Raw genomic sequence first — 57,671 nt, 5'->3', positions numbered from 1 at the left:
TGCCCCTTATAAAGTTCAACAAACTCTTTCATTAATATGCTCATAGATACTCCATCTGCTACTATGTGATGAAGATCCAATATAAATATGTATTTTTTATCTTTGCATTTTATTAATTTACTTCGCACTAATGGAGCTTTTGTTAAATCAAATGGCTTAATAAAATCATCTATTTTTTCTTTAACTAAGTTTTCTTCTACTTCTTCATATCCATAATCTAACTTCCATCTTTTATGGATTGTCTGCAGTATTTCCCCATCTATCACATGGAAACTTGTTCTTAGAGCTTCATGTCTCTTTATTAATTCATTCAATACTATTTCTACTTTTTCTTCATCTAATTCTTCTTCTATTTCTAATATCATAGGAACATTATAAACAGTATTAGCCTTATCCATTTCCCATAATGTGAACATTCTCTTTTCAGCTGAAGATGCTCTATAAAAATTTTTTTCTTCTGCTTTACTTATTACTATGTATTCTTTTTTCTCAGCTCTTTCTACTACTCTGCCTAAACCTTTTATGGTTGGATTCTCAAATAATTCTTTTACCTTTATTCCTACTTCTAATTCCTTATTTATTTTAGCTATGATTACTGCTGCCTTTAATGAATGTCCTCCTAAATCAAAATAGTTATGATTTATTCCTATTCCTTCTATTCCTAATATCTCTTCCCATATTTCTACCAGCTTTTCTTCTATTTTATTTCTTGGAGCCTCGTACTCATCCTCCATAATTTGTGTTATATCAATCTCTGGTAAAGCTCTTTTATCCACTTTTCCATTTGTGGTTAATGGTAACTTATCCATCTTCACTATATAGCTAGGTATCATATATGATGGCAATTTTTCCGAAAGTTCATCTTTTATTTCAGTAACAGATATTTCTCCTTCTGAGGTAACATATCCACAAAGATACTTATCTCCTTTATCATCACTTTTTGCTAATACTACGGCTTCTTTTATCTCTTTTAGCTTTGAAAGTTGATTTTCTATTTCTCCAATTTCTATTCTAAAGCCTCTTATTTTTACCTGATTATCTATTCTTCCTAGATATTCTATATTTCCATCTGGAAGCCATCTTGTTAAATCCCCTGTTCTATACATTTTAGTTCCTGGATCAAATGGATTATCAATAAACTTTTCTCTTGTAAGTTCTTCCCTGTTTAAATATCCTCTTGCAAGCCCATCTCCAGCAACGCACAACTCTCCTGCTACCCCTATTGGAACTAGACAGTCATTTTCTCCTAATATATATGCTTTAGAATTACTAATAGGTTTTCCTATTGGTATATTATTTTCATAATTCTTATTAATTAAAAATGTAGTTGAAAATGTAGTATTTTCAGTAGGTCCATAACCATTTATCACCGTTATATTTTTGTTCATATTTCTTACCAAATTTATATGCTTAGGTGATAATACATCTCCTCCTGCCAATAGATATTTAAGTCCATTAAATATTCTTGGATTATACTGAGATAATTGAGTAAACAATGCTGAGGTAAGCCATATTACTGTTATTTTATATCTATGTAATGCCTCTTCTAACATTTCAGAACTTAATATTACATCCTTGTTAACAAGATATAATTGAGCGCCATTTAGTATGGCTCCCCATATTTCAAATGTTGAAGCATCAAATACTATAGATCCAGTTTGTAATATACGATCTTCCTCGCATAAATTTATATAATTAGTATTTTTAACAAGCCTAACCACACTTCTGTGTTCAATTAAAACTCCCTTAGGTTTACCTGTAGTTCCAGAAGTGTATATAACATATGCTAAATTATCAGCTTTATTTACATTGTTTAAATTACTACTTTCTTTTTCATATAACCTATCATTTTCTAGATTTATAACCTGAACATCATAATTTATATTTTTTAATAATTTATTTTGTGTTAAAAGTATTTTAGTTTTACTGTCCTCTAACATATATTTTATTCTATCTTCAGGATATTCAGAGTCTATTGGTAAGTATGCTCCACCAGCTTTTAATATTCCTAACACTCCTATTATCATCTCTAGAGATCTATCTACCATGATCCCTACTATCGTTTCTTTCCCCACTCCCTTTTCTCTTAAAACTCTTGCTAAGGAATTTGACCTTTCGTTAAGCTCCCTATATGTTAATTTCTTATCCTCATATACCACTGCTATACTATTGGGTGTTTTTTCTGTCTGCTCTTCAAATAATTGTTGTATTGTCTTATCTCTTGGATATTCTGTATCCGTTTTATTAAACTCATTTAATAACTTGATTTTTTCTTTATCACTTACGCACTCTAATCCATCAAGATTAGTATCAATGTTTTCTAAAACCTTATCTATAATGATATTGAATCTATCATAAATCCCTTGAATATCCTCCTCACTAAATAGACTTGTTCTATAGTCAAAGGACAGGTTAATGCGGCCATTTTCCTCTAAATCTCTTGCGATAATCTTCAATGGTTCATATTGATATCCACAATATTTATCAGTTAATTGAACCAATGTATCGCCAATAACCTTATCCTCACTTTGGAAGCTGTAATTTAAATATGTAAATACAATTTCATATAAACTCTCATAACCTTTTTGATTTAATTTCAAATCTCCTACTAGAATGTCATATGGATATTTTTGATGCTTAAATGCTACTCTCATTTCATTATCAATATCAGCAATTAATTCCTTAAAGGATTGCTTTTCAGGGAATATATATTTAAATGGCATTGTACTCACAAACATACCTACACCATTTCTTTCTCTTTTACCAGACCTGTTTAATATTCCTGTTCCTATAGTAATGTTTTTTCTTGAATAGGTTTTTCTTAAATACAAATTTAAAACTGCTATAAAGAAAGTATTTAAAGATGAATTGAACTGATTGCAAAATTCTCTTATTTTCATAGATTTCTCTATATTTATATCAAAGCCTATTCTCTTTCCTTCAATGTTATCATCTTTTGCATCATCAATTAACATATCAGGCAATTCAGTAAACTTTTCATTCCAATACTCTTTGTCCTTTTTAAATCTTTCTGATGCTATGTATTTTTGTTCCGATGCTATAAACTCAGTATATGAATATTCAATATTCTTATCTATAGCTTCATTATTAATCATCTTATTATAGATATCGCAGAATTGACTTGAAACAACGTTAAGAGACCAGCCATCTGCTATTATATGATGAGCTTTTAAATAAACGTAACTTTGCTCGTCTCCCAAATTAAATAAAGCCATATAGTACAACTTATTACTATATAGTGGAATCTGTTTTTTAAAATCTTCATCAGTCCATTTCTTTAACTCCGTAAAATTCTTAAAATAAAAGCGATCAATTTTTTCTTCCTTATGTTCGTCTATATACTGTTTAACATCATTATTTTCAAGTGCAAATCTAAATCTAAAACCTTCATTTTTCTCCATTATAATATTCATTACTTTGTTTAAAATATCAAAGTCAACGGTTTTACTAATTTTCAGTAATCCACCAATATTACATAAAGAAACGTCCGATATTAAGTTTTGTACATACCATATTCTCTTTTGTGGATGTGTTAAATCATAAAAAGTTTTATTATTCATTTTTCTCATACTCCTATCTTTTTTAACCATTAAAATTAGCACTTTGTTTTTCTTGTTATATTTCAATAATTCTTTAACGTACTACTATAAATATATAGTCACATAATGAAAAAATTTAGTAAATATATATATCCTTAAACACAAAAAATTACATATTAAAAGTATATATGGCATGTTTTTCATCTTAGTTCTTAAAAACTTACTTTTTATGCTTAAATTTGTCGTTTGAATTCTGTTGTTTAATATTTTTGTAAATGCAATTCATAATATATAAAATAGTCTCTATTTCATAAAAATCTGAAAAGGCTTATTGGGGTAGCAAATGATATTCTAAATGAAAAAGATCGCAAATTTATTTCTAAATTGCGATCTCATCTTATAATCCATATTATATTGTTTATTTACGCCTCTTCATTAATTAAATTCTGATCTTGAATTAAATTCGTTAGACTGTTTTTTTCATAGTCATAGCTTATAAACCTTTTGAAGGATTTTATAAAAATAAATGGAACAACTATGGCAATTATTACAACAAAAGAAGCAGACATGATAATCCTTATTGAAATAAAATCAGCCAGAACACCACCAAGAGCCATAGCTATAGGAGTAAGTCCCTCACTAGTCATGCTCATAAATGCCATTACCTTTCCTCTCATTTCCTGAGGCGTTGCAGCTTGTGCTGTAGATATTAAAATAACATTTACAATTGAATTAAAAAATCCACCCAAGACTAAAAATATCATCATAATTGAAAAAAAAGACTGATTTACTGCAATAATAAGACTTGAATTATACACCACAATTGAAATTATAAACATTTTTAGCCTTCTAGCAGGGGGAATAGAAATAGCAGACAAGAATAAGAATCCAATCATTGCTCCTCCCATAACACACGCCATTGCAATTCCATATTTCCCAGCTCCAAGATATGGAGTTTCCTGAAATAACGGTAAGAAAAGAACCATTGAAATATATGAAAAAAAGTTTAGGGCCGCAGCCATAAATAATATGTATCTTAATCCTTTAAGTTTCCACATGAAGGAAAAACCATCTCTCATATCCTTTAAAAAATTCTGCTCACTCTTTCTTTCTACCCTTGGAATACTTATGAAAAATATTGAAATTCCAGAAAAGAAATATGATAGTCCATTAAACAAGAATAGAAATGGAGCACCAACTATCTGAAAAAGAAATCCTCCAGCTACATTTCCTACCATATTTGCCCCAGTATTCACAATTGCCAGCATGGAATTTGCATTTTCCAATCTTGAATTAGGCACAACATCAGGAACGGAAGAATTAACACATGGCCTAAATACCGCTCCACAAATACTTAATATAATTCCTGCCAAAAAAACCTCCCAAACTGATATCTTGTTATTAAAAGCAGCTATTGAGATAATCAGTACACTTGATCCTCTAATCATGTCCATCAATATTAGTAATTTTTTTCTTTTATAACGATCGACCAATACCCCAGCAAATGGCGATACCAAAACTCCAGGTAATGTCGATACAGCCATAAGTGCGCCCATTAATCCAGTAGAACCTGTAACTTCAAGTACCCAGAATCCTAACGCTATACTATATGCTGCATCCCCCAATATAGAAACAAGTTGACTTTGCCATAAAATAAAAAAAACCGGTGTCCAAAGTTTATCTTTACTCTTCTTTAGAAACATGAACTTACTTCTCCTTACTATGTATTTTTACAATGTTAATATCTAAATATCGCATTTAAATATGCTATGTATTTAGTTTTATATTATTAAAGCATATATTTACATAATAAAAAAAAGGAGTAAATATATATTACTCCAAACACAATAAAACTCATATTAAAAGAAAAATATCTTCTGTCTCTCATTTATTACCTATTAAGTATTCTTTTCATTCCCTAAAATGTACTTTTAGTTCCATGAATATTGAATTTTATGCCAATGTATTCTATAAGTGTATTATGTAACTAAAATTAAATAAAGGGGTTATTTAATGATAAAATCGTTATCTATTAAGATATCACAGCACTTAGGTGAAAGAAATTCTTCGTTAACCAAAAAGGATATATTAAAAATTCAATATGTTTTAGAAGTGATTTTTGGAGATTTATCTAAATTACTGATTATATTTTTAATATTCCTTAAATTTCATGAATTAAAGTTATTTTTTCTAATATATATTATTTTACTTACAACACGCTCCTTTCTAGGAGGACTACATTGTAAAACTTTTAATTCATGTTTAATATGGAGTACATTATACTTCGTTACTGTATTATTATTTAGTAACTTAGTTCCATATTTAAAAAATAGCTTTTACATATCTTCATTTGTATTGTTTTTTATTATTGCTTTAGTTTATGCTCCTTGTCCTAATGAAAAACGACCAATGCAAAATGATAAGATATTAAAAACATTATCTTTAATATCTATTAGTTTTTGGGGAATATTATTTTTCAAATCTAATAATATTCAAATATGTAATTGTATATTTATAAGTTTATTTGTACAAATTTCTCAGGTGATTTTTATTAATTTAAAAGGAGTTGTTTTTAATGGAAAGATCTATAAACATTTTTTCAGCCATATTACTTAAATTATTTAGTTTAGTATCAAAATCAAGATGCGGAACTATCTGGGGTGAACCGGATTATCCAGAAGATTTATTAAAGTAGATATCAAAAATTAATTCTTCATTTTCTACATTTAATTTTATGTATCCTTTGTTAGCGTTAACTATTTGCTGTACATTGTACAAACCATAACCTCTTGTACCTTTATCTTTAGTTGAATATCCCCTTGTAAATATCTCATTTAAATTAAGATTATTGCTATTAGCAACTTTATTTTTAATAATTAAATGAGATATATTTTTTTCTTTAAATATTTTCACTTCAATATCCTTATCAACACACTCATCTTTTGTAACTTCATCAAAAGCATTATTTAATAAATTGCTTAACAGATTTGATATATCGTGATACCTTAATGTATCATCTAAAACATCGTTCTCAATTATATATTTAAGATTAACATTAAATTTCTTTGCCTTAACCAGATTATTATATACTATAGATCTTATAATAACATTATCAATATACACTAAATCATTTATATGATTATCATTCATATCTTCATCTTTTATGTAATCAGTAATTGTTTGTTTTATTTTTTCTTCATCTACGACCTCTATTATTCCTTTTATTGTATTTTTGTAATTATTAAAATCATGTTGTCTTTGTTTTATTTCTTGAACTATTTCATTAATAACAGCATTATATTCATTTGAAAGCCTTAGTTCTTCTCTTTCCTTTATTCCTTTAACAATATTAAAGTATATTACTGTTTGAGATATCCCTAATATACTTAATATTAATACTATAAAAAGTAAATTATTAACAACTATACTATCATCATAATTCCACATAGTTTTAATAACACTAGCATATATACTAAAAGTCGAAATAAAATAAATTAATATATTACTATTTATCTTTTTATACGAAATTTTTTTACTTATATTCATTCTTGAATATACTAATATACTTGTTAACATTATCAGTTCTGTAATTATACCTTTAATATTATCATCACTAATAAATTCATTCATAATTGTTAATAGCATTAATTGAAATATCATCATAATAAATGCTGTAAAGAAAAAACCTAATATAGCATCTTTTAAGTCTCTTTCAAAAAAAATCTTTAATGCTAAAATAATTATTATATAAGTAACAATAAAATGAATTCCTAATCTTTCTGTAATAGTCATAAGCACAGATGCAGTCAATGTACTTCCTATAAGTTTTAAAATAATATTATTCTTTTTGGCAAAGATCGCCCATAAATAAATTATGTTAAATGTATCTAAGAAATTTATGACAAAATGTATTAACATATCATTTTCTTTCCTTCTTTAAATTTAGATATTACATCATTTTTAAATTTATAGCCTAGAAGTGCAGTTTTATCATATTTATTAAAATATACCTCACTGAGCTTTACATCTAACTTTTCAATTTTAAATACGCAATTTATATTTATGGCAAAAGCTCTATGACTTTGAATTATATAATCAGAATCAATTAATTTTATTATTTTCTTCAAACTCGTATTATTAGAAACATAAACTCCATTAACGGTATTTATCTCGCAATTTTTTCCAATGACTTCTACAAAAAGAATATCTTTTACTTTTATTCCTACAAATATTCCATTTTTCAATGTTACAATTATTTCTTTTTCTTCTATTTCATCAGAAATATCCTTTTTATTATTTAAATTATCGGTTTCATTAACAATAATCTTTTTTAGCATAGCTTGTACACTATTTTTGTCATATGGCTTCAATATGTAATCATAACAATGTGTTTGTTTAAATGCTTGTGTTATATATTCCATATGAGTTGTTAAAAAAATAATTTGCCTGAACTCGTATTTAAGGATATTTCTAATCTTCATTGCAAGATCTAATCCTGAAGAATCCTTTAATTGAATATCAATCAAAAACATATTAATATCATTTTTTTCAATTATATCTAATGCTGTAATTTCACTGTCAGCTTCATAAATTTTCAAAAACTCATATGTAGATGCAACCATCTTTTTTAGAATATCCCTTTGAATAGGGTCGTCTTCAACTAAAATAATATTATACAAGAAATATCACTCTCCAATTTAATAAGATGACGAACATATATCATTTCAATATTGACATATATTTAAATTATCAATTATAGCTCTGCTTTAGCTTTGTTATCTTTTGAGAATTATTATATTTTCTAACTATATAATACAATATTATCGTGTATTATACAAATTCCTTATATATTCTATTTTTTACATTATTAACTTTTATCAGTTACTTTCATTTAAATTTAACGAATTTAATATCTATTTTGAATATTCTTAAAATAAACATAATGTGCCTTATAAAAAATTACACTTAAGCTTATTTTACTATAAATATATTTTTATAATCAGGTAAACCTCCCCCGGCATTTCCAAATATCATGTGGCAAGTATACTAAAACAAAAATATTTAAATAAAAACCATCCGTTAATGAATTTATATTAATACAAATCCATTAACGGATGGTAATAAATGTTTATTAGAACCCAAGTATAACTTTAGCTGAATTTTATAAATTAATCTGCCTTTATATTTATTGTCAAGTTGGTTTTAATAGCTGGCTGTTCACCTATCTCCAACATATATATTGCACTTATACTTCCACCATTCTCATTAACATTTATATCAAGCTTTTTAGTATGTATATTGACATCAAGTATTCCATAAGGTGTTTTATACATGGATACAGTTGTCACATTACTTTGAAACTCCATCTTAGTTTCTGTAGTTCCTTCTCTAATTAAATCAAAAGACTTTTCTCTAATTATTATGGTAGTTTTCGTTCCTTCCATACCTGAGAGCTGTGTTTCCTCATATTCAACTTTAAAACCATCATCTATCTTATAAAACTCTCCTGGTGTTACGACTCCTATTAAATCCTCTTCATCATTTAAAACAGAACTATCAACCGTAATAATTGCTTTTTTCTTCATGATTCTCCTCCATTTTTTAATTCATTTTATAAATATTTAATATATGTTGTTTTAATTAATATTATATTTTTCAAGTTCTTCTTGAGTTATAGAATTAACCTTCTTTGCTTCATTAAATTTTGTTGCAAACTTACCATACTTAACTTCAACTATTTCCTCATCTTTTCCTTTGCTATATCTAACAGCTAGCCTGCATGCTAAATTTATATCCTCTTCCATAGGGGCGTTTCCATCTGGTATTATTACCATTGCTCCTTTAAATCTAGACGGTAAAAAAACTATATCTTTATTATTTAATAATTGTTTTATTTTTTCACCTTCTTCTGCTGTTCTTGAAACTATTATTTTCACATTATTATTGCTGACAAAATGTCTTCCGTATTTTAATAAATGTATATCTTTTTCAGTAACCTCTTCTTTCTTCTCTAAAATTTCTTTTAATCTAATAGCATAATTAGGTTCAGTTAATTTACATCCTCCTGCTGGTGATGGATAATCTTTTATCCCCCACTTTTCAGCTAAGTACATCTGCATTTTTCTATTTCTTCCTGAAATATCTAATAATTTTTCTCTATCTACTAATCCATCAAGCTCCATCTGTGTTTCCTTTAAATTTTTCGCACATAGAGGTCTTAAAATTTTATCACTAAATCCAGATTGCTTTTTTACTATATCTAATGCTGATCTGTTTTGCGACATTGGTCTCTGATTTAAAACTTCACCTGTAATGATGAAATCAGCATTAAATTTTTCAAGTAATTCTCCACAATATCTCATCATCATAGAATGACAATCTATGCAAGGATTCATGTTTTTACCCCAGCCATGCTTCGGATCTTTAACCATTTCAAAATGTTCTTTAGAAAAATCTATGACCTCTAATTTTATTCCTATTTGCTTTGTCATCTTTATCGCATTTTCTTCATTAAAGAAGTATGATCTAAAGCAAATTCCTATTACTTCTATCCCTTGATCTTTAATTAGTTTTGCAGCTAATATACTATCTAACCCTCCTGAAATCATTGCTAATGCTCTTACCGTATCACTCATCTAATCAAATATCTCCTTAAGTATTTCTAATATTTTAAATTTTATTTGTACGTTATTTTGTTTGTCGTCCTTATTGCTAACTTTACTTTCATCGGTTTCTTGCTCTCCTTGAGCCTCCTCTTCATGCTGACTTGCTTTTATTCTATTCTCTGTTTTGTCATACTCAACCTCAGCCTTTGATTCATCAACAAAACATAATGGAGGAAACATTACACACCACCAATTCTTACCTTGTCCACTTCCTATTATTATTCTAAAAGCTTCATAATTACCTTGTGGCAAAACTATATTTCCATAAGACTTGTCCGGAAAATTTTCTCTAGATAGCTGAACTTGCACTCCATAATTATATTTATTATCTTTAATTACCTCTTCTGCAATTTTTTTAACTTCTCCCATTCTATCTTTTATAATTTGCCTAGACTCATCTAGTGACTTTGAAGAATTCAGATATGGGTATAAATAATCTATAACCTTATCTTTCACTTTTAACTTTAAATTTTGATCTTCATCGCTGTCACTATTCGCTATGACATGAAATCTAATCAATGAATCCTTAACTTCATTATAATCAAGTACTCTTACTTCCTCAGGCTTATTTTCTCCTTGATTTTGATTCAAGTTGTCCTTTAAACTTGTACACCCAGCAAATACTCCCATGCTTGTACATATCAAACCTATAGAAATTATCTTTTTTAACTTAGAATTTTTTTTCATACAACAAACCCCCTTGTAGTTGAAAGTATTACCACTTGGAGGTTTTTTATACATTAGTTAATATTAAATTGTTCTTGTTATAAATACATCCTTATACTTATTCTTCATATTATCATAGCACATTTGTGCCTTTAACATATCATCAAAAAATGCAAAAACCGTAGGTCCGCTGCCACTCATTAAAGTTCCTATAGCACCATTTAATTTAACTTCGTCCTTAATATTCATAATAACCTTATGCTTTCTCAAAGTAACATTTTCTAATAAATTTTTCATGTTCTCTGCCACAAAGTAAATATCATCACTTTTCATTTTTTCTATTAGATTATCTATTTTAGGATGAAATATAACCTTTGACATATCAAAAGCTTTGTAAACTTCCTTAGTTGATACTCCAAAAGGCGGTTTTATTAGAACTAATATCTTATCTTTGAATTTCTTTAATGTAGTGATTTTTTCTCCAATTCCTTCACATAATGCTGTTCCACCTTCTATACAGTATGGAACATCAGCTCCAAGCTTTAATCCTAACATCCTTAATTCATCAGCACTTGCATTTATGTTGAATATTTTATTCATCAGCTTTAGAACACCTGCTGCATCAGTACTTCCTCCCGCTAGCCCAGCTGAAACTGGTATATTTTTAGTTAAATTTATATCAACCCCATCATTAATGGAATAGGTTTCTTTAAACAGTTTTGCTGCTCTATATGCTAAATTCCTTTCATCTGTTGGGACATAATGCTTATTGCATTTTATGTTTATTCCTGAAGAATTTTTCTCAATTTCAATTATATCGTACAAATCTATTGTCTGCATTATCATCCTTAGAAGATGATATCCATCATCTCTTTTCCCTACAATATCTAAGGCAATATTGATTTTCGCATAAGCCTTAATCTCCATTTTCATATATCCTTTCTACTTATTTTAACAATATTCTATCATAGGTAAAAATTCTTGTCTAATTAAGTTGTTTAAAAAGGTTTCTATAAAAATCGTTTAAAGTTCATGCGTGAGTACTTATAACAAATAAAGTATTTATATATTTTTACAATCATACTCCTTTATATTGCTTATAACTTTTATCTTCAAATTCTATATCCTTTATATTTTCTTCTCTTATAAACTCTAAAAGTGGATTTAATTTTTCATAAAACACTACAATTATATCACCTTTTTCACTTACTTCTATAGCATGTTTTAATGCCTCAACTTCATCCAACCGTATTTTTATCTTAGCATCTTTATTATTATTTAATATAGCTGTTTTTAGTAACTCTGCAATTTCTCCACTTCGTCTGCCTCTTTTATCTTTATCTTCTTTTATCACTATTTTGTCGAAATTATTTGCACATATTTCTCCAATTGCATATCCTATATCATTCTTTCTGTCTCCAGGTATTCCAATGACTCCAATTAAGTTATTTTTCCCCTTAATCTTTTTTAATGAAGAGATTACTGCTTTATATCCTTCAATATTGTGAGCATAATCTAAAATAACTGTTCTATCATAACAGTCATACACATTAAATCTTCCTCTATTAAATTTATCATCTAAATTAAAGTCCATAAAACCTTTTGAAATCATACAATAATCAACTTTTAGACCTACTAAACCTGCACAAGCTGCCATTGCATTTTCAATGTTATACTCCAATTTCCCACCATAAGATATTGGTAATTCTTCAACTGAAATTATTTCATACTTTCTATTATTATTGATTACACATATCTTATTATCTTCAACAAATACAGCTATTTTTCCATTTGAAATATTCTCTTTTATTAGTGGGTTTTCTTTAGATTTAGAAAAATAAATCTTCTCAGCTGCAAATCTATTTATTATAGTTTTACTATACTTATCATCAGCATTTACTACCACAAACCCATCACTTTTTACTGCTTCCCCGACTAATGCCTTTACCATACTTAATTCTTCAATAGAATTAATTTCATCTAACCCCAGGTGATCATTAGTTATATTTGTTATTATAGCTACATCTGCTAAGTCATATGCTAATCCTTTCTTTACCAAACCACCTCTAGCAGTTTCTAAAACTGCTATCTCTACATCTCTGTTAGTCAATATTGTCCTTGCACTCTTAAATCCAGAATCATCACCCTTATGAATACATTTATCATTCAAGTATATACCGTCTGTTGATGTCATACCAACATTATTTCCCATTTTTCTTAATACATGGCTTATTAATCTTGTGGTCGTTGTTTTTCCATTAGTTCCCGTTATAGATATTACAGGTATATTCTTAGGCTTTTCATCATATAACATCTTTAGTATTGCCTTACCAACGTTACGAGGCTTACCTTTTGAAGGAAAGTGATGCATTCTTATTCCTGGTGCAGCGTTTATTTCTAATACAACACCATTATTTCTTTCAAGAGGAATACCTATATCTCGTGCACAAATATCCACTCCACATATATCTAACCCTAAAGCTTTAGCTGCATTTATACAGAATTCTATATTTTCTTCACAAATTTCTTCTGTACAATCTATTGCCATACCACCAGTTGAAAGATTTGCATTTTCTCTTAATAATACCTTTTCTCCCTTTTCAGGTATATACTCCAGCTTAAATCCCCTTTTTAATAGGTTACCAATTAACTCTGAATCTATCTTTATTTTTGTTAATGCTTTCTCATGATCTTCTCCTCTTAACGGATTTTCATTAACAATATCAATTAATCTTTTTATGCTATCTTTACCGTTACCTATTACAAGAGGTGCTATTCTTAAAGCTGCTGCTTCCACTTTATAGTTTACTACGCAAACTCTATAATCATTACCCTCAAAGTACTTTTCGATAATAATCTCCTTTTGTTTTTTCTTTAAATCGATATATGAACTTACTAATTGTCTTTGATTTTTTATATTGAGCTTTACTCCCTGACCTTTATTTCCACACTGTGGTTTTAGCACTACTGGATATCCTATTTTTTCTGCTTTCTGCAATAAATCAATTAAATTTAGTACTTTTCCCCCTTCTGCGACAGGAATATTTTGATCCTGAAGTAGTTGTTTGGTTAAAAGCTTATCACAAGAAATATCTACTCCTACACATGCAGTTTTATTTCCTATAGAAGCTTCAATAATCCTGCCTTTTTTACCATATCCTATTTGATATATATTGCTATCTCCAAGCTGCATAACTGGAAGGTTATACTCTTTGGCAGCATCACAAATAGCTTTTGTTGTTGAACCTATTTGCTCATTCTTTAATATATCTTTTATAATATTCATTCTTCCTTTAAAATTTATAGGGTTTTGATTTATTAAAGAATTGATTATATCAACTGCCAAACTAGCTATTTCTATTACTGTGTTTTTATACTCATATTGCACAATAACATAATATATTTCACCTTTAATCTCTCTTGCTTTTCCATAAGCAGCATCTATACCTAAATTGTTTTGTATTGCTATTATAATGTGTTCACAAATATGTGCTAAATAAGTTCCTTCTTTTAATCTTTTAACAAAGCCTCCTTCTTCATCAATTCCACATCTATGAGTTTTTAATTCAGGTATTAAATTAACAAGATTGAAATTAAAATTATTTATCTCATTGCTTGGTATTTCCGAATATCCTTCTAAATCAACATCCAGTCTTATACACTTTTTATGGGAATAAATGTTTTGTCCTTCATATATTCTCTTTTGTATTATCTTCATGATTGTTTTTTTCCTCCTCAAAAGGTGACTTTTTTCTAAGATCGAATTTACTTTTATTCGTCAATATATGCAATTTTACATTGTGCATACTTAAAATATCATCAGAATATAGTTCTGAAACATTAGTATATGTAATTGTGCTGCCATCAATAAAATAAACCGCACCTTCCCCTATAACTTCTATTAAACCTGACTGATTCACTATTATTCCTGTATTTTCATCTATTCCTATTCCTAATACTTCAGGATTTTGCGCGATTCCAGTTAACAATCTCCCTATTCTTCCTCTTTGGGCGAAATGTTGATCAATTATAACATCCTTAATTAAACCTAATCCAGGAGACATTTTTAATGTACATTTTCTTGGTGAATCTTCATCTTTCCCTTGAACTATCATCGTATCGCTCATGACGGATGCTCCAGCAGAAGTTCCTACAATAAATGTTCCTTTATGGCACGCCTCTCTTAACGCATCATAAATTGGAGTTCCACCTATTAAGCTTGTTATTCTTAACTGATCTCCGCCAGTGAAAAATATTAATGATGATTCCTTTATAAGTTCCACATTCATTTCATCATATGCCTCAGTTCGTTCATTAATATCAAGTATCTTAATATTTCTTACTTTTAATTCTCCAAAGACTTCTTTATACTTATTAGCAGCTTCTTTAGGATATTCAGTTGCTATTGTTGCAACAAGGAGCATATCTTTGTCTTTATCTATAGAATCACATACTCTTCTTAAAATTTCTTTTTTCCCTTCTTTATCTTCAGCACCTCCAATGATTATTAAATTTCCACTTAATATAGTTTTCAAATATTATCACCTCATATCATGCATTAAATATTCTTTCCACCAATTTTTATATTTATTCAAAAAATAACCACAGATGTTACTAGTTACAAGTGGGAAATTGTAAGCACCAAATTAAAGCAGAAAATCATCTGATTTTTCTTAAATAAAAAGAGATACCTAAAAAACTAAAAAATGTTTTCTAAGTATCTCTCTAAATATGAATCTTCTATGCTTTTTTAAAAAATTGCTTTTCCTGGAATTATTAATTTCTGTCCTACTTCAATATGTTCTGGATCCTCAATTTTATTTATTTTAATCAACTTATCAATTGTTGTATTATATTTTTTAGCTAAGTTCCAATAATTATCTCCTTCTCCTACAACATAAATTGTTATACTTGCCTTTTTTTCTGGAATCTCTCCCTCTTCTTCAATTATATCAGTAACAAATTCCTTATTCATCTCATACAAAATTTTACCTGATAATACTATAGTAGCTTTTATTGCTATACTATTCCCTTCCAGTGCTGCATCTATGTTTTCTAAATTTCCTTTTGTTATACATTTCATATTTTCATCAGCACCAAAAATATCAATTGCTGATGAGAATGGTATTTCAGCTTTGATACTTGCTAAATATCTTTCATCATCGTTCGTCTTATATAATACATCTGCTTTAATAATTCCTTCTACAACAATTCTATCCTTCACAACCTGTTTATCTGTTAATATTATTGTTCCGCTTGCAAATATAATATGTTCTGGCCTTAAATTATTTTCCTTTAGTTGAATATTGTGTTTAATTGTTGATTCTGAATTATTTACTCCATGAAGGATTCCAACTTCATGCTCATCTTTTTGAAGTCCAAGAGAGCACTTTGTAGAATATGCATCTTTAATTGTATCTATGTTTTCCTTAGAGAATATCTTAATGCCTGCCTTAACTACAAATTCATTATTTATAATTCTGACTTCTCCTAAATCATCTTCCTCTAACATTAAATCATTATTTGATATTTCATAAGATACTGTTGGAATCATATCAGGTGTAATTCCTTCAATTTCTTCTTCCTTTGATAAATAAATATCATCTTCTAAAGGAATTATATCTTTAGAATCATCACCTTTATATAAAATATTCAATTTGCAGTAGCATCCAAGATAAACCTTATCTTCCGCAATTTTTATTTCTCTTTTATGCAATAATAATGAACATCTTAATATCTTGCTTATTTGTGGTTTATCCATTCCAACTCTAATCATGGATTTGCCAACTAGCTCCATATCTTCAGCTGCACTAATTTTATTTATTGTTTCTGTATTCTTTAAAATTTCTACATCATCACTACCTTCAATATCCTTTACAAATTCAAATTCATTACTCTTATAAAGTTCCCATCCAATAGCAATTACCCCTTGAATAGATATTTTTCTTTCATTCATTATAGCCGCTTCAATATGTTCAACATTGCAATCAGCTTCACAAAAAACTTTGTTTTCTCCTTGATTTAAATCAATATTGTTTGTGAAATTTTGATTATAATTAACTGAATTTACAGCAAGTCCATCTTCCTTAGCTAAATATATTACTGTATACTCTACCTTTCCTTCAATTACCATTTTATCTCCAATAAGTTCTTTATTAACAATCATTGGTCTTGCTTCAATAGTTAGTATTTCTTGTACATCCGGATGTGTATCTGGAATCAGATATTCATCTTTTAAAACTGTATTCGTATTATTTTCCCTAAGCAATTGTTCGAATTGCACATTTTCCTTTACAATATCCATGTCTGCCATATTTCCATACCTCCATAAAATTCCTATTATTTATTTATATACGTATTACCATAAGTTTATGATAGATATATTCTTACATTTAATATGGAAATTAGACAAAAGCATTGTAAAATCCATGTAAAAACTTTTTTAAATTTTTTTTATTTTTTTATTGACATATATATTTTTTTGTCGTATTATAGTAATTGGTTATTGACCATATAACCTCTCATAAATTCTCAATACCCTTTTATACCATAGTTGAAAGATGGAAACCCACCATCTTTCTTTTTTATTTTATATAATTTCATAAAATAATAAGAATTTTCGTCTTATTATAGAATTTTATGTTATTCATCATGAATTATTTACAGTCTTTTCTATTAACTTCTACAAAAATACCTAATATAAAAAATTATTGTAGTATATTCTAATTTTCGGTCACTTTTTCATGTTTATATTTTTAAATTGTTCTTATATAAAAAAAACTCCGATTTAATCGAAGTTTATATTCTAGATGGAAATACCAATTGTACAGTCTTTGTTAATACATCTGAATAGCTATAAGTCACGGTCCTTTGGGTGTCATTTTTTAATCTAATAACAAAAATACTTGGGTATACACTTTCAATTATGCCATCATTAACTAAAATCTTTTTTCTTCCACCATTAGCTTTTAGAGTAACTTTCTGCCCTATATGTCTCTCTATATCATTTTTAATGGAAGCGATAGTTTTGACTTTTTCCATAATAAACACCCTCTTTCATATTACATTATATATTAAAAAGCTTTAATTGTCAAGTAAAACAACTATTTTATCATTTATAGTACCACATTGTCAATGTAAACATTTTTCCAATTATATATGTTTTTAAGCTATTTTATTTTATTATCTGTATTTATTTAATTATTATTCCCTTTATCTCTAATTTAATATAAAAATAATATTTCACACTAATTTTGGTCTTATTTCTTCAGATATTTAATCTAAGACTCCTCTCAAGTAAAGCAAATAGATTGATTCAAATACATAATTAATCCTTCTATAGGGAAAATTAGTATTTGATGTTTGTAATTGATAAATGTTTCAAATCATTAAATCTATTTTTATATTGAAGGAGCGGAAATTTTATGAGTGAAAAGACACTAGAAAAATTTGAAGGAAGAGCAAGTTATCATGATTCTGTTGAAGAAATGCTAAAACGAATTAGAGAAGATAAAATGTCTAATGTATTCGACCGATACGCACTACAAGAAAAAATTAGATGCAAATTTTGTCTTGAGGGTTTAAGCTGTCAATTGTGTTCAAATGGTCCATGTAGAATAAGCGAAAAGACTGGGCAGGATAAAGGTGTATGTGGAATAGAAGCAAATGGTATGGCAATGAGAAACTTTCTTTTAAAAAACATAATGGGGGCTGGTACTTACAGTCATCATGCTTATGAGGCCTTTAGAACATTAAAGGCCACTGGTGAGGGAAAAACTCCATTTAAAATTACTGATGTGGATAAACTTAAGTGGATGTGTGAGAAAGTAGGGATAGATACAAGCAAGCAGATTAACGATATGGCAATTGAATTAGCTGTGTTACTTGAGGATCAACAAAGGGTTGATTCAGAAGATAGAAATATAATGGTAGAAGCTTTTGCACCTAAAAAAAGAAAAGAATTATGGAAAAAGCTCGCTATTTATCCAGCAGGAACAGTTCATGAGGAACAAAATTGTGTAGCCAGCTGCCTTACAAATGTAGATGGTAGTCATGTTTCTTTAGCAATGAAAGCTCTTAGACTTGGAATCGCCACAATTTATAATACTCAAATAGGACTTGAAATGGTTCAAGACATACTATTTGGAACTCCTAAACCACATGAAGTTAATATGGACCTTGGAATAATGGACCCTAATTACGTTAACATAGTATTTAACGGTCATCAGCCATGGCCTGGAGTTGCAACTCTATTAAAAGCAAGGACCTCTGAAATTCAAGAAAAAGCAAAAGCTGCTGGGGCAAAAGGACTTAGAATAGTAGGCTCTATTGAAACTGGTCAAGAGCTATTGCAAAGATTTGAGGTTGATGATGTATTTATAGGTCACATGGGTAACTGGCTCACCATTGAACCATTACTCGCTACTGGTACCGTTGATGTTTTTGCAATGGAGGAAAACTGTTCTCCCCCTGCTATAGATATGTATGCTGAAAAATATCAAATAACTTTAGTATCTGTAAGTACCATAATAGATTTGCCAGGTGTTAAGTACAAAATCCCTTATGAGCCTTTTGAAGTTGATAAGATGGCTGACAAATTAATTGAACTTGGAATAGAAAACTTTAAGAAGAGAAAAGAAAGAAACATAGTTCCAATGGTTCCTAAGAAAATACAAAAAGCAATTGCTGGTTTTTCAACTGAAGCTGTACTCGGAACTATTGGAAATAAACTTGATCCATTAGTAGATGTAATAGCCGCTGGCAAAATAAAAGGAGTTGTTGCTCTTGCAAACTGTTCAACCTTAAGAAATGGTCCGCAGGATTGGATGACAATAAATCTTACAAAAGAGCTTATAAAAAGAGATATATTAGTGGTATGCGGCGGCTGTGGAAATCATGCCCTTGAAGTTGCTGGCCTTTGTACGCTTGACGCTGCTAATGAAATAGCTGGTGAGGGATTAAAAGAAGTCTGTAGCCTATTAAAAATTCCTCCAGTACTAAGTTTCGGAACCTGCACTGACACTGGAAGAATATCTATGCTGGTTACCGCCCTCGCAGATCACTTAGATGTCGATGTATCTGATCTTCCAATAGCTGTTACAGCTCCTGAATGGATGGAACAAAAAGCAACTATAGATGGAATTTTTGCATTAGCTTATGGTGCATATACTCACTTATCTCCTACACCTTTTATGACAGGAGCTCCACAGTTAGTAGAACTCTTAACTCAAAAAGCAGAAGATGTAACTGGCGGTAAAATAGCACTAGGCGATGATCCTGTTGAAGTTGCAAAAAATATTGAAGCTCATATAATTGCAAAAAGAAAAAGAATGAATTTAAAATAATTCTCTAAATATAAAGTATAGACTAGATAAATAAGAATGTTCTTTCTTAACCATCTAGTCTTAATTTTTTTATTATACACATTGTAATTAGATTAAAACTTTTAATTTTCTAATTGCTCTATTATACACTTCAAAAAATACAGCGTCCTTAGTTACTAATAATATTATTAGATATAATATTCCACAGATAATTACATCTAGTGTACACGAAACAATCATACTGGATATAGAATGGTTTATCAAAAAAGTTATAGGAATAAATAACAAGGAATAATAAAAATACTTGATATTTTCAAAGGAAAATAAATGTATATCTAATTTTATCTGCTTTTTAACAATTCTATATTCTAATATTATTACTATTATATTTGAAATCATAGTTGCTATAAGAGAATTTTTTCCTGAAAAAGTATTAGTGAGCAGCAATATTCCATTCATTACTAAATTAAATATACCACCTATAAAAAATATCTTTACATCTTCTTTTTCTTTTTTATTTAAGTATATTATTTGATTTGAAACTACTCCTTGAACCCCTACTGTCAGCATATATAATGAAAATACCGACATCAATGAAGCCCATGGAACAAATTCAGGTTTATATATCCACATAACTTGTTTTGATACACAAAATAAGCCAATAGATGCTGGAAATAAAAATAAAAAATAAATCTTAATAATTCTATTAAGCAGCCTACTATAATTATCTTTACTGCCATTTCCTAAATTATTTGAAAGTCGTGGCGTTGTAACTTGGATTATCGTAAGCATTAATGCATTAATTATGATCATTGCTTTTTGTGCTATTCCATAACATGAAAGATCTCCATCTGAACCAAACTTAATAATAAGTGCTCTATCACTATAAGTGTATAGTAGTCCTGTATTAGAGAGCATTGTTACAATCAGCATTGGTCTTAAATATGTTTTTATTTTAAAATTAGAAAAATCAAATTTTATCTTCTTTTTAACATAAAAATAACTCAGCAAGTTATTTACTATATTTATTGCTGCTCCTAAGTATATATAAAATAGTAAATTATCATTATTCCTCATAACCAATATAACTATTACTGAATATATTATCTTAACTATCATTGTCTTAACAGTTATAAATTCATAGTCTTCTAAAGCTTCATTAACCCATTCTACATAAAACAGATTAAAAACTATATTAAGTCCTAAAATTACGCAGGTATAATATGCCGCATTATTTCTATACAATCCAAATAAAAGAACCATATATACCAAAAATACTACTGTAGTTGAAACAGCGGTTATTACGAACAATCCAGTAAAAGTTTGACTAAGCTTCTTTTTATCATCCCTTATCTTACTTATTTCTCTTAATCCATATTGATAGACCCCCAAACTTGCAAAAGCTAGCAATATAGTATTAAAGGTTTCTCCTTGAATAATATATGAGTTTTCTTCAATACTTAATGCTCCAGTTACAATGGGTGTTACTATTATCGGTAGAATTAAATTACACATATTTAATATTGCATTAAATAGAGCATTCTTTGAAATTGACTTAGACATAATTTTCCTCCATTATCCTATTATGGATTATTTTTAATGGTATAATTATATCTTTATTGCCCATTATGGTCAAATTCCCAAATATAACATGGAAAACCAATCTGATTATGAATTCTAAATAAAATTTTCCTATTTATTTTCTACTATTCTCACATCTAACAATCCTGATGCGAAAAAATTATTAACTAAATAAGAAAAATCTAATACAGCTGTAAGTGCAATAAATTCTACAGAAAATGTGGTAATTGAACAAGACTTAGCTGTAAATGAAACTCAAGGAATCTTTACCGATATACTAAAGACAATTGGAACAATGATTAATAAAGTTGAAGAAATTAAATTATCTATTATTGATATAAATAAAAAGAAACAAAGTATCATATTAGAAATTAAAAATATTTCATCGCTTATCCTCTAATTAGGCTTGGGATTTAAGTGAAATATCTCCCAATCCTAATTCAATAAAAAATGTCCGTGATAAGCTCAATGCTGATTTGAAACACTTTGGTGATTACTTACTGGGTATTTAATAATTCAATATTAATAAAATCTCCACTCTTCTAATTCTTTAAACTTTATATTAGGATTTACCTTATATCTTCTTCCTGTATTCGCCTTAGTTTAAGTTCTTGCATATTTTTGTTCAGTATTTTATTATCCTTACTACCTTTGTAAATAACATTTCCAATATTAATTTTCTGCTATTCTATAAACTACAAAAAAGCCATACTTTAATTAAGTACAGCTTTTTAAAACAACACGTAACTTTTCTTAAACTTACTTAATATCTCTTATACTTTGTGCAAATTTTCTTTGTAAAATTATTTTTTTATTATATTTATTTCTCGCACCTTCTTTTAATAATATTTACAACTGCTATAAACAAATATGTTATTCCAGCTAATAATAGATAAACTATTATAGCTGGAATTATGCTGCCCATTTTATACCATTCGTTAATAGGTAATATAATAGATAGTGATAATAACAAAAATCCAAGCGACATATTTTTTATTGATTTAAATGAAATAATAGTTTGAACAATAAACATAATAGGAAATAAAATATAAATACCAATTAAAATCCACTTACTATATGGGAAATTAGAATCTATAAATATAAATAAATATGTCAATACACTTGGCAATACTATCGAAAGTATTTTTTTCATAAATTATGCCACCTTTAATTATTATTTTAATATTAAAATATCTCGGGGAGTTGTATTTCTTATTGGATCAACTGAAAAATTATATATATTGTCAAGATTATTACAATCAAAGACATCAACTAAACCTATTTGATTATTTTTATTGATATCTACACTAAGAGTATATAGTTTGCTTTTATATAAACAAGCACTTAAAACTACTTTATTATTTAGTTTAATGTTTTTTATAATATTCAAATTTTTTCTATCTAATTGCAGTACATTTCCATCTAATGACAAATAGAAAATATATTTCTCATTATGAAGAATCTTTTTAGTATCCATCGTACCATCTTTAATATATTTTTTATATTCGACTTTATTTAAACTACCTTTCTTTATATCATAATATAATAAGAAGTCTACTTTGCTATCTACACCAATAAATAAATTATTATCAACTAATGAAACATCATATATCCTCATGTTTTTCATTAATTTAATCTGCTCTTTAATTTTTGATTCATTTTTATCTATAATAAATAGAAATGTATCTCCTTCTTTATTTTGATCAAATTTATAACCTAATATATAAATATTTTGTTCATCAAAATCACCAGATAGAAGAAGTGAATCTTTTATATCTAGAAATTTCTCTTCAGAATTGGAGTTCATAAATTTAATTCTATTATATTCCAAAGAGACATTATATAAAGTTAATAGTTCATTTCCTTTACATTTTATATAACTTCCACCTAAATCAGTTTCAGACGATTTAACAGTTCCATTTTTATCAGCTTCAAATAATTTATTATCTGACGCTGTTGGTAATAGTACAGTGCCTTTTTTATTACAACTTGTTATTATGTCCCTTGCAGGTATTTGTATATTATTTTTTATATTAAAATTCTCATCTATATATACTATTTCACTATCGTTTTCAATAGAATCTGAATTTATAATACATATATTAGGGGATTCTTTACTACTTAATATTATGAAACTTGTACATAGTATTACAATTATAAATAAGAGGCAATACATTCGTTTATTTTTTAGCATTTTTATCTCCTTGTGTTGATCTTAAATTAAAATAAACTACATTACAGTTTAAAATAAAATTACATCAATAGTTATATTGATATTTTATTATTTAAACTATTATGTAGCTTGGTTCTGAAAAGTTATATATGGGATTGCAAATATTCAAAGTCTACTATTTTTTCAAACAAAAATGCCAAAGCAATTAGTAATTAGTTCTCCAATTAATATCAATTTTATCACTAACTAAATCGGTTGGTAGAACAGCATTTCCACCATCTTTATCTAAATCAATGCCTTGTTCTATATATGCTCTCCAGACTAATTGTGAACAATAAAATTTATCTGTTTTCCATTTATTTAAAAAATTATAATTGTAGCTACTTCCTATTTTACTAGTTGCATAATCTACAGCTTGTCCAGGATCGGCATTCTTTACTGTAGCACATAAAGCTTTAGTATATCTAGTCTTCCAATCATTTGTATATCTACGAACGCCTCCTGACGTCATACTTTCAATTGTAAGATCTGAATTTAAATCAACCATTCCAGCATGTCCAGTAATAGGGCCAGTGCCAAAAACAGTGGCTGGAGTTACAAGTATATCACCAGCGCTTCCAACACTGTTTGGTGCAGCTTCTGAGTCAACACTATTAATGCTATTTATTCCTCTTGATGTTTTAGGAGCTGCTGTAACCTTAAGTTTGTCCCAATTTTTAATTAATTCATCAGAATCATGTTTACTTTTGTCTATAATCTGTTGCATTTCCTTATTAGTCTTATCTGTAACAGTATTTTCTTTTGCAAATACTGTTGTTGACATGCTTACTACGGCTAAAAGTGTGAAAACAGTGTATTTAATAATAAAATTTTTTTTCATTCATTTCCCCCCAATTTGTTTTGTTTTTTATATGCACTTGATTTAGCATTATATTTTCTAGAACACCAATATATTTTACTAAATCAAAGTTTTGTCTTATAATAGCTTACAGACTTTTTATAACTTATGCATAATTGTCATGATATACAATTAATAGTTCACTATACGAAAGTGAATATATTGGTCAAAAGAGATAGCTACTATTTTAATAATCCCACTCTGTTAAATGGAAAAATAATAAATTGCGCTTTTCCCTTTATGTCCTTAGCAGATATGTAACCATATCTCCAGTATCTTCCATCGTACGAATTTTCTCTATTATCTCCCATAAAGAAGTATTCACCTTCTGGAACTTTAAAAATTCCCGATTTTCCTCCTGGGTATTTTACATAAGGCTCTTGAAGTTCATTATCGTTTATTAAAACTTTACCATCATCTTTTATCTTTACAGTTTCCTCAGGCAGACCTATTACTCTTTTTATCAAACGCTCGTTCAATTCATTAGAATTAAATACAAGTATGTCTCCTCTTTTTATATTGTTAAGGTTATATATTCTGGTTACTAAAATATTGTCTCCAACCTTAATTGTTGGATCCATAGACATAGTAGGAACCTTAGTTTTAAAAAATAAAAATTGAATAGTACCAAATGCAATAATTATTGCAATCAAAACTGGATATGCTAAATTTTTAAAAGCTTTCTTTAACAATGCCATTTCTAATTCTCCCTTATAAGTAAGCGTCTCTAGAGATTAAATTTTTATTTAATCAATATTTTTATTTTGTATTATTAAACATAATTTCTCATTTTGATCATTTAATTAGTTCGTTGAGCTAATTCATTTTGTGTACTATAATCTTTAGTGATCTTTCCATCTTTGATTTCAATTACTCTATTGCAAGCACTTGAAATTGATTTATCATGAGTTACTATAATAATAGTGATCCCTTGACCATTAAGTTCTTTCATAATATTCATTATTTCTTGACTTGTTTTACTATCCAATGCCCCAGTAGGTTCATCTGCTAATATAATTTTAGGATCATTCACCAGAGCCCTTGCAATTGCTACTCTTTGGTTCTGCCCACCTGATAATTCTTTTGGTGTTTTATATAACTTATCATATATACCTAGTTTTCTAGTAATGGAATCTATTAATTCTTTACGTTTTTTTCTTCCTACTTTTGCATATATTAAAGGTATTTCTATATTTTCATATACCGTATAGTCATTTATCAGCGCAAACTGCTGTACAACAAACCCAAAATAATTACATCTAATTTTCGAAAAATTCTTCGTACCCATATTTTTCAAATTATTATTATCTAATAAATATTCACCTTCTGTTTGAGTATCTAAAGTCCCTATTATATTAAGAAGAGTTGACTTCCCTGAACCTGAGCGTCCAACAATTGCAATCAATTCCCCTTCTTTAACATTTAAGTTAATATCACTTAAAGCTTCAACTTTATTTTCACCATTGCCATATACTTTTTTCAAATTCTGTATTTCAATCAAATTCATTATTCCTCTCCTTTTACCAGTGTAGCAGTGTTAAACCTCATTATTTTAATTATTGGTACTATTGTTAGCACTACAGATATAAGCAATGCTATTATAATTATATAAAAGACAATTAAGTAATCTACATGTCCATACCTATATGCAGATATTATATAAAATATATAAAGAGCTATGATTATGCTCACAAAAGTTTCCAGGTAAATCATAGATGCTATATCTTTCAAAGTGCCACCACTTAATATGTGTACCCCAAACTCTTTTTTCCTTTTATCTATAAAACTTAGTTTAGTTATAATAGAGGTGATTGATAAGAATATTATCAATATTATCGATGCTGCATTTAACACCTTTAATTGATCTTCCGATGCATTTAACTCTTGATTTATAATTTTTTCTTGTGGCTCTATTATAACGTTTATTCCAACTTTATCTTTGAATAATTTTTTTATGTTATTATTAGACTCAGCTATCTCAGAATCTGACTTGTTGTTATCATAAAGTATAAAATTAGGTTGTATGAGTCCATTATACATCGTACTGTAATCATCATAACAATATGTATTGGTTAATATATAATCATCCAAGTTAGCATATCGATCAATTTCCATCATGTCACAAGGCATATATTGATTTTTTTCTAATATTCCTATTACTTCAAGAGACTTTCCATCTGGAAAAGATTTTATAATATCTCCCACTTTATAAAACTCAGAATAATCATATCCTAATATTACTGGAATTATCTTTTGATCATATTTTAAACTATACTCTTCATCATTAAAATCTCTTCCAGATGCTATTTTTATATTAAATTGTTTTAAATTATTCTTATTTATTACTAGATGATTAGCTGCATAATAAGTACTTTCATCACTTTCAGAAAGCTCGGACCATCTAGCAAATTTGTTCCACTCACTTATAACTGGCATCATTATGATATAACTAGCTTGGCTAGTATATATGAAATCTTTCGAATCTATTAAGTTTTCTGCAATACTTTCTAATTCATTTTCACTCGCTTTAGTTTTTGAAACCATCCTATCTTCTGAGCTCACTCTTCTAATTGTAAACACCTGTTTGTCTTTAAAATAATTATTTACTTTTTGAGCTTCAGCTTTAGTAACACTTTGTACCTGAAATAGACTATATAGAATGGAGAACATGACAGTCAGCTGAATTACTAATATTAATGTAAATATGATATTCTTTTTTAATTCTTTTATTATATATTTAAATTTCATACTATCTCCCTCTCACTAATCTGCCTATTTCAACTTTTGAAATTTTGTGTAAAGAAATTATTATAGTAAAAAAACCTATAAATATCATTGTACCTACGCTAAATAATAAATTTAAGTAGTTAATTTTATAATCAAATAATCCACCAAAGTTTATAATATGCAGTAAATAATATAGCAATAATGATGTTATGAATGATATACATGAATAAATCAAATACCTTCTTAATATAATAATCATAATGTTATCTTTTGTAGCTCCATTACATTGACGAATGCCTATTTCCAATTTAATAAGGTCAAGCCAATTGTGCAATGATATAAATAATGTAAAGATTGCACAAAAGATTATCCCGATCCCTCCTATTATTAGTTCTTTAGAATTAGTAATTGCATCCCGCAATGGATTAGGTCTTTTTCCTATTATTGTTCCTTTAATATTAATATTTTCATCAACTTTTTTAACTATGTCTGTTAGCTGCTGTTTTGATAAATTTTCACTATCTACTGACCAAAGATCTTTGGTCACAAAATGTTTATTATTAAAAATATAGCTTAAATTAAATATGATTTTATCATCATACATTGTTGATATCCCCTCTTTTCCCACAACACCTATTACTTCAAATTCAGTATCTCCATTTAATAAATAACGTTTCTCACCTTCAGTCTTAGTGTACTTTAGCATGTCCTTTCCGATTACAACCAAATTATTATTTTTCTTAAAATCATCTTTATTAAAAAATCTTCCTGAAATTAAATTGTATGCGCTATTAAAGTCTTTACCAAAATATATTCCTTCACAATTACAATCTCCAATATAGTTGGAATCATAATCAAACACTTTAGAAGTAAATCTTACTATTACATCTTTATTTTGTTGTATAGCTGAAATTCTATTTAATATATCTTGATTGTTTAATTCATTATTAAAAGATATTCCAATAGCATTGTTTGTAAACTGATTCTCAAACTCTAATATGCTGTCATAAGCTTTGTTTATGTTACCAGTTATTATAATTACAAATAGAAGTATACTACTAATACTTAATACAACGAATTTAGATTTTCTAGTTTCCTTATGTAATGCTCTAATGAAACTCATTTTATGTATCTCCTTTATAAAAATTTGCACATTTAAATAGTGTTTTAGTTCTTAAGAACTTCTCCTGCTTTATGCACTCATAAACATTTTATTTCCTATATTTAATTTTATAATTATATAAGTAAAATTATGAAGAACTGAATAATTCATAATTTTACTTATGTATTCATAAGGTTTTCATTAATTAAGAATACATAGATTTTATTATATTTTTGTTATATACTTAATGTTAAGGTCCACCAACATTTCTAATAAAATCCATACTGATCCATACAATAAAAAACTACTTTATGATATGGTAAAAAACAATTTTTTTAATTTTATTTTGGTAATTATTTAAAGATCTCGTTTAAGTATTTACTGGAAGTATATTAAGAAGTAAATTACCTAGTTTCTGAGATTTATAATTAATAAAGATAGTTTTTCAACCATGAGTTTATTATTTTGTTGGCGAACCCTTATATTACTTAAGATAAACAGTCTTAAAATGAATTTAATATTATTTATATTTTAATAGCTATCTCCACTTAAATTATAGTTATATTATCTTTGCCCAATACCATGATCTTCTGATACAATTTGATCACCAGGTTGAGATCTCTGTGATGCTTGAGCGTAACCATATCCATATTTCTCTGGATATGATGTATCTCCTATTGTTACCGCACTCCATTCTGATATAGAGTTATTATCAGTGTCTATCCATGAAAATCCATAAGTATCATCATCAAAAGTTTTCTTTAAACCATATTCACCTGAATATTTACCACTAAGTGAATATGTGTGTTTCCCTTGATCCCCTTCGCCTATACTCTTTGCCATACTTGGAATTGCAGTTCCTGCTACAAGTAATGCAGCAAGTGCTAGTGTTAACATTTTATTCTTCATTTTATTTTCTCCCCTTTTAATTCTTTATTTGTATTTTACCATTGGAATATAAAGATCTTTAAATAATTTAATAATGTAACCATTAAGTTACTTACAAAACACATATTATCATAATACTTAAATAAAGTAATCCTAATTTCAACTAAAATACCAAAATAAAGTATTAAATGTAAATTTTATTCTTATTTTAGCACTATTTTCAATAGTATTCTTTTAACGTGTAAAAATATATGTTTTAAGCTAATAGTATTGACTTTTCGCCAAATATAGTATCCAATTAATTCAAAAGAATATCACTAAATTCAAATCAGCTTTGTATCACTTTATAAAAAATAGTGGCTTATCTGTTTTCAATAGGATAAGTCACTATTTTTATATGTCAATAAAATTTATATTAATTAGTAGAACAGATATATTTAAATATAAGGCGATTTAGGATATCCTTCCCTATACTTTCCTCTTGTCTGTAATCCCCCAACACCCTTTATTCCTGTTATTGTATTTTCAATCACATCTGTTATTGAAACTATTTTATCTATTCTCGTATAAGCAATCTTTTCACACACAAATACAGGATCCAGACAATGAATTAAAACTCTATTAGGACTTGAAGCGAAGTTAGCACCTACATCTAATATTCTTTCATAACAGCTCTGGCACGCTCCTGCAAATATTACTAATTCATCATAACTTGAATTATAATTTCTTAAGTTTTTAACTGATTCTAGGTAGTACCGGGAGTTTCTGTAATTATCTAAACTCAAATAATCTTTCGGTTCTTTTAATACACTATCGTGGCCTGTTAGCACCACTATATCTGGTTTTATTTCTTTTACTAGATCTACTATTACTTCAGGTTGCTCCCTCTCGGGTATTGCCCTGCCAACTGCATCTAAAGATAATTGCTTATATACCTTTAGACAAGTTTCCATATACTCGCTGTCGCCATCCACATGAAGTATTTTTCCCGGCCTCCCAAACATCAATTCATTTTTTGCTTTTATTTTAGTAGACTTCTCAGCTTTATCTCTAAAATCACCTCGAAGTACCATAGCTTTCTTTATTGCTTCATTTACTCTTGTATTTAAAATTCTATCTTGGGAACCGCTGTCTTCATCAGCTAATTCAAGGTCATCTAAGCTCGCATCTGCTATTATTCTTATATTAATGCCTTTAAGAATAATATTTTCACTTCCATTCTTCTCTTTAATGTCAATTATTTTAAAAGTAACATCTTTATTATAAGATTTTCTTACAACTATATCTCCAATGTCCATTACTTTCTCCCATTAATTATTTCATAATTTATAATATGGCAGAGATTATTAAAGGTTTCTTAGGCACATTAAAATAAATAACAGGTCCAAGGTTTCCTTGAATATTTTTCATCAACTCATCTTTTATGTTTAATCATATATTCCTATTTAATTCTAAGCACAGCAGAAAACTGCCTTTTAAATAATTTTTTTAATTATTTATAAGGCAGCTTTTCCACTTGAATTTATGCTTATTATATTTTATATTCATTCTTAAACTTTTCCAAGAAATCTAAATATTTTTCCTTCTCATTTATTATAGATTCCAATTTACTAGCAAATGTACTTTGTCCCCAATTCACTTCATTATAGTAATATCTATTTGCAAGCCTCCAATATCTTTGTGGGAACTCAAGATATGCATATAATACTTTATATTCTGTGTCCCTCAATTTAGATACCGAATTATATGAATCTATAATAGCCATGGCAAATTCGATATTCCATTCAACTCTCTTTAGAACCTTTATCATAAAATTACTTATATCAAAAGTCCTAACTTCTCTCTTACAATAATCAAAATCTATAACATGTACATCCATATTATTGCTTAGAATTATATTATGATAAGTAAAATCATGGTGACAAAAGCTCTTTTCATTTTCTGCAATCATGCATAATTCATAATAATCCGATTCATTTAAAACTTGCAATGATTTCTTTCCAATTTCCTTATAAAACTCCATAGACTTCAAATATAGCATATCAAAATCGCTTTTTATGCTCTTTTTTCTTACCATCTCCCTCATCTTGTCCAAAGATTTAATCCTCTTCTCTATTAAATGAGGCCATCTACCAAGATCACTTTTTAACTTTGAATTTTCTGGTGGATCATATCCCTTGGATGCTTCATGAAGATTAGCTAAAGTCTTAGCAGCAATCCTTACTTCATCTATGTTATGAAAGTCACATTCCCTTCCTTCTAACCATTCAGATAAAGTATACAAGTCTTCATTAACTAATGCATAAGGCTCTCCATTTATGTTTAAATAATATTTATCTAAATTATTAAAACCATTTTTCCTTAAATGCTCTTTAGCACCATATACAAATAATAATTTTTGAGGTCCATAATTTATCTTCTTTAAACATCTTTCGCCTTTATCTGTTTTAAGATAGTACACTCCCTTATTAGCTTTCATTTTTTCTATCTTAATGTTAAATTGTCTTTCTATTTCAAATTCCCTCATCATACTTCTCACCTCCTGTATATTTATATGAGGATATTACTTCTTTTATTAACATTTTTTATATTCTTTTAATATAATAGATTAAGACAAATGCTTTGAAAGGGTTTATTAATGAAAATAGGAATAGATGGCAGGGCTGCAAAGTGGTACCAGGGCACTGGAATAGGCACATATACTAGACAATTAATACTAAATCTTAGCAATGTTGATTCTCAGAATAATTATTTAATTTTCATGCCACAATGCGACTCTTTAAATGATTTAAAAAATAATTTCACAACAAAACTTGTTGAATCAACACCTACTAATAGTTTTTGGGACGATATAAATGTTCCTAATATCTTAAATAACGCTGATATAGAGCTTTATCATGTTCCACAAAATGGAGTTGGGCTTTCAGAAAACATCAAATGTAAAAAGGTTATAACCTTACACGATATAATTCCACTAAGAATGCCTGAAACTGTTAGCGATAGATATTTAAAAATATTTAATGATGAATTACCTAAAATTTTGGATAATTGCGATGGCATAATTACGGTTTCTGATTTTTCTAAAAATGACATTGCTAAAGAATTTAATTTTCCTTCTGAGAATATCTATGTAACTCCACTTGCTGCTCAAGATATTTACAAACCTATGAGTAAACGTGAATCAAAAGCTTTAATCACAAAAAAATATGGAATAGAGGAAGACTTTATACTTTATGTTGGTGGCTTCAGTCCACGAAAAAATATCATAGGTTTAATTGAGGCATATTCAAATCTCTCAAATAAACTAAAAAACACCTTCAAACTTGTAATTACAGGTAAAAAAGGTCCTTCTTATAGTAAATATAAGAGTAGAGCAGAAGAATTAAATGTATCTAATAACGTGATTTTTACTGATTTTATTCCCATTGAAGATATGCCATTATTTTACAATGCTACTGAAGTATTAGTTTATCCTTCTTTTTATGAAGGTTTTGGACTTCCACCTATAGAAGCTATGGCTTGCGGAACCCCCGTAATAGTTTCTAATGTTACGTCGTTACCTGAAGTCTGTTATGAGTCAGCACTTTTTATAGATCCTAATGATATTGACTCATTAACTTACGATATAGATAGAGTGCTAAATAATAGCTTGCTAAGACTAACAATGGTCAAAAAAAGTTTAACTAGAAGCAAAACTTTTTCATGGAATAAAACAGCCATTAATACAATATCTGCTTATGAATCAATATTAAATTCTTAATTCTTGAATCCTTATTATTAACTCTATGAAATTTTTTACTAATTATTCTTAAAAAATAGGAAGTTCATACGAACTTCCTATTTTTTGCATACTTACTTTAATTAATAAATATTTATTTCAAATTGTACATAAAATACCGTTTTATTTAAGTGCTTTTAGCAAAATTTTCGTAACATCATATATTAAATACTCATATAATCTCTATTAATTCATATTATATTCAAATTTAATATATCCAATATATCTCATGAAAGAAACTTATTTTCATAAGCTTTTATAAACTCATATCGAAATTCCTCATTATTTAATTTGGTCTCAAATCTATTTAAATAAACTTCATAATCCCATTTTTTTCTCTTATAATAATAATCTCTTGAGATCACATAAAAATCTCTTGGAAACTTAATAAGAATGTATAATAATTCTTTTTCTTCTTGCTTCAATATTGAAATTTTTTCATAGCCATCAATACACGTTAACATTTTATTTATATCAAAACCCGCATTCTTTATACATTTTATTATAAACCCCCATATGTCAATTATTCTTAAATCTAAAGTCATATAATCAAAATCTATTATATTTACTTCATTATTCTTAGTTAAAAAATTATGATACGCTAAGTCATTGTGACATAGGCAAACGGTCTCACCTGATTTTCTTAAATCGTCATATTTACTTTTTTCAATAGCTTCTTGCACCTGCTTAACTTCTATCAAATACTTATCTACATTATTAATAAATAACATATCAAATTCATTTTTATATTTATAACTATTTACTAAATCCTTCATCCAAAGTAATTCATCGTATGCTTGTTTTAGCTTGTCTTTTAATGATATATCTAAAAAGTCTTTATTATATTTGACCTCCAAGTATTTTCTTAAACCTTTAGAAGCTTTATGCATTAAAGCTATATTTTCTGCACAAAGATTAATTTCCACTGGATTAGTGAAGGATGCCTCTCTTCCATCTAAAATGTCCATGACAATATATATATTGTCTCCCCACTTTTTATAGCTTAAATTATCCTTAAACTTCTTATAAGTTATTACATTATTATAACTTTTTTTTACATAATCCAAAGAATCACTTATTAGTTTTATTCTATCTTCTCCATAATTTACTTTCTTTAAGATTTTATTGCCTTCATCTGTATATATCATAAACACTTTTCTAAGTGGAACAACATCATTTACTTTTATTCCCATCTCATTAAAAAAACTCAAACTCAAATCATAATCGCATAAATATTTTTTTTCTGAATACTTAGTTTTATTCATATTTTTCCTCCTAACAGCTAAGCTTTAGATATCACGATAATTCTTTATGAATTGATACCTATACGATAAAACTTTTACTTTCATACTTTAAACTTCTCTGTAGCTCTAATAATACTTCTGCATCATTTTTTACCTTCTCATTCTCTGTACATTTCATACCGTTTATATTTAATGTATGGTATATGCTAGAAATATGTTCTTTTCGACTATTTCTATACCTTTCCCACATTTTCAGGAAATCTTTTGGGTAACTAAGTAATCCCTTTAAATAATCAATGCTGTTATATGATAAGTGTGATTGATATACAAATACTTTTAATAGCTCTTCTTCATCTATATCAAGCTGTTTTCTTTGTAATCTTTTTATATAATTATACAAATCTTCCTCTACTAAATTGTATGTCATTGCCTTAACTGTTCCAATCTCAATCTTATCCCTATTTTTTCTCAAATTATTCTTATCAACTTTGCCAAGGCAGATTTCATTTCTATTCATGCTCCGTCTAATAACTCCAAAATAATCATGTTCATCGATATATTTTAATACATTTATAGCTTGGGTAAGCATTATCTTTCCATTTGATAAAATAAAATTTTCTACTTCATTTTCACAAGTCTTATTAAATATATAGTCATAATGCTTTTGTAATCTTCTTATTTGAACTTTATAAGATTCAATTTCCCTGCCTATTATACTTTTTATTCTGCTAATCTCATTAAAATTACAGCCTAATAACGTTTTATGAAGTTCTACAATCAAATTAATTTGAGAAATAATATCACTTTTACTTATATTCCTATCATAACTAAAGTGATGTCCAATAATAGTTATTCCCTTAATACCTAACCATTCCTCAAATGATAATTCATCCATATTAACTTCCTCCATTAAAATAACTATTAATAAACTTTTCTCTAATCTCACAATCATCTAAATACTTTTCCAGCTTATTTAGAAAAAACTCTTCTCCCCAAGGTTGCTGCTCCCAATATACTTGCAATCCTATCTGCCAAAAGGCCTGAGGAAATCTCATAAATTCCCTTATCAAAGGTAATTCATCCTCTCTTACTTCCATATTCTTTTTATATGCATTTAATATCAAATCCGACCTCTCATCATCCCACTTTCCATCTTTCATAGCTCTTATTAATAGAGAACATAAATCATGAAGATGTGAATCTAATATGCAATAATCAAAATCTATAACATTAATATTTTCATTACTGTCTATCAAAACATTATGATGGGCATAATCGTGATGACAAAATCTTCTCGTAAAAACCTCTTCCTCCATAATTTTTACATAATTATTTTTTTGAAGACCTAGTATGCTTTTTTCTGCCCTCCGAACTTCTGCATTAATACTCTCTAAATATAATAAGTCAAAATTTGATTTATATGCTTTCTGATTTATTCTATTTTTAAAATCTAGTATTTCATTTTTTCGTGTCTTAAACACATGTGGCCAGGAGAACCATCCAATTCTAGGATTCATCTCCTTTTCCAATGTAAAACCCTCACTGTATTTGTGAATCTTTGAAAGTTCACTTGCTACTATAGCTAATTCTAAAGGGTTATCATAATTACTCTCTCTTGAAGGAATCCATTTAGTTAAATATACATATTTTCCTCCAAAACTTCCATATTCCTTACCATCTTTATTCATAATAAACTCTGGAATGTCCTTAAATCCTCTTTTATGCAGATGTTTCATAGCAGAAAAGATAAAATAAAAATGAGAGAATTGATACTTAATTATTTTTAAACAATATCTCTCATCTTTTGTAATTATTTTATAACTGTTCTTTACTTTCTCTATATAATCTACATTCAAGCTATAATTTTCTTCAATATAGCCCTTAATTTTAAGTATCTCTTTATTATTCTCCATAAAACTTTCCTACCAGCCATTATTTATTTTATTATATGTTTATAAATAATTTATTGTGATTTAGATTCACAAAAATTAAAATATATTAATACCTTGTAATATATATGTATTTATTGAGGTGTTCATATGAGAATTGCCATTGATGCTCGCAGTGCCACTTTACATCAAGGAACTGGTATTGGTACTTATACAAATAACCTTATATCAGAAATTCTTTCGTGTAATTCAAATGATGACTTCACTTTATTTTGCTTAGGAAAATTTAATGAGAACTTTAACAAAAAAAATGCTAATATAGTATATTCCTCTGGTAGGCATGGCGGTTTCTATGAGAAATATTATATTCCAAGTATATTGAATAAACTTCATGTTGATTTATATCATATTCCTCAGAATGGAATAGGATTTGATTTTGATACTCAAATTCCAACTATAGTTACAATACATGACCTAATTCCATATATTATGCCTGAAACTGTTGGCAAAAGTTATTTAGAAAGATTTCTACGTGATATGCCTAATATAATTTCTAATTCCTCTGGAATTTTAACTGTTTCTGAGTATTCAAAAAAAGATATTCTTAAATTTTTCAGTTCTTATCCTGAAGATAAAATATTTGTCACACCACTTGCTGCAAATGATAATTTTAAACCACTAGATAAAAATACTTGTAAATTATATGTTCACTATACTTTTGGCATTGATGATCCGTATGCGTTATATATTGGTGGATTCAGTCAAAGAAAAAATGTTTTAGGTCTAATTAAAGCTTTCAGTAAAGTTTATAAAGACCTTAACAAACCTTACAAACTATTACTTGGCGGTCCATTAAAAGATGAAGGCGAGAAACTTTTTAATTTTGTAACGGATAATAACTTGCAAGACAATATCATTTTCTGTGGATATTTAGACGATGATATATTACCCGTTCTTTACAGCGGCTGTGATGCATTTGTTTATCCATCTCTTTACGAAGGCTTCGGCCTTCCACCACTAGAGGCTATGAGCTGCAAAGCACCTGTAATAACTTCAAATATAACTTCAATTCCAGAAGTAACTGGAGATAATGCAATTTTAATCAACCCATATAAAACAGATGAATTAGAAAAAGCATTAGTTACCCTTTTAAACAATGAAAATTTAAAAACTGATCTAAGTAAAAAAGGTTATGAAAGAAGCCTTCAATTCACTTGGTCAAAAACTGCTCAAAATACATTAAATGCTTACCAGAAACTACTAAACTAATGTTATATCTTCTTCTCATGCTCTCTGATTTATCCATCTACAATAAAAGAATACCACTCTATACCATAATTGCTTAGAGTGGTATCCTTCTTTCAGTTATTCATAATTTCACACAATTTACTTTACTGATTTATGAGCTTCTGTTTTACTTTCACATATTTATCGTAATCAGTAATCTCCGGAGCTTTTTCTTCAATATTGCTTAAAACTACAAGTGGACTCTGACCAATAAAATTTTTTACTGGATTTTCAATTTCTTTATTGTTGTAAGTGTATAGGTAACTTGAAAAGAACGTTCCATCTTGTACATACTTAAGAGCTTCATCATTATTTGTTATTATATAAGTTATAAACCTTTCAATAAGCTTTTCATTATCCTTATTTTGATTTAGCACTAATAGATTATCGCCTTCTGCTGCAAAAAATTTGTTTCCTCCAGGTTTAATACTTGGCACACTTCCTATACTCCATTCACACTTCTCATCTATCCCAATTATTTCTCTCATTGCATTATTAGAAGATATTCTTGCTAGAAATTCTCCTCCATCTTTTAGATTTAAAATATTATTATCCTCTAATTTCTTAATCATAGCTTGAACTTGTAGTTCTATTTCACCTGCATTTTTTTCGCTATCATTTAACATCTCCATAGTTAATAAATCCACTAAATCTTCGTAATCTTGCCCTGTAGCATTTATTATACTTATCTTTCCATTGCTCTTTGTATAAATATCCTGACCGATTCTTATAATATCATCCCAAGTATTTATACTATCTCTTTGATATCCATAATCCTTTAGCATATCCTCCCTGATATAAAGAGCTAGAGGCCTAGAAGTTAACGGTATTCCAGCTGATTTATCGTCATATTTAACTTGAGCCACTCTATATTTGGAGAAATTTTTAATATAATCATCTAAAAGCTTATCTTGAGTATTATAATAGCCTTCATCGTTAAATTTTAATTTTTGAAAATTAAACCTGTCAATCTGTATTATATTAGGAATTTTTGTTTTACTATTTTCATTTATATTTTCTAATACATCATCATAATTTTCAGCTTTTTCTATGATGATAGTTGTCTTATCATTTTGCTTCATAAAATTATTTGCAGATTCAGCCAAGTAATCATAAGAATCCTCATTTACCAGAAGTTTTATACTTCCCTTAACCTGTTGCTCTTTATTAGTCTGGAATAAGTTAATGCTTACTATTCCTATTATTGAAATGCACAAAAACAGAACAAAATATTTTATTTTATTTTTCATGTACCATACCTCTAAATAGAATTTATTTTTTCATGTATTTCTATTATTTTTAATTGTGCCTTAACGTCATTATCATTAATTTTACTACTTTTTCCTAAACTTTTAAAGAATAAACTCTTATATTCTTATAAATAAAAAAAGTTAGGATTACTGGCTTTGTAGTAATCCTAACTATTATACTCTTAATTTTTACTTTCTTCTAACACTACTGGAATATCAACAGTTTTCTTATCTCTTATTACCTCTATATTCAAAGTGTCTCCTGCATTTTTACTGTCTTTTATGTCCTTAAGTTCATCAAATGTCTTAGCTTCTTTTCCGTCACACTTAACAATAATATCACCTATTTTTATTCCTGCCTTTTCAGCTGGTGAAAATTCATCAACTGAAGCTACATATAAGCCTTCTGATAAACTATATTTTTTAGCTGTATCACTATCAATTGCTCTTATTTGAATACCCAAATTTAATATAGGTTTTGATAAAGCATCAATCTTGTTTTTTACTTCATTTATAGGAATTGCAAATCCTATTCCTTCAACACCAGCATCTCCAGCTGCTTGAGAACCTATCTTCATAGAATTTATTCCTATGACCTGCCCTTTTGCATTTACTAATGGTCCTCCACTATTTCCTGGATTAATGGCTGCATCAGTTTGAATCAAATTTACGCTTTCTCCATTTTGAGTATCTATTGTTCTATTACTTCCGCTTATAACACCTTTAGTAAGAGTTTGAGCAAAGTTCTTTGAAAGAGGTGTTCCAATAGCTATAACTTCTTCTCCTGGATAAACTTCATCAGAATCTCCAAGTTCTGCAACTGCTGGGACCTTAGTACCGTCCTTTAACTTAAGCATTGCAAGATCTTTTCCTTGATCATAGTTTACTACAGATGCACTTACTTCAGTATTGTCACTCAAGGTTACTGTAATTTCTTTAGCACCTTGAATTACATGATAATTAGTTATTATATATCCATCAGTGTTTATTATGAAACCCGATCCCATTCCATCTACTTCTCCACCCATGAATCCATTATCACTTACTCCTTTAGTTGAAACAATAACAACTGCTGGCGCTACCTTGTTGAACGCATCTGCTGCTGACATTGCATCAGATGAACTTGATGAAAAAGATTGTGGAATAGTACTTACAATTTGCTTAGTGGCGCCCATATTGTTAGATTTCATTAATGTATAAGTAATTCCGCTTCCTAGAGCGCCCCCCAATATTGTAATACATAGCATCCCGGCAATTTTTCCAAGTACTCGTATGCCTCTTCTTTTCTTTTTCTTCGGTTCTACATAAATATTATTATTATTTTGAAATGAATTTTCCCAGTCAGTTTGTTGTGCTTTATCCACTGGTAATGATTCTACATCAATAAATTTTTCATCATTATTCATATATTTCCCTCCTAATTTATACTAATAAGTAATTTATTTTATCAACATTGAGTTATTGAACTTTTATAAATTAAAAATATGAAATCATATTTCAAATTCACTATAGTAGTAACTCTATAGTGTTAGTATAAAATTATTATGTGTCAAACAAATGACAATAATAGATAATTAAATATAAATTTTTATAGAATTCATATTCATTGTAACCTCATTTATCCAAGTATCTAATTTAAAGATATCTACGAGTTAACTTGCCTGCTGCTTTTTAGCCAATTTCTTTGCATCCTTTATAACACTATTTACACCATCAACAATTGCATCTGGATCCAACTCCGAAAGTGGTGATCCATCTACATCTTCCTTATATACTGTTGTATAATCTGAATTTCCTATTTTTTGAATCGGATCTTCTTCATTATTACTTATTACATATAATGGTTTATTTCCTAACAATCCAGCCGTCTGACTATTAGATGCTCCATTATATAAATTCCCTAATTCATTAGAAACTGCCTGCTTATAATTTTTCTTATTCTTGAGCCCATTAAATTCCTCTAATTCATCATTACTTATATGCTCTTCAAAGGTTTTATTTTCCATGGTAAGCCCCATTTTACTTAGTAATGCAGTTAAATTAAAGTTTGAACCAACTGCTTCAAAGCTGCTTCTATAATAAGGGCCCTTAATACTATCTTTAAATTCCTTAGTTTGCATTTTTTCTTCCGATATAGGGTCAACTAACACAACTCCTGCTACAGAATCTGGATATAAATTCATAAAGTTTGTAGTGACTAAACTTCCATATTCCTCGCCAACTAAAATATATGGTTCTGGCGCACCAGCTTTTCTAAGCAAAAGTTTCAAATCTTTTGCTTGTTCTTCCGGAGTTCTAACATCTGTTCCATCATTAAAACCATATCCTCTTCTATTGTATGTAAAAGTTGAGACTTTATTTTCCTCTAATGTCTTGCAGACTTCATCCCATTCATACATGGTAGCTCCTAGAGCTCCGTCGAAGACCACAGTATAATCCCCTTCTGGCTTAAGTTTATATTCCAATTTTCTTCCATCTATTCTAACATATTTAAATCTTGATTTTAATCTTGAGTTATCTATCATATTAGTTATAATTTGTGATACAAACCCAAAAGCAATAAGCAGAGCAATAAAGATAATGCAATTTTTAAAAATTCTTCCCTTGCTAATTTTGTTTTTTTCAACTGTATGCATTCCATTAGAATGTGATAAAAACTTCATGCTTAGACTCTACCCCTCTCCTAATTTTAGATTAGGTTTTGCATTTATATTCAAATCAGATAGTATTCCTTCTTGGTAATTAAAATAAGCTGCACTTCCTATCATTGCTGCATTGTCAGTACATAATATTGGTGATGGAAACAAAATCTCGATTCCTTTTGCCTTTCCCTCTTTTTGAAGTGTTTCTCTTAAGCATGAATTAGATGCAACTCCGCCTGCTACCGCAATTTTACTAACACCTTTTCTTTCGCAGGTTAAAAACAAGTTAGTTTTTAATACATCAATTATTGCTTTTTGAAATGATGCTGCAATATCAGCTTTATTTACTTCTATGCCCTTCATATTGGCTTTGTTTAAATAGTTTAGAACTGCTGATTTAACTCCGCTAAAGGAAAAGTCTAATGTATCATCTTGAAATTTTGCTCTTGGAAATTCTATTGCATCTTCATTACCTTCCTTTGCCAGCTTATCAATCTTAGGGCCTCCTGGATATCCAAGATCCAATGCTCTAGCGACCTTATCATAAGCCTCTCCTGCTGCATCATCTCTTGTTTGAGCAATAACTTCAAAATCTCTATACCCCTTTACATGTACTATAAATGTATGTCCCCCTGAAACCACTAATGACACAAATGGAGGCTTTAAATCCTTATGCTCAATAAAATTCGCACTAATATGTCCTTGAATATGATTGACTCCAATTAATGGTTTTTGTGCTCCTAATGCTAATCCTTTTGCATACTGAAGCCCAACTAAAAGTGCTCCAACAAGTCCTGGTCCATATGTAACTCCTATAGCATCGATATCATTTAAAGATATTTCCGCTTCTTCAAGAGCAGCTTTCACAACACTATCTACTACTTCAATATGCATTCTTGATGCAACTTCAGGTACTACTCCACCAAATTTTTTATGAGTTTCTATTTGCGATGCAATTACATTTGAAAGAACTTCTCTTCCATCTACAACAACTGCTGCTGCAGTTTCATCGCAACTTGATTCTATTGCTAAAATTACCTTTTTACTCATGCTTAATACCTCTTTTTTACAAATAATCTAAACACTATCCAAATATTATAGTATCTTTTCTCACTAAAATCTATTTTATCCTATAATAAGCGCATACTTCTATCTTATTTTTCATTGTTTAATATATTCTTAATATTTAATTAATTAATTAATGAAATATTCTTCTTTCATTCCTCAAATATTATACTTTATATACATAATATTATCAAAGTTGAATTTTTCTAAACTATAAAATATTATCAGCATTAATTTTTTACTTTATGTAAAGACATCAAAATTACAAATTACAAATATAAATATAAACCTATTTATATTTAAACTAAATTTTAGGTATAGGCTTCACCAGAAATAATACATGTCTGGATTTAAGATTATATATCTTTATTGTGTAAAAAAAATATATGCTGTATATTTAAAATAATAACTAAATTTTTACTAAAGGGGAATGAAAATGGCTAATTATGCTAAGGTGATTATTAAAGGCTCACCTATTACAAAATCAAATTTTAAATTACATAATACAGATGGGCGTGCTATTTTACCCCATAGTTCTGGAAAATACCATGATAGATATGCACTATATGAACAGGAAATTGCACTGCTTGCAAGAAGTCAGAACCCTGATATTATTTTTTCTGAAAGCTTAATAGCTGTTTTGAAAGTATACTATAAAAGTGAAAAAAGGCATCCAGATACAATTAATATTACTAAAAGCATATTTGATGGCATAGAAAAAAGCGGCCTGATTGTAAATGATGCTCAAATAACAAAAATTTTTACTGAAGAATATTATGATAAAGAAAATCCTAGATTTGAGTTAGAGCTTTTTACTGAAAGTGAATATGATTTTGGTTATACTATTTCCAAAAAAGTCGTTGCTACTGAACCCAAGCTATATTCACCAATCAAAAAAAGCATATTAAATAGTAAATATAACACTAACTCTTTAACTGACGATGCTAGAAACAAAAAAAATACTGATATTCCTATTAATGATAAATTTTTTAACACACCTGAAAAAAATAATATATGTTCATTTTGTAAGGAAGTTATTCTCTCAAATGATTATGTAAAAGCTGATAATGGCAAAACCTTAATATGCAAAAAATGTTTTACTAAATTATTTTAAATATATTTATTAAATTGCTACGAGAAAGGAAATTTATTTATGAACGATAAACTTGACGTTATTTTCTTTGGAGATAGTCTAACTTTTGGATATGGAGTAACTAAACAAGATTCATGGGTATACAAGCTTACAGAGGAATATTCCCTTTCCTCATTAAATAAAGCCTGCAATGGTGACACTACTGTAGGAATGCTTACCCGTTACTACACTGATGTGTTAACTTATAATCCATCAAAAATTTTCATAATGGGAGGTACAAATGACCTGCTTCTTGGCAGGTCAGTAACTTCAATAATTGATAATATAAAAATAATGATTAATGATGCTATAGACATTAATTCAAAAATAATCATAGGAATACCACCTAGAATTATAGGCGCCATGGCTAATACATGTTTTTCACCATCAAGCTTTTATAACTACACAGAAAGTGAACTCTTAAACTTAAAAAAAGAACTAATTAAATTATGCTCTGCTTATGAAATACCTTATATTAATTTCTACGATTTAACATTGGACAAAAATGATATTTATTTAGATGGAATTCACTTAACAGCCTCTGGCCATGAACTCATGTATAAAGAAGCCCTAGCCTATTTTTAAATTATATCACGATTAATAAACACAATGCCTTTAGTATATGTATTTCTTTATATATTGTGAAGCTTTTACTCCACATTCAATTCCATCTGTTTCTTCCATATGCAAGGCGTTTTCTCCATATATTATATTTCCACATGCAAAGAAACCATCTACAGATGTTTGAAAATCTGCTACCTCAGGTCCTAGTATTCTTTTATCAATATTGATATTTAATTTCTTTAGTATTGAGATTTCTGGTAAATAACCAACTGATAATAACAAAGAATCACAGTTCCGCTCTTCCACCACTTGATTATTTAAATTTACTATTTTTAATTTTTTTATTCTAGTTTCGCCTTCAATCTCAGTAATTCTTGAATTTTCTATTATAGGAATATCAAATCCCTCAATAATTTCATGTATTTCTTCATCAGCTAGCTCTTTAAAACTTTTTTCAATTACTATGCCTTCTATATTTCCTCCCTCTATAATCAGCCTTCTAGCAACTATAAATCCCCACTTATCTTTTGCTAGAATTATAGTATTTCTTCCTGGTAAATATCCCTCTAAATTAATTATTCTATGAGCCTCTGCAACTGTAAATATTCCTGTAAGTCCATTTGTAGGAATAACAACATTTCCTGAATATTTTTCTTTTGCACCCATGGCAAATATTATGGCTCCGGCAGTTATTTCTTTGACACCATCTTTAGAATTCACATATGTAATAACTTTTTCCCTTGTAACATCTAATACAGTAGTATTTAGGATAACTTCTATACAATCTCCATTTAATTGTCGCTCTATAAAATCTACATATTCTGGACCTGTCACTGATTCATTTAAAAATCTTTTCCCAAATCCATTATGAATACATTGATTAATTAATCCACCAACACTAGATTCTTTTTCTATAATTAATACTTTTTTTATACCTTCCTTTGCAGCGCCAATTGCGGCTGTCATTCCAGCTATTCCTGCTCCAACGATAATTAAATCATAATCTGGCATTCTAGCACCCCCACTATTACTCACTATAGTCTTATTAATTTTTTAGCTTTCTTCATGGTAACAACCATATCATATATATTTACTACTTCTCCAAAATCAATATTTTCTTTTAACTTATAATATTCTAAAGAACTGTCATTTATTAAGATTGCCACACCTTTTTTATATAACATTTTCAACTGTTCAGATGTATAATTATCATCAAATAACTTCACTCCGGAATTTAAAAACAAGATTGATTTTGGAAGTTCATCATATTCATTTAATGCTTCGAAATATTCCTGCATTAAAAGATTTCCTATTTTTTCATCTCCAATTCCAAGTTTATCACTTGTTACTAATATTGAAAATATATTCTCTTCCTCTTCTGCTTCTAAACATCCTCTTTTTTCTACTTTTATTTCAAATCTATTTTCATCATTCTCTGTGTCTATCCTATATCCTTTATGGATAGCATATCTCATAACATTAGAACGTCCAAGTTCGCTGTCTACTATTATAATTGCTTCTCCTTCACCAATTGAATTAAAGTATTTTTTAATTTCCCTTATTATTTTTAAGTAAGAAAGTCCTCTACAATCTATTTCTTTCATATCCTTAGCCCCTTTATAATATTTTTTGCGAATGATTTACTAAATTTTTAACATTTCTATGTAATTTACTATAACATTATTATATAAATTTTTCTGCATTAATAGTATAACATGCAAATTATATTTATTTTATAAAAAAAAATATTTAATTTGCCTTTTAATTACTTATATATCATTAATTTTATATTTGTTTAATCTATAAAATTATGTATACTATAATATAGTGAATGTTGAATTGAGGTGAAATAATGAGTTCTTTTAACTCTAAAATTAACAACTTTATAAAAAATAAATTAACAAAAGATACAATTATCAGATTAATATTTTTTCTACTTCCTGTAATTTCAATAGTATTAAAAGGTATACTATTTCAGGGCTTCGTTACTAACAAAGATCCTTATGCTTTTGATTTTTCTGCTGGATATAGTTCTGCTGATCCATGCTTAAATTATTATATAGCTTTTGCTTTAGTGTTTTTAAGTTTTTCCCTTTTATTTAAAGGAAGAGGACGAATAATATATACCTTTGTAATAGATTTCGTTTTAACATTATTAATATTAATCGATCTTTGGTATTTCCGTGGTTTTTTAACAGTACCGTCTGCATTAATATTAACGCAAACAGCTAATTTAGATAATATGTCTGGAAGTATATTATCATTTCTAAGTAAATCGGATATTATATTCTTTGTTGATTTTATAGTTTTAGCTATATATGCATTTATAACTAGAAAGTCTTTTACTAAGAAACATGGACGAGCTATTATAGCTTCTCTAGGTACTCTTATTTTATCAATATTATTTATAATTTATGTCCCTTTTAGCATAAATGTATTAAATAATAAAGATGTACATAATGCGTATCTTTTTGACAATTATGATAAATCAAATACTGCTAGATACTTTTCTCCTATAGGATATCACATAATTGACTGTTACACTGTTTACCGTGATTCTAAACCATATAAACTAACTGATCAGGATAAGACAGATATTAATAAATTATATGATATAAAAAAAGAAGATTTGCCCGACAATGAATACTTTGGCAAAGCTAAAGGTAAAAACTTGATCTATATTCAAGTTGAATCCTTAGAGGATTTTGTTATAGGTAAATCAATTAACGGTAAAGAAATTACTCCTAATTTAAATAAGCTAGTACAAAATTCTTTGTATTTTCCTAATACTTTTGAACAAGTTAATGAAGGTACAAGCTCAGATGCGGATTTAATGGTCAATACTTCTATGTTACCATTAAGACAAGGTAGTACTTTCTTTAGATATCCAAACACCAATTATAATTCTATGCCAAATATACTAGAAAGCGAAGGTTATAATACCTATGCAATTCACCCAGATAAAGGTTCCTTCTGGAATTATAAAAATGGGTTACTTGGTATTGGTTTTGACAATTTTTCTGATTATTACTCTTTCAATGTTGATGAAGAAATAGGTCTTGGTATTAGTGATAAAAGATACTTTGAACAAGTTGTTCCTATGCTAAAAAATCAGAAGCAGCCATTTTACACTGAAACTGTAACTTTAACTAGTCATGGTCCTTTTGATCTTCCTGCAAAGTATAGAGAACTTGGACTTGACCCTGAATTAAATGATAGTAAAATGGGTGGTTATTTTGAAAGTATTCATTATACTGATGCGCAAATAGGTAATTTCCTTGATGCATTAGACAAGGAAGGACTTCTTCAAAATAGTATAATTGCAATAATGGGTGATCATACAGGAATTCATAAATATTATGATGACAGCATTGGCCAATTATCACATAAAGAAGATTGGTTCATGAATACCGGAAACCCTACTGTTCCATTTTTAATTTATGATCCATCTAATAAAGAAGGAAAAACATTTGATAAATTATATAATGGTCAGATAGATGTAATGCCAACTCTTCTTTACTATCTTGGAGTTGATAAAGCTAAATATGAGGATACTGCTTTAGGTAAAAATTTGTTAAATACTCAAAAGTCTTTTGCAGTGCTAACTAATGGTACACTTAAAGGCGGGGAAAACCTTACTGATGAAGAAAAGGAACTTTATAAAAAATCATTAGATCTTTCAGACAAGATGATACGTGCAAATTATAGACATGATTCAAATTAAGTATAGATAAACAAATTTTATGTGCTAACACTATTAAAATAAAGAAGTGATATATTGTTTCTATGATTTATAGTAACAATATATCACTTTTCTATTCTTAAAAATTTTACCGTAATAGAGGCATGCTGCCAGTTAATTTGTTCATAATTTATTTTCTGCTTCATTTAGTCTCATATATATCTCTCCTTTTTAACCTCTTTATAAAAAAAGTTATATATTTAAATGGATTCCTAAAACCATTCTGTGATATATATAATCCTGATATTATAAAAGCAGCTCCAAATAAAACTACATAAGTTATTGATTCTTTTAATACTATTACTGATGTTACTGCTGTTATAAGCGGAACTATATAAATATAATTACTTGCTTTAACTGCACCTATGAAGCTCACACCAATATTCCAAGTAATAAAACATAAAGCTGAAGCTACTAAGCTTAGAAATAGTATATTAAACAAAATACTAGGCATAATTAATCTTTCTATAGATAAATTAACATTCAGAATAAGGATTAATGGTATCATAAATATTACTCCATAAAAGAAGATTTTCCGTGTTATATAAATATAATTATATTTATATTTGTTATTAAGTCTTTTTAGTATTATAGAGTAAACTGACCATGTAGCTGATGCTAATATAGCCAAAAAATCTCCAAATGGATTTAGTTTCAAAATGAAGCTTCCATTAAATACAACTAAAAATACACCTATTATAGCTATAATAAATCCATACAATAAGTTTTTTGAAAAAGTCTCATGTTCCATAAAAAACTTGCTTAATATAGCCGTTAATATAGGTGCCACAGCACTAAATAGCCCTACATTTGATGCTAACGTGTATTTTAGAGCCACATTTTCAATTAAATAATATAATGTAACACCTGTAATCCCAGCACTTGCAAAAATCAATTCCTCTTTAATGCTATTAATTTTTTTAAATCGAGGATAAACTAGCATCAAAGTAAAATACGCAATTATAAATCTATAGAACAATATTTCCATTGGCTGAAGTTTCCCTAAAAGTACTTTTGTTGAAATATAAGTTGTTCCCCAAATAATCATTGTTAATAAAGTCATCAAATTACCGACTATATATTTATTTTTCATTTAACGCCCTCTCATCTTTACCTATAAAAATTTTCATATATTGCTTTGGAGTAAGTCCTATAAATTTCTTAAAGAAATTAGTAAAATGGCTTTGATCTGTGAAACCAGTTTTAAGCGCCACTTCTAAAGGAAAAACTCCTTGTTCTAAAAGCTTTTTTGCTTCATTTATACGTATTGCTTCAAGATAACTATATGGCGATATTCCCATTTGTCTTGTAAAAGATCTTAGCAAATGATACTTACTTATTCCTGTTAAATCACTCAAATCATTTAATGTAATATTCTTTGCATAATTACTTTTTAAAAATTTACATACACTATTAATTTCTGCATTAACATCTTGATCGTTAACTGATAAATCTCCATTTGAATATTCAGTTATTAACTGCTCCATTATAAAGAAAAATATTTCTTCTTTTTTAAAGTCTTTTTCTTCCTGCATTATCATACGATGTAATTCACGTACTGAAAGCGCCAGCTCATTGCTGAATAATACATTTTCTGTAAAGTAAGGTATATAATCTTTGTTCGTTATTTCAAATACTATCTTTTTCATTACATCTGGTTGAATGTTTATACAACGATAATCTAATGTTTTATTATCTATTTGCTCACAGGTATGATTATCATTAGGATTAAATATAATTAAATCACCCGGTCCAATATTATATGCTTTATTTTTGCATAATAAGTAACGCTGCCCATTTTCAATAAAGCCAATTACATAATAATCATGAAAATGATTTGGAAACTTTTGAGCAATCCCCTTAAAACTATATGCTTCCACATTTAAATCTGTATCAAAATAAACACTTCTAACTTCCTTTTGCATTTAGAGCCTCCTTCTAACCTAAATGAGATCAAAATTAAATCATAGAATCAAATCTATTTCCTCTACTTATGTATAATGATACCATTATTAAATCAACATTTCTTGTATGATATTGCTTGAACTTTTATTTAAAATTTAAATTTATCATAAAGAATAAAGTATAAAAAATAATCAGGAATCCAAAAAGCTCCCTGATTATTTTTTATATTATTTCTTTCTTATCTTTTTCAATTCTTCTTTAAGCCTCTCAAGAGAATACTGATACTTTAATGATTTAATATTAGGAAAGGCTCTAAAAATACGCTTATTACTTGATTTATTTTTCATTATTATTTTTTCAAGATTAATTTTCAATTTATTTATCTGCTCTTTTGCAAAAACAATTTTATCATTTTGTTGATCTATTAATACATCAAATTTATTAATGTTTTGCTGCAATATTCCTTTATATATTTCACTTTTTTCTTTAATTTCTTCCAGCAATATATACATTTCTTTTAGCTTTCCACTGAACTGTAAAACTTTATAAGTTGTAGCCGCTGTATCTATTAAGAAATACAAACTTGAGATACTGAATATCCACATAATAATATCTGCTGTCATCTTCATTACAAGCTCTGATAATAATGGGTGTATAAATTCAACTAAAATCAATGATAAAATCCCAAACAGCATAGAATTTACCAGACACACTCTGCCTTTTATATTAAATCTGTAATTCGAATAATCCCACCATTTAAGATTAAAAACTGTTTCAAGTAAAAAACCTGTAATATATTCTAATACACTGGCACAAATCATTGCACTTAAATATAAGATTATAATATTATTTGAAATTGGAGTTAATAGTATTATTACTGCAAGCGCGCCAAATCCATATACTGGGCAAAATGGTCCCTTTAAAAAACCTCTGTTAACATATTGTTTATCAATTATTGAGCAATAGCTAGTTTCACAGACCCATCCCCCAAAGCTATAAATCAAAAAATAGATAAAATAAATATATACATTATTCACATCCCCATAACCGCCCTCAATACATCTATAAAATTTTTCAAACTATTTTCCTGCCACAGAAAGTTCCTTTACAATTACAGACGGACAACCAACACTGCTCATAGGAAACTTCAAATCACTTCCTACTACCTCTATATCTTTTAACAACGTGAAAAAGTTGCCGGCAACTGTGATTTGCTCCACTGGAAAGCTCTTTTTCCCATTTTCAACCATAAATCCTTTAGCTGCTAAGGAAAAATCTCCTGTCACTGCACTAGCTCCTGAGTGAAGCCCAGCAAAATCTGTTATTATTACACCTTCTTTAACTTCACTGCAAAGCTCCTCAAAGGATTTTTCTCCAGGCTTTATATAAAAGTTTGTTGGACTTACCCCAACTATTGAAGCATATGAATTTTTAAACCCATTACCTGTAGATTTAGTTCCAGCTTTATATGCTGTTTTTAAATTATATAACAAGGTATTTAATCTTCCATTAGTTATTATTTCTTTCTTATAAGTTGCAACACCTTCATCATCAAAGGAAGTAGTTCCAAGCCCATCTTCTAAATGAGGATCATCAATTAAGGTTACTACATCCGAAGCTATAATTTCCCCTTCCTTGCCTTTTAACAAAGATAATCCTTTTTGTACTTGCTCTGAATTAAAAATTCCTGCAAAAGTTCCAAGCAATGATACCATAGACTCATTATTTATAATTATCTTATATTTACCTGATGAAATACTTCTTCCCCCAATTTTAGAAAGCGCTTCTTCCAGTCCTTGTTTGGCTAATTCTGATGGCTTAATATCTTCTGCTTTCTTTGCCATTACATATCCAGTCCCATCATATTTCTCACTATCTGCTTCCACTATAGGTACTACATATGCACTTAGACTGTTTCTTTCACTTTTTAAATTAAGACCTTTTGAATTTATTATTCCATAAGTTGCCTTACCATAACCAATTCCACAGCCTTGAAAACTTACTACTTTATCACATTGTTTCTTGCACTCTTTTTCCATATCTAAAGCAAGAGCTATAAGCTCATCTGGTTTTATATCATCTAATTCTTTCTTATAGCAGTCTATATCTTTATATTCTTTATCTCCCTCATATATAAACTGTACATCATCATTTTCTATAGCTAACGCTGCTTCTTTTGCATTTGTTATAAGAGTATCTACTGCTTCTTCATCTATGATCTCTGTATAAGAGTATCCCATCTTATTGTTTATCTTTCCTCTAAAGGACAATCCAAAGGCGTTATTTAATTTATACTTCTCGACTTCACCTTCATAAACATTTAAACTTAAGCTTTCAGAATCAGAATAGTATATTTCACATTCTTCAAATCCTGAACTTTTAGCTTTTTTAAATAATTCTTCTTTAAATAAGTTAAACTCCATACTTATCTACCTCCAACAGTCATTTTCTTCACTCTAATCATAGGCTGACCTACATTGGTAGGAATGCTTCCAGATGATGCCCCACACATTCCCTGCGCTACATCTAAGTTATCTCCAACCATATCAATATCCATAAGCACTTGGCTTCCTTTGCCGATAAGACTTGCTCCTCTTACTGGCTCTTCAATTTTACCATCTTTAACTAAATATCCTTCTTGAACAGCAAAATTAAATTCACCTGTTACAGGATTAACAGATCCTCCACCTAACTTTTTAGCATATAAACCATCTTCTATTGATTTTATAATATCATCTGGATTATCATTTCCTGCTGCTATATACGTATTAGTCATTCTTGAAGTTGGCTGAAACTTATAACTTTGTCTTCGAGAGCTTCCTGTTGCCTCCATCTTCATACGTCTTCCATTTAACTTATCAATCATGTAGCCCTTTAATATACCATTTTCGATTAAGACATTCTTTTTAGTATCATTTCCTTCATCATCTATGTTAAGAGATCCCCATGCATTTGGCACTGTACCATCATCAATTGCTGTCACCTTAGTTGATGCAATTTGCTCTCCAAGCTTATTTGCAAAAACTGAATTTCCTTTAGCTACAGCACTTGCTTCTAAAGAGTGTCCACATGCTTCATGGAATATAACTCCGCCAAACCCATTATCTATTGCTACAGTCATATTGCCAGCTGGACAATTTCGTGCATTAAGCATAGTATGAGCCACTCTGGCTGCTTCCTTTCCATGATATTCTGGATCTATTGTATCAAACATTTCAATTCCCATGTGTCTTCCTGGTCCCTCAAATCCAGTTTGATTTTCGTTTCCTTTCGATGCAATCGCACTTACACCAAGTCTTGTTCTTATTCTCGTATCTTGAACATATAAGCCTTCGGTATTTGCAATCAAAATATTCTGTTCTTTGTCAGAGTAACTCGCAATGACTTGGGAAATATCATTATTAAAATTCTTTGCTCCATTATAAGCACTTTTTAAAATTGCTATCTTCCTATCATACGCTACACTTCTAGGATAATAAATTATTGAATGTATTGTTTCAATTTTCTTATCATTCAAGACAATTGTATTTATATCATTTTGTTTAGCATTACCTAATGCCAATGCAGCTCTATATGCAGTGTCTAAAAGGCTGCTTAGACTATTATTATTTGTATACGCATATACACTGTTTAACCCTTTAAAAATTCTAATTCCGATACCATAGATTCTACCTCCTATAGCATCATCTACTTTGCCATCAACTAATGATATAGAATTATTAATCGAATTTTCTTCAAAAATTTCAGCAAAATCTCCTCCAGTTACTAAGCATTTTGCTAATACTTCACCTAAAATACCTTTTGATAACATTTTACTCCTCCTTTTATTTCTAAATATAAAGCAAAAAACTACATATTATTACTTTTTTAATTAATACATTTAGATATAAGTGTAATATCAATTAAATCACATTAACAGACTAACTAGCATTAATTATTTCTTTTCTAATTAATCATAAAAATGATCTATTAAATTTAATTATATCTATATTCTATACTAAAATCCAAAAGTTTATTATATAAAACTTACCAGTTATAAAAAATAGACTATGCTCTCTTCAATTATTATAATAATAACAGCTATATAACTGCTCTAATATTATTATAAATGAAAATAGCATAGTCATATTTAATTATTTTAAAATCTTAAATTCGTATCCTTGTGATTTTAAATATTCTATTATTCCTGGCAAAGCTTTTGCTGTTTCTTCTTTTCCATAAGTATCATGCATTAATATTATTGCTTTTTCTCTTTTACCCACAGTTTCTTTAACTTGCTCTGTTAATTGCTGTGCATTTTTATGAGCTCCCTCCGCATCTTTTGATAATGCATTCCAATCAATTTGATGCCAATCCTTACCATGTAATGCATTATCCATAGCTTCTGCCCCTTGAGGATCTTTCTTATCCCATGTCATTTGTCCGCCTGGAAATCTAAAGGCTCTAGTCGAAAAATCCTGTCCTAAAATATTTTTTAATGATTGATTTGTTTTATCAAAATCAGCCATACAGTTATCTAAATTTATCTTTCCATTAGGGTATAGATAATTATAATTGTGCGAATAAGTATGATTACCTATAGCGTTACCTTCTGATACTTCTCTTTTAACTAAATTTTTATTAGCTTCACTAGCATCTAGTTCTTTGCCAACTATGAAAAAAGTTGCATGAACATTTTCGGCTTTAAGAATATCCAATATTTGGGGAGTTACTGTTTCCGATGGTCCATCATCAAATGTTAAATACACTACCTTTTTTCCATCAGCTCCATCTGGTTTTTGACCTTTCATTTGTTGTTGTAGGTATTTTTCAACGAATGCAACATCCTCTACTTCGGAATTACTTTCTGTTGTAGGCGCAGTATTACTTGCTATTTCAGTTTGATTGTCTTTAGTATTAGAATCTAAATTTGTATCCAGATTAGCATCTAGCGCTTGTACTGCCTGCTTGCTTGTTGAGAACTTCACAGCCATTACTGCACTTACAACAACAACAAGTATCGCAGCTAAAATAAATAATATAGTAATTCTTGCATTCCTAATATTTTTAATTTTATTATTATTTTGTTTATTATTATGCCCCATCCTATAATCCCTCTTATATTTCTTTATAATATTTATTATGTTTACACCTGTTTGTATTACATACAAATCGAATTCGCGCATATTCAATTTACATTTTTACTTTAACAAAACAATATCTTATAAATATCAATTAATTGCAATTTAGTTGTAAAACTTACTTATACTTAAAATATTCCTTACACTTATATAGTATAGATTTTATAGGGATTTTATACAATAAAAAAAAGCCGATTTCTCGACTAAAGTTTTTTCCTTTTAAACAAAAAAATGGCTCCGCGAAGAGGACTCGAACCTCCAACCTATCGGTTAACAGCCGAGTGCTCCACCATTGAGCTATCGCGGAACATTAAGTGATTTCCCAAATCTATGATTTGGTCGAAAGAACTTATATTCTTTCAAAATTGCATATAATTTTCAATGTATATTACAACTTGATTATATTGGTCAAGCCCTCGACCTATTAGTATCAGTCAGCTAAATATGTTACCATACTTACACCTCTGACCTATCAACCTTGTAGTCTTCAAGGGGTCTTACTAGCTTATGCTATGGGAAATCTCATCTTGAGGTGGGCTTCACACTTAGATGCTTTCAGCGTTTATCCCTTCCCGACTTAGCTACCCAGCTATGCTTCTGGCGAAACAACTGGTACACCATAGGTCAGTCCATCCCGGTCCTCTCGTACTAAGGACAGCTCCTCTCAAATTTCCTACGCCCGCGACGGATAGGGACCGAACTGTCTCACGACGTTCTGAACCCAGCTCGCGTGCCGCTTTAATGGGCGAACAGCCCAACCCTTGGGACCTACTTCAGCCCCAGGATGCGACGAGCCGACATCGAGGTGCCAAAACCTCCCCGTCGATGTGAACTCTTGGGGGAGATCAGCCTGTTATCCCCGAGGTAGCTTTTATCCGTTGAGCGATGGCCCTCCCACGAGGTACCACCGGATCACTAAGCCCGACTTTCGTCCCTGCTCCACTTGTAAGTGTCGCAGTCAGGCTCCCTTCTGCCTTTGCACTCTTCGAACGATTTCCGACCGTTCTGAGGGAACCTTTGGGCGCCTCCGTTACATTTTAGGAGGCGACCGCCCCAGTCAAACTGCCCACCTAACAATGTCCTGTCACCAGTTTCATGGCATCCAGTTAGAACTTCAATACTATCAGGGTGGTATCCCAACAACGACTCCTCCAAAGCTGACGCCCTGGTATCCCAGTCTCCCACCTATCCTGTACAGACAATACCGAAATTCAATGCTAAGCTACAGTAAAGCTCTACGGGGTCTTTCCGTCCAATCGCGGGTAGCGAGCATCTTCACTCGCACTACAACTTCGCCGGATTTGCAGTTGAGACAGTGCACAAGTCATTACGCCATTCGTGCGGGTCAGAACTTACCTGACAAGGAATTTCGCTACCTTAGGACCGTTATAGTTACGGCCGCCGTTTACTGGGGCTTAAGTTCATACCTTCGCTTGCGCTAAGTATTCCCCTTAACCTTCCAGCACCGGGCAGGCGTCAGCCCCTATACATCAGCTTTCGCTTTAGCAGAGACCTGTGTTTTTGTTAAACAGTTGCTTGTGCCTATTCTCTGCGACCTACGTTTCCGTAGGCACCCCTTATTCCGAAGTTACGGGGTCAATTTGCCTAGTTCCTTAACTGCAATTCTTCCGTCGGCCTTAGGATTCTCTCCTCATCTACCTGTGTCGGTTTGCGGTACGGGCACTACTTCTCTCTCTAGATGCTTTTCTTGGAAGCATGGAATCAGATACTTCGGCTCCGTAGAGCCTTCCCCATCACGCCTCAGAATTGTTGGAACGGATTTGCCAATCCCAACTCCCTAAACGCTTAGACTAGCATCCAATAGCTAGCACATCCTATCCTTCTCCGTCACACCCTCGATATTAACGATGATAGTGGTATTGGAATATCAACCAATTGTCCATCGGCTACGCCTCTCGGCCTCGCCTTAGGTCCCGACTAACCCTGAGAAGACAAACTTTACTCAGGAAACCTTAGATATTCGGCCTGTAAGATTCTCACTTACATCTCGCTACTAATGCCAACATTCTCACTCGTAATCAGTCCACCGCTCCTTTCGGTACGACTTCAGCCCGATTACGACGCTCCTCTACCGCTCACGTATACACGTGAACCCGTAGCTTCGGTGGTAAGTTTGAGCCCCGGACATTTTCGGCGCAGGATCTCTTGACTAGTGAGCTATTACGCACTCTTTTAATGAGTGGCTGCTTCTAAGCCAACATCCTAGTTGTCTTAGAAATCCCACATCCTTTTCCACTTAACTTACACTTTGGGACCTTAGCTGACGATCTGGGCTGTTTCCCTTTTGACCATGGAACTTATCTTTCACAGTCTGACTGCCGGACTGATAGTATATGGCATTCGGAGTTTGATAAGGTTCGGTAAGCGCTATGCCCCCTAGCCTATTCAGTGCTCTACCTCCACTACTCACATTTTCCGACGCTAGCCCTAAAGCTATTTCGAGGAGAAC

At 29.2% G+C, this 57,671-nt stretch carries 47 protein-coding genes, 1 tRNA gene and 1 rRNA gene (2 of these 49 running past the window's edge); 9 read left to right on the top strand and 40 right to left on the bottom strand.

What is annotated here, in order from left to right; genetic code table 11:
* A protein-coding gene (locus CDLVIII_RS03840; RefSeq protein ID WP_009168116.1) for a non-ribosomal peptide synthetase crosses the window boundary here: on the bottom strand, window positions 1-3,581 show its 5' end (the start). It extends 7,096 nt beyond the left edge of the window; the window shows 3,581 of its 10,677 coding nt (coding positions 1-3,581); the start codon lies at window positions 3,579-3,581; its stop codon lies off the left edge, out of view.
* A 401-nt stretch (window positions 3,582-3,982) separates the two neighbouring features.
* The gene (locus CDLVIII_RS03835) at window positions 3,983-5,263 is read right to left on the bottom strand and encodes an MFS transporter (RefSeq protein ID WP_009168115.1); all 1,281 of its coding nucleotides are present in this window, start codon (window positions 5,261-5,263) and stop codon (window positions 3,983-3,985) included.
* A 310-nt stretch (window positions 5,264-5,573) separates the two neighbouring features.
* On the opposite strand from CDLVIII_RS03835, the gene CDLVIII_RS03830 reads away from it, so the two are divergent.
* Together CDLVIII_RS03830 and CDLVIII_RS30390 are read left to right on the top strand one after the other, a co-directional pair.
* Entirely contained in the window at window positions 5,574-6,176 is a 603-nt protein-coding gene (locus CDLVIII_RS03830) for an accessory gene regulator B family protein (protein WP_009168114.1), read from the top strand.
* Window positions 6,136-6,255 (top strand): hypothetical protein, encoded by a 120-nt coding sequence (locus CDLVIII_RS30390; protein ID WP_009168113.1) that lies wholly within the window; start codon window positions 6,136-6,138, stop codon window positions 6,253-6,255. Before CDLVIII_RS03830 ends, CDLVIII_RS30390 begins: the two co-directional genes overlap by 41 nt.
* Here the strand turns inward: CDLVIII_RS30390 and CDLVIII_RS03825 are convergent.
* The 10 genes from CDLVIII_RS03825 to CDLVIII_RS03780 form a co-directional block, all read right to left on the bottom strand.
* Window positions 6,231-7,478, bottom strand: a complete 1,248-nt coding sequence (locus tag CDLVIII_RS03825; protein ID WP_009168112.1) for a GHKL domain-containing protein — start codon at window positions 7,476-7,478, stop codon at window positions 6,231-6,233. The two genes, CDLVIII_RS30390 and CDLVIII_RS03825, sit on opposite strands and share 25 nt — an antisense overlap.
* Entirely contained in the window at window positions 7,472-8,239 is a 768-nt protein-coding gene (locus CDLVIII_RS03820; protein WP_009168111.1) for a LytTR family DNA-binding domain-containing protein, read from the bottom strand. Before CDLVIII_RS03820 ends, CDLVIII_RS03825 begins: the two co-directional genes overlap by 7 nt.
* Window positions 8,240-8,728: 489 nt before the next feature.
* Complete coding sequence (locus tag CDLVIII_RS03815; RefSeq protein ID WP_009168110.1) at window positions 8,729-9,145, bottom strand: DUF1934 domain-containing protein; 417 nt, start codon at window positions 9,143-9,145, stop codon at window positions 8,729-8,731.
* Window positions 9,146-9,196: 51 nt separating this feature from the next.
* Window positions 9,197-10,195 (bottom strand): DUF814 domain-containing protein, encoded by a 999-nt coding sequence (locus CDLVIII_RS03810; protein WP_009168109.1) that lies wholly within the window; start codon window positions 10,193-10,195, stop codon window positions 9,197-9,199.
* Window positions 10,196-10,912: a stage II sporulation protein R gene (gene spoIIR / locus CDLVIII_RS03805; RefSeq protein WP_009168108.1), complete on the bottom strand. Its 717-nt coding sequence runs from the start codon at window positions 10,910-10,912 to the stop codon at window positions 10,196-10,198.
* A gap of 63 nt (window positions 10,913-10,975) precedes the next feature.
* A complete protein-coding gene (ispE, locus tag CDLVIII_RS03800; protein WP_009168107.1) occupies window positions 10,976-11,818 on the bottom strand; it encodes a 4-(cytidine 5'-diphospho)-2-C-methyl-D-erythritol kinase in 843 nt (280 codons plus the stop codon).
* 151 nt (window positions 11,819-11,969) lie between these two features.
* Window positions 11,970-14,609: a cyanophycin synthetase gene (gene cphA / locus CDLVIII_RS03795; RefSeq protein WP_009168106.1), complete on the bottom strand. Its 2,640-nt coding sequence runs from the start codon at window positions 14,607-14,609 to the stop codon at window positions 11,970-11,972.
* Window positions 14,581-15,426 carry a cyanophycinase gene (locus tag CDLVIII_RS03790; RefSeq protein WP_009168105.1) on the bottom strand — a complete coding sequence of 282 codons (846 nt, stop codon included), beginning with the start codon at window positions 15,424-15,426 and terminating at the stop codon, window positions 14,581-14,583. Before CDLVIII_RS03790 ends, cphA begins: the two co-directional genes overlap by 29 nt.
* Window positions 15,427-15,641: 215 nt before the next feature.
* On the bottom strand, window positions 15,642-17,204 hold the full coding sequence (locus tag CDLVIII_RS03785; protein WP_009168104.1) for an SPOCS domain-containing protein: 1,563 nt from the start codon (window positions 17,202-17,204) through the stop codon (window positions 15,642-15,644).
* A 485-nt stretch (window positions 17,205-17,689) separates the two neighbouring features.
* The gene (locus CDLVIII_RS03780) at window positions 17,690-17,932 is read right to left on the bottom strand and encodes a Veg family protein (protein ID WP_009168103.1); all 243 of its coding nucleotides are present in this window, start codon (window positions 17,930-17,932) and stop codon (window positions 17,690-17,692) included.
* Window positions 17,933-18,315: 383 nt separating this feature from the next.
* Here CDLVIII_RS03780 and cooS point away from each other — a divergent pair, with 383 nt between their 5' ends.
* Complete coding sequence (gene cooS, locus CDLVIII_RS03775; RefSeq protein WP_009168102.1) at window positions 18,316-20,235, top strand: anaerobic carbon-monoxide dehydrogenase catalytic subunit; 1,920 nt, start codon at window positions 18,316-18,318, stop codon at window positions 20,233-20,235.
* 87 nt (window positions 20,236-20,322) lie between these two features.
* Here cooS and CDLVIII_RS03770 read toward each other — a convergent pair whose 3' ends face one another.
* On the bottom strand, window positions 20,323-21,777 hold the full coding sequence (locus CDLVIII_RS03770; protein WP_009168101.1) for a polysaccharide biosynthesis C-terminal domain-containing protein: 1,455 nt from the start codon (window positions 21,775-21,777) through the stop codon (window positions 20,323-20,325).
* Between the two features lie 238 nt (window positions 21,778-22,015).
* Here CDLVIII_RS03770 and CDLVIII_RS30545 point away from each other — a divergent pair, with 238 nt between their 5' ends.
* Window positions 22,016-22,195 (top strand): hypothetical protein, encoded by a 180-nt coding sequence (locus tag CDLVIII_RS30545; RefSeq protein ID WP_144005359.1) that lies wholly within the window; start codon window positions 22,016-22,018, stop codon window positions 22,193-22,195.
* A 420-nt stretch (window positions 22,196-22,615) separates the two neighbouring features.
* On the opposite strand, the gene CDLVIII_RS03765 is transcribed toward CDLVIII_RS30545, so the two are convergent.
* The 10 genes from CDLVIII_RS03765 to CDLVIII_RS03720 all read right to left on the bottom strand — a co-directional run bounded on the left by CDLVIII_RS03765 (window position 22,616) and on the right by CDLVIII_RS03720 (window position 32,113).
* On the bottom strand, window positions 22,616-22,948 hold the full coding sequence (locus tag CDLVIII_RS03765; RefSeq protein ID WP_009168100.1) for a hypothetical protein: 333 nt from the start codon (window positions 22,946-22,948) through the stop codon (window positions 22,616-22,618).
* Between the two features lie 21 nt (window positions 22,949-22,969).
* Window positions 22,970-23,989 (bottom strand): hypothetical protein, encoded by a 1,020-nt coding sequence (locus CDLVIII_RS03760; RefSeq protein WP_009168099.1) that lies wholly within the window; start codon window positions 23,987-23,989, stop codon window positions 22,970-22,972.
* A gap of 184 nt (window positions 23,990-24,173) precedes the next feature.
* A complete protein-coding gene (locus CDLVIII_RS03755) occupies window positions 24,174-24,848 on the bottom strand; it encodes a YiiX/YebB-like N1pC/P60 family cysteine hydrolase (RefSeq protein ID WP_009168098.1) in 675 nt (224 codons plus the stop codon).
* Between the two features lie 200 nt (window positions 24,849-25,048).
* Window positions 25,049-25,564: a signal peptidase I gene (lepB, locus tag CDLVIII_RS03750; RefSeq protein ID WP_009168097.1), complete on the bottom strand. Its 516-nt coding sequence runs from the start codon at window positions 25,562-25,564 to the stop codon at window positions 25,049-25,051.
* Window positions 25,565-25,665: 101 nt separating this feature from the next.
* Window positions 25,666-26,373 (bottom strand): ABC transporter ATP-binding protein, encoded by a 708-nt coding sequence (locus CDLVIII_RS03745; RefSeq protein ID WP_009168096.1) that lies wholly within the window; start codon window positions 26,371-26,373, stop codon window positions 25,666-25,668.
* A complete protein-coding gene (locus CDLVIII_RS03740) occupies window positions 26,373-27,614 on the bottom strand; it encodes an ABC transporter permease (protein WP_009168095.1) in 1,242 nt (413 codons plus the stop codon). The genes CDLVIII_RS03745 and CDLVIII_RS03740 overlap by 1 nt, the downstream gene beginning before the upstream one ends.
* Window position 27,615: 1 nt before the next feature.
* Window positions 27,616-28,716 carry an ABC transporter permease gene (locus CDLVIII_RS03735; RefSeq protein ID WP_009168094.1) on the bottom strand — a complete coding sequence of 367 codons (1,101 nt, stop codon included), beginning with the start codon at window positions 28,714-28,716 and terminating at the stop codon, window positions 27,616-27,618.
* Between the two features lie 543 nt (window positions 28,717-29,259).
* The gene (locus CDLVIII_RS03730; protein WP_009168093.1) at window positions 29,260-29,604 is read right to left on the bottom strand and encodes a hypothetical protein; all 345 of its coding nucleotides are present in this window, start codon (window positions 29,602-29,604) and stop codon (window positions 29,260-29,262) included.
* 416 nt (window positions 29,605-30,020) lie between these two features.
* Window positions 30,021-30,881, bottom strand: coding sequence for a sporulation peptidase YabG (gene yabG / locus CDLVIII_RS03725; RefSeq protein WP_009168092.1), 861 nt, complete (start codon window positions 30,879-30,881; stop codon window positions 30,021-30,023).
* A gap of 233 nt (window positions 30,882-31,114) precedes the next feature.
* Window positions 31,115-32,113, bottom strand: coding sequence for a CotS family spore coat protein (locus CDLVIII_RS03720; protein ID WP_009168091.1), 999 nt, complete (start codon window positions 32,111-32,113; stop codon window positions 31,115-31,117).
* Between the two features lie 108 nt (window positions 32,114-32,221).
* Here CDLVIII_RS03720 and CDLVIII_RS03715 point away from each other — a divergent pair, with 108 nt between their 5' ends.
* The gene (locus CDLVIII_RS03715; protein ID WP_009168090.1) at window positions 32,222-33,343 is read left to right on the top strand and encodes a glycosyltransferase family 1 protein; all 1,122 of its coding nucleotides are present in this window, start codon (window positions 32,222-32,224) and stop codon (window positions 33,341-33,343) included.
* A 245-nt stretch (window positions 33,344-33,588) separates the two neighbouring features.
* Here CDLVIII_RS03715 and CDLVIII_RS03710 read toward each other — a convergent pair whose 3' ends face one another.
* From CDLVIII_RS03710 to CDLVIII_RS03700, 3 genes are read right to left on the bottom strand one after another with little or no spacing between them, the layout of a single operon-like run.
* The gene (locus CDLVIII_RS03710) at window positions 33,589-34,626 is read right to left on the bottom strand and encodes a CotS family spore coat protein (RefSeq protein WP_009168089.1); all 1,038 of its coding nucleotides are present in this window, start codon (window positions 34,624-34,626) and stop codon (window positions 33,589-33,591) included.
* Between the two features lie 58 nt (window positions 34,627-34,684).
* The gene (locus tag CDLVIII_RS03705) at window positions 34,685-35,500 is read right to left on the bottom strand and encodes a spore coat protein (protein WP_009168088.1); all 816 of its coding nucleotides are present in this window, start codon (window positions 35,498-35,500) and stop codon (window positions 34,685-34,687) included.
* Window position 35,501: 1 nt separating this feature from the next.
* Window positions 35,502-36,518 carry a CotS family spore coat protein gene (locus tag CDLVIII_RS03700; RefSeq protein ID WP_009168087.1) on the bottom strand — a complete coding sequence of 339 codons (1,017 nt, stop codon included), beginning with the start codon at window positions 36,516-36,518 and terminating at the stop codon, window positions 35,502-35,504.
* 126 nt (window positions 36,519-36,644) lie between these two features.
* Here CDLVIII_RS03700 and CDLVIII_RS03695 point away from each other — a divergent pair, with 126 nt between their 5' ends.
* Window positions 36,645-37,763 (top strand): glycosyltransferase family 1 protein, encoded by a 1,119-nt coding sequence (locus CDLVIII_RS03695; RefSeq protein ID WP_009168086.1) that lies wholly within the window; start codon window positions 36,645-36,647, stop codon window positions 37,761-37,763.
* Window positions 37,764-37,885: 122 nt separating this feature from the next.
* Here CDLVIII_RS03695 and CDLVIII_RS03690 read toward each other — a convergent pair whose 3' ends face one another.
* The 4 genes from CDLVIII_RS03690 to tsaD form a co-directional block, all read right to left on the bottom strand.
* Window positions 37,886-39,031 (bottom strand): ABC transporter substrate-binding protein, encoded by a 1,146-nt coding sequence (locus CDLVIII_RS03690; RefSeq protein WP_009168085.1) that lies wholly within the window; start codon window positions 39,029-39,031, stop codon window positions 37,886-37,888.
* Between the two features lie 182 nt (window positions 39,032-39,213).
* Complete coding sequence (locus CDLVIII_RS03685) at window positions 39,214-40,437, bottom strand: trypsin-like peptidase domain-containing protein (RefSeq protein ID WP_009168084.1); 1,224 nt, start codon at window positions 40,435-40,437, stop codon at window positions 39,214-39,216.
* 246 nt (window positions 40,438-40,683) lie between these two features.
* The gene (locus CDLVIII_RS03680; protein WP_009168083.1) at window positions 40,684-41,694 is read right to left on the bottom strand and encodes an alpha/beta hydrolase; all 1,011 of its coding nucleotides are present in this window, start codon (window positions 41,692-41,694) and stop codon (window positions 40,684-40,686) included.
* 9 nt (window positions 41,695-41,703) lie between these two features.
* Window positions 41,704-42,723 (bottom strand): tRNA (adenosine(37)-N6)-threonylcarbamoyltransferase complex transferase subunit TsaD, encoded by a 1,020-nt coding sequence (tsaD, locus tag CDLVIII_RS03675; protein WP_009168082.1) that lies wholly within the window; start codon window positions 42,721-42,723, stop codon window positions 41,704-41,706.
* A 451-nt stretch (window positions 42,724-43,174) separates the two neighbouring features.
* Here tsaD and CDLVIII_RS03670 point away from each other — a divergent pair, with 451 nt between their 5' ends.
* On the top strand, window positions 43,175-43,852 hold the full coding sequence (locus CDLVIII_RS03670) for a RusA family crossover junction endodeoxyribonuclease (protein WP_009168081.1): 678 nt from the start codon (window positions 43,175-43,177) through the stop codon (window positions 43,850-43,852).
* Between the two features lie 39 nt (window positions 43,853-43,891).
* Window positions 43,892-44,455 (top strand): GDSL-type esterase/lipase family protein, encoded by a 564-nt coding sequence (locus tag CDLVIII_RS03665; RefSeq protein WP_009168080.1) that lies wholly within the window; start codon window positions 43,892-43,894, stop codon window positions 44,453-44,455.
* A 30-nt stretch (window positions 44,456-44,485) separates the two neighbouring features.
* Here CDLVIII_RS03665 and CDLVIII_RS03660 read toward each other — a convergent pair whose 3' ends face one another.
* Window positions 44,486-45,445, bottom strand: a complete 960-nt coding sequence (locus CDLVIII_RS03660; protein WP_009168079.1) for an NAD(P)/FAD-dependent oxidoreductase — start codon at window positions 45,443-45,445, stop codon at window positions 44,486-44,488.
* 23 nt (window positions 45,446-45,468) lie between these two features.
* Window positions 45,469-46,038 carry a sulfurtransferase-like selenium metabolism protein YedF gene (gene yedF / locus CDLVIII_RS03655; RefSeq protein WP_009168078.1) on the bottom strand — a complete coding sequence of 190 codons (570 nt, stop codon included), beginning with the start codon at window positions 46,036-46,038 and terminating at the stop codon, window positions 45,469-45,471.
* 248 nt (window positions 46,039-46,286) lie between these two features.
* On the opposite strand from yedF, the gene CDLVIII_RS03650 reads away from it, so the two are divergent.
* Window positions 46,287-48,158: an LTA synthase family protein gene (locus tag CDLVIII_RS03650; protein ID WP_009168077.1), complete on the top strand. Its 1,872-nt coding sequence runs from the start codon at window positions 46,287-46,289 to the stop codon at window positions 48,156-48,158.
* A gap of 160 nt (window positions 48,159-48,318) precedes the next feature.
* Here the strand turns inward: CDLVIII_RS03650 and CDLVIII_RS03645 are convergent, their stop codons facing one another.
* The 8 genes from CDLVIII_RS03645 to CDLVIII_RS03610 form a co-directional block, all read right to left on the bottom strand.
* A complete protein-coding gene (locus CDLVIII_RS03645; protein ID WP_009168076.1) occupies window positions 48,319-49,269 on the bottom strand; it encodes a DMT family transporter in 951 nt (316 codons plus the stop codon).
* Window positions 49,259-50,101 carry an AraC family transcriptional regulator gene (locus tag CDLVIII_RS03640; protein ID WP_009168075.1) on the bottom strand — a complete coding sequence of 281 codons (843 nt, stop codon included), beginning with the start codon at window positions 50,099-50,101 and terminating at the stop codon, window positions 49,259-49,261. The genes CDLVIII_RS03645 and CDLVIII_RS03640 overlap by 11 nt, the downstream gene beginning before the upstream one ends.
* Window positions 50,102-50,308: 207 nt before the next feature.
* Window positions 50,309-51,118 (bottom strand): putative ABC transporter permease, encoded by an 810-nt coding sequence (locus CDLVIII_RS03635; protein ID WP_009168074.1) that lies wholly within the window; start codon window positions 51,116-51,118, stop codon window positions 50,309-50,311.
* A 42-nt stretch (window positions 51,119-51,160) separates the two neighbouring features.
* Entirely contained in the window at window positions 51,161-52,504 is a 1,344-nt protein-coding gene (locus tag CDLVIII_RS03630; protein WP_009168073.1) for a TldD/PmbA family protein, read from the bottom strand.
* A 2-nt stretch (window positions 52,505-52,506) separates the two neighbouring features.
* Entirely contained in the window at window positions 52,507-53,892 is a 1,386-nt protein-coding gene (locus CDLVIII_RS03625; RefSeq protein ID WP_009168072.1) for a TldD/PmbA family protein, read from the bottom strand.
* Between the two features lie 322 nt (window positions 53,893-54,214).
* Complete coding sequence (locus tag CDLVIII_RS03620) at window positions 54,215-55,165, bottom strand: polysaccharide deacetylase family protein (protein WP_009168071.1); 951 nt, start codon at window positions 55,163-55,165, stop codon at window positions 54,215-54,217.
* A 268-nt stretch (window positions 55,166-55,433) separates the two neighbouring features.
* A tRNA-Asn gene (locus CDLVIII_RS03615) sits at window positions 55,434-55,508 on the bottom strand.
* Window positions 55,509-55,605: 97 nt separating this feature from the next.
* A 23S ribosomal RNA gene (locus CDLVIII_RS03610) occupies window positions 55,606-57,671 on the bottom strand (it continues 843 nt past the right edge of the window).

The sequence above is a fragment of the Clostridium sp. DL-VIII genome (assembly GCF_000230835.1).
In the GTDB taxonomy this organism is placed as follows: Bacteria; Bacillota; Clostridia; order Clostridiales; family Clostridiaceae; genus Clostridium.
Note: the sequence above shows the minus strand (reverse complement) of the source record. Positions and strands in the feature narration are given on the sequence as shown.

Excerpts from the sequence above, each read along its gene's own strand:
- CDLVIII_RS03835 (WP_009168115.1), bottom strand. The coding sequence starts at position 5,263 with ATGTTTCTAAAGAAGAGTAAAGATAAACTTTGGACACCGGTTTTTTTT.
- CDLVIII_RS03830 (WP_009168114.1), top strand. The coding sequence starts at position 5,574 with ATGATAAAATCGTTATCTATTAAGATATCACAGCACTTAGGTGAAAGA.
- CDLVIII_RS30390 (WP_009168113.1), top strand. The coding sequence starts at position 6,136 with ATGGAAAGATCTATAAACATTTTTTCAGCCATATTACTTAAATTATTT.
- CDLVIII_RS03825 (WP_009168112.1), bottom strand. The coding sequence starts at position 7,478 with ATGTTAATACATTTTGTCATAAATTTCTTAGATACATTTAACATAATT.
- CDLVIII_RS03815 (WP_009168110.1), bottom strand. The coding sequence starts at position 9,145 with ATGAAGAAAAAAGCAATTATTACGGTTGATAGTTCTGTTTTAAATGAT.
- CDLVIII_RS03810 (WP_009168109.1), bottom strand. The coding sequence starts at position 10,195 with ATGAGTGATACGGTAAGAGCATTAGCAATGATTTCAGGAGGGTTAGAT.
- spoIIR (WP_009168108.1), bottom strand. The coding sequence starts at position 10,912 with ATGAAAAAAAATTCTAAGTTAAAAAAGATAATTTCTATAGGTTTGATA.
- ispE (WP_009168107.1), bottom strand. The coding sequence starts at position 11,818 with ATGGAGATTAAGGCTTATGCGAAAATCAATATTGCCTTAGATATTGTA.
- cphA (WP_009168106.1), bottom strand. The coding sequence starts at position 14,609 with ATGAAGATAATACAAAAGAGAATATATGAAGGACAAAACATTTATTCC.
- CDLVIII_RS03785 (WP_009168104.1), bottom strand. The coding sequence starts at position 17,204 with ATGGCAGACATGGATATTGTAAAGGAAAATGTGCAATTCGAACAATTG.
- CDLVIII_RS03780 (WP_009168103.1), bottom strand. The coding sequence starts at position 17,932 with ATGGAAAAAGTCAAAACTATCGCTTCCATTAAAAATGATATAGAGAGA.
- cooS (WP_009168102.1), top strand. The coding sequence starts at position 18,316 with ATGAGTGAAAAGACACTAGAAAAATTTGAAGGAAGAGCAAGTTATCAT.
- CDLVIII_RS03770 (WP_009168101.1), bottom strand. The coding sequence starts at position 21,777 with ATGTCTAAGTCAATTTCAAAGAATGCTCTATTTAATGCAATATTAAAT.
- CDLVIII_RS03765 (WP_009168100.1), bottom strand. The coding sequence starts at position 22,948 with ATGAAAAAAATACTTTCGATAGTATTGCCAAGTGTATTGACATATTTA.
- CDLVIII_RS03760 (WP_009168099.1), bottom strand. The coding sequence starts at position 23,989 with ATGCTAAAAAATAAACGAATGTATTGCCTCTTATTTATAATTGTAATA.
- CDLVIII_RS03755 (WP_009168098.1), bottom strand. The coding sequence starts at position 24,848 with ATGAAAAAAAATTTTATTATTAAATACACTGTTTTCACACTTTTAGCC.
- lepB (WP_009168097.1), bottom strand. The coding sequence starts at position 25,564 with ATGGCATTGTTAAAGAAAGCTTTTAAAAATTTAGCATATCCAGTTTTG.
- CDLVIII_RS03745 (WP_009168096.1), bottom strand. The coding sequence starts at position 26,373 with ATGAATTTGATTGAAATACAGAATTTGAAAAAAGTATATGGCAATGGT.
- CDLVIII_RS03740 (WP_009168095.1), bottom strand. The coding sequence starts at position 27,614 with ATGAAATTTAAATATATAATAAAAGAATTAAAAAAGAATATCATATTT.
- CDLVIII_RS03735 (WP_009168094.1), bottom strand. The coding sequence starts at position 28,716 with ATGAGTTTCATTAGAGCATTACATAAGGAAACTAGAAAATCTAAATTC.
- CDLVIII_RS03730 (WP_009168093.1), bottom strand. The coding sequence starts at position 29,604 with ATGAAGAATAAAATGTTAACACTAGCACTTGCTGCATTACTTGTAGCA.
- yabG (WP_009168092.1), bottom strand. The coding sequence starts at position 30,881 with ATGGACATTGGAGATATAGTTGTAAGAAAATCTTATAATAAAGATGTT.
- CDLVIII_RS03720 (WP_009168091.1), bottom strand. The coding sequence starts at position 32,113 with ATGATGAGGGAATTTGAAATAGAAAGACAATTTAACATTAAGATAGAA.
- CDLVIII_RS03715 (WP_009168090.1), top strand. The coding sequence starts at position 32,222 with ATGAAAATAGGAATAGATGGCAGGGCTGCAAAGTGGTACCAGGGCACT.
- CDLVIII_RS03710 (WP_009168089.1), bottom strand. The coding sequence starts at position 34,626 with ATGAATAAAACTAAGTATTCAGAAAAAAAATATTTATGCGATTATGAT.
- CDLVIII_RS03705 (WP_009168088.1), bottom strand. The coding sequence starts at position 35,500 with ATGGATGAATTATCATTTGAGGAATGGTTAGGTATTAAGGGAATAACT.
- CDLVIII_RS03700 (WP_009168087.1), bottom strand. The coding sequence starts at position 36,518 with ATGGAGAATAATAAAGAGATACTTAAAATTAAGGGCTATATTGAAGAA.
- CDLVIII_RS03695 (WP_009168086.1), top strand. The coding sequence starts at position 36,645 with ATGAGAATTGCCATTGATGCTCGCAGTGCCACTTTACATCAAGGAACT.
- CDLVIII_RS03690 (WP_009168085.1), bottom strand. The coding sequence starts at position 39,031 with ATGAAAAATAAAATAAAATATTTTGTTCTGTTTTTGTGCATTTCAATA.
- CDLVIII_RS03685 (WP_009168084.1), bottom strand. The coding sequence starts at position 40,437 with ATGAATAATGATGAAAAATTTATTGATGTAGAATCATTACCAGTGGAT.
- CDLVIII_RS03680 (WP_009168083.1), bottom strand. The coding sequence starts at position 41,694 with ATGAAGTTTTTATCACATTCTAATGGAATGCATACAGTTGAAAAAAAC.
- tsaD (WP_009168082.1), bottom strand. The coding sequence starts at position 42,723 with ATGAGTAAAAAGGTAATTTTAGCAATAGAATCAAGTTGCGATGAAACT.
- CDLVIII_RS03670 (WP_009168081.1), top strand. The coding sequence starts at position 43,175 with ATGGCTAATTATGCTAAGGTGATTATTAAAGGCTCACCTATTACAAAA.
- CDLVIII_RS03665 (WP_009168080.1), top strand. The coding sequence starts at position 43,892 with ATGAACGATAAACTTGACGTTATTTTCTTTGGAGATAGTCTAACTTTT.
- CDLVIII_RS03660 (WP_009168079.1), bottom strand. The coding sequence starts at position 45,445 with ATGCCAGATTATGATTTAATTATCGTTGGAGCAGGAATAGCTGGAATG.
- yedF (WP_009168078.1), bottom strand. The coding sequence starts at position 46,038 with ATGAAAGAAATAGATTGTAGAGGACTTTCTTACTTAAAAATAATAAGG.
- CDLVIII_RS03650 (WP_009168077.1), top strand. The coding sequence starts at position 46,287 with ATGAGTTCTTTTAACTCTAAAATTAACAACTTTATAAAAAATAAATTA.
- CDLVIII_RS03645 (WP_009168076.1), bottom strand. The coding sequence starts at position 49,269 with ATGAAAAATAAATATATAGTCGGTAATTTGATGACTTTATTAACAATG.
- CDLVIII_RS03640 (WP_009168075.1), bottom strand. The coding sequence starts at position 50,101 with ATGCAAAAGGAAGTTAGAAGTGTTTATTTTGATACAGATTTAAATGTG.
- CDLVIII_RS03630 (WP_009168073.1), bottom strand. The coding sequence starts at position 52,504 with ATGGAGTTTAACTTATTTAAAGAAGAATTATTTAAAAAAGCTAAAAGT.
- CDLVIII_RS03625 (WP_009168072.1), bottom strand. The coding sequence starts at position 53,892 with ATGTTATCAAAAGGTATTTTAGGTGAAGTATTAGCAAAATGCTTAGTA.
- CDLVIII_RS03620 (WP_009168071.1), bottom strand. The coding sequence starts at position 55,165 with ATGGGGCATAATAATAAACAAAATAATAATAAAATTAAAAATATTAGG.